At 67.8% G+C, this 57,671-nt stretch carries 47 protein-coding genes (1 of these 47 only partly in view); 23 read left to right on the top strand and 24 right to left on the bottom strand.

The genetic code is table 11. From position 1 onward, the window contains the following. Positions 1 to 577 carry the 5' portion of a helix-turn-helix domain-containing protein gene (locus tag OG474_RS28715; protein WP_405056704.1) on the bottom strand. The gene continues 248 nt to the left of window position 1, outside the view, so only the first 577 of its 825 coding nucleotides appear in the window; the start codon lies at positions 575 to 577; its stop codon lies beyond the left edge, outside the window. A 128-nt stretch (positions 578 to 705) separates the two neighbouring features. Between OG474_RS28715 and OG474_RS28710 the strand changes: the two genes are divergently transcribed. Further along, complete coding sequence (locus OG474_RS28710; protein ID WP_405056703.1) at positions 706 to 1,599, top strand: alpha/beta hydrolase; 894 nt, start codon at positions 706 to 708, stop codon at positions 1,597 to 1,599. 707 nt (positions 1,600 to 2,306) lie between these two features. Then, entirely contained in the window at positions 2,307 to 2,642 is a 336-nt protein-coding gene (locus tag OG474_RS28705) for a hypothetical protein (protein ID WP_405056702.1), read from the top strand. Between the two features lie 777 nt (positions 2,643 to 3,419). Here the strand turns inward: OG474_RS28705 and OG474_RS28700 are convergent. Beyond that, positions 3,420 to 4,172 (bottom strand): SDR family NAD(P)-dependent oxidoreductase, encoded by a 753-nt coding sequence (locus OG474_RS28700; RefSeq protein ID WP_405056701.1) that lies wholly within the window; start codon positions 4,170 to 4,172, stop codon positions 3,420 to 3,422. Between the two features lie 96 nt (positions 4,173 to 4,268). Here OG474_RS28700 and OG474_RS28695 point away from each other — a divergent pair, with 96 nt between their 5' ends. Further along, entirely contained in the window at positions 4,269 to 4,703 is a 435-nt protein-coding gene (locus OG474_RS28695) for an Rrf2 family transcriptional regulator (RefSeq protein ID WP_405056700.1), read from the top strand. Positions 4,704 to 4,761: 58 nt separating this feature from the next. Next, positions 4,762 to 5,481: a DUF998 domain-containing protein gene (locus OG474_RS28690; protein ID WP_405056699.1), complete on the top strand. Its 720-nt coding sequence runs from the start codon at positions 4,762 to 4,764 to the stop codon at positions 5,479 to 5,481. On the opposite strand, the gene OG474_RS28685 is transcribed toward OG474_RS28690, so the two are convergent. The 8 genes from OG474_RS28685 to OG474_RS28650 form a co-directional block, all read right to left on the bottom strand. Further along, positions 5,366 to 8,041 (bottom strand): YfhO family protein, encoded by a 2,676-nt coding sequence (locus OG474_RS28685; protein WP_405056698.1) that lies wholly within the window; start codon positions 8,039 to 8,041, stop codon positions 5,366 to 5,368. The two genes, OG474_RS28690 and OG474_RS28685, sit on opposite strands and share 116 nt — an antisense overlap. A gap of 90 nt (positions 8,042 to 8,131) precedes the next feature. Beyond that, positions 8,132 to 9,304 (bottom strand): type III PLP-dependent enzyme, encoded by a 1,173-nt coding sequence (locus OG474_RS28680; protein ID WP_405056697.1) that lies wholly within the window; start codon positions 9,302 to 9,304, stop codon positions 8,132 to 8,134. Then, positions 9,301 to 12,222: an MFS transporter gene (locus OG474_RS28675; protein ID WP_405056696.1), complete on the bottom strand. Its 2,922-nt coding sequence runs from the start codon at positions 12,220 to 12,222 to the stop codon at positions 9,301 to 9,303. The genes OG474_RS28680 and OG474_RS28675 overlap by 4 nt, the downstream gene beginning before the upstream one ends. Continuing rightward, complete coding sequence (locus OG474_RS28670) at positions 12,219 to 13,850, bottom strand: IucA/IucC family protein (RefSeq protein ID WP_405056695.1); 1,632 nt, start codon at positions 13,848 to 13,850, stop codon at positions 12,219 to 12,221. The genes OG474_RS28675 and OG474_RS28670 overlap by 4 nt, the downstream gene beginning before the upstream one ends. Beyond that, positions 13,847 to 15,043 (bottom strand): acetyl-CoA carboxylase biotin carboxylase subunit family protein, encoded by a 1,197-nt coding sequence (locus OG474_RS28665; protein WP_405056694.1) that lies wholly within the window; start codon positions 15,041 to 15,043, stop codon positions 13,847 to 13,849. Before OG474_RS28665 ends, OG474_RS28670 begins: the two co-directional genes overlap by 4 nt. 130 nt (positions 15,044 to 15,173) lie before the next feature. Further along, positions 15,174 to 15,929, bottom strand: coding sequence for an acyltransferase domain-containing protein (locus OG474_RS28660; protein WP_405056693.1), 756 nt, complete (start codon positions 15,927 to 15,929; stop codon positions 15,174 to 15,176). After that, complete coding sequence (locus OG474_RS28655; protein ID WP_405056692.1) at positions 15,922 to 20,211, bottom strand: heparinase II/III family protein; 4,290 nt, start codon at positions 20,209 to 20,211, stop codon at positions 15,922 to 15,924. Before OG474_RS28655 ends, OG474_RS28660 begins: the two co-directional genes overlap by 8 nt. After that, positions 20,208 to 21,332 carry a LacI family DNA-binding transcriptional regulator gene (locus OG474_RS28650; protein WP_405056691.1) on the bottom strand — a complete coding sequence of 375 codons (1,125 nt, stop codon included), beginning with the start codon at positions 21,330 to 21,332 and terminating at the stop codon, positions 20,208 to 20,210. Before OG474_RS28650 ends, OG474_RS28655 begins: the two co-directional genes overlap by 4 nt. A 144-nt stretch (positions 21,333 to 21,476) precedes the next feature. Here OG474_RS28650 and OG474_RS28645 point away from each other — a divergent pair, with 144 nt between their 5' ends. Next, the gene (locus OG474_RS28645) at positions 21,477 to 22,361 is read left to right on the top strand and encodes a polysaccharide lyase (protein WP_405056690.1); all 885 of its coding nucleotides are present in this window, start codon (positions 21,477 to 21,479) and stop codon (positions 22,359 to 22,361) included. Here OG474_RS28645 and OG474_RS28640 read toward each other — a convergent pair. Further along, entirely contained in the window at positions 22,348 to 22,533 is a 186-nt protein-coding gene (locus OG474_RS28640) for a hypothetical protein (protein WP_405056689.1), read from the bottom strand. The two genes, OG474_RS28645 and OG474_RS28640, sit on opposite strands and share 14 nt — an antisense overlap. 68 nt (positions 22,534 to 22,601) lie before the next feature. Here OG474_RS28640 and OG474_RS28635 point away from each other — a divergent pair, with 68 nt between their 5' ends. The 3 genes from OG474_RS28635 (at position 22,602) to OG474_RS28625 (ending at position 25,114) form a co-directional block, all read left to right on the top strand. Beyond that, on the top strand, positions 22,602 to 23,246 hold the full coding sequence (locus OG474_RS28635; RefSeq protein WP_405056688.1) for an HAD family hydrolase: 645 nt from the start codon (positions 22,602 to 22,604) through the stop codon (positions 23,244 to 23,246). Between the two features lie 729 nt (positions 23,247 to 23,975). Further along, on the top strand, positions 23,976 to 24,941 hold the full coding sequence (locus OG474_RS28630) for a TIGR03557 family F420-dependent LLM class oxidoreductase (RefSeq protein ID WP_405056687.1): 966 nt from the start codon (positions 23,976 to 23,978) through the stop codon (positions 24,939 to 24,941). A gap of 8 nt (positions 24,942 to 24,949) precedes the next feature. Then, positions 24,950 to 25,114 carry a hypothetical protein gene (locus OG474_RS28625; protein WP_405056686.1) on the top strand — a complete coding sequence of 55 codons (165 nt, stop codon included), beginning with the start codon at positions 24,950 to 24,952 and terminating at the stop codon, positions 25,112 to 25,114. 145 nt (positions 25,115 to 25,259) lie between these two features. Here OG474_RS28625 and OG474_RS28620 read toward each other — a convergent pair whose 3' ends face one another. Next, positions 25,260 to 26,162, bottom strand: coding sequence for a ketopantoate reductase family protein (locus OG474_RS28620; protein WP_405064624.1), 903 nt, complete (start codon positions 26,160 to 26,162; stop codon positions 25,260 to 25,262). A 169-nt stretch (positions 26,163 to 26,331) separates the two neighbouring features. Between OG474_RS28620 and OG474_RS28615 the strand changes: the two genes are divergently transcribed. Next, complete coding sequence (locus OG474_RS28615) at positions 26,332 to 27,528, top strand: MFS transporter (protein WP_405056685.1); 1,197 nt, start codon at positions 26,332 to 26,334, stop codon at positions 27,526 to 27,528. 46 nt (positions 27,529 to 27,574) lie between these two features. Here the strand turns inward: OG474_RS28615 and OG474_RS28610 are convergent, their stop codons facing one another. Continuing rightward, on the bottom strand, positions 27,575 to 27,970 hold the full coding sequence (locus tag OG474_RS28610; RefSeq protein WP_405056684.1) for a rhodanese-like domain-containing protein: 396 nt from the start codon (positions 27,968 to 27,970) through the stop codon (positions 27,575 to 27,577). A 139-nt stretch (positions 27,971 to 28,109) separates the two neighbouring features. Here OG474_RS28610 and OG474_RS28605 point away from each other — a divergent pair, with 139 nt between their 5' ends. Continuing rightward, positions 28,110 to 30,206 (top strand): ATP-binding protein, encoded by a 2,097-nt coding sequence (locus tag OG474_RS28605; RefSeq protein ID WP_405056683.1) that lies wholly within the window; start codon positions 28,110 to 28,112, stop codon positions 30,204 to 30,206. Here the strand turns inward: OG474_RS28605 and OG474_RS28600 are convergent. Further along, complete coding sequence (locus OG474_RS28600) at positions 30,194 to 30,934, bottom strand: biotin/lipoate A/B protein ligase family protein (RefSeq protein ID WP_405056682.1); 741 nt, start codon at positions 30,932 to 30,934, stop codon at positions 30,194 to 30,196. The two genes, OG474_RS28605 and OG474_RS28600, sit on opposite strands and share 13 nt — an antisense overlap. Positions 30,935 to 30,969: 35 nt before the next feature. Here OG474_RS28600 and OG474_RS28595 point away from each other — a divergent pair, with 35 nt between their 5' ends. From OG474_RS28595 to OG474_RS28550, 10 genes are all read left to right on the top strand, one after another. Continuing rightward, positions 30,970 to 31,425 (top strand): PaaI family thioesterase, encoded by a 456-nt coding sequence (locus OG474_RS28595; protein WP_405056681.1) that lies wholly within the window; start codon positions 30,970 to 30,972, stop codon positions 31,423 to 31,425. 378 nt (positions 31,426 to 31,803) lie between these two features. Then, positions 31,804 to 33,213, top strand: a complete 1,410-nt coding sequence (locus OG474_RS28590) for a family 2B encapsulin nanocompartment shell protein (protein WP_405056680.1) — start codon at positions 31,804 to 31,806, stop codon at positions 33,211 to 33,213. A 3-nt stretch (positions 33,214 to 33,216) separates the two neighbouring features. Continuing rightward, complete coding sequence (locus OG474_RS28585; protein WP_405056679.1) at positions 33,217 to 35,421, top strand: germacradienol/geosmin synthase; 2,205 nt, start codon at positions 33,217 to 33,219, stop codon at positions 35,419 to 35,421. Continuing rightward, positions 35,418 to 36,803, top strand: coding sequence for a family 2B encapsulin nanocompartment shell protein (locus tag OG474_RS28580; protein WP_405056678.1), 1,386 nt, complete (start codon positions 35,418 to 35,420; stop codon positions 36,801 to 36,803). Before OG474_RS28585 ends, OG474_RS28580 begins: the two co-directional genes overlap by 4 nt. A 10-nt stretch (positions 36,804 to 36,813) precedes the next feature. Beyond that, on the top strand, positions 36,814 to 37,860 hold the full coding sequence (locus tag OG474_RS28575; RefSeq protein ID WP_405056677.1) for a family 2 encapsulin nanocompartment cargo protein polyprenyl transferase: 1,047 nt from the start codon (positions 36,814 to 36,816) through the stop codon (positions 37,858 to 37,860). Positions 37,861 to 37,872: 12 nt separating this feature from the next. After that, on the top strand, positions 37,873 to 38,811 hold the full coding sequence (ispH, locus tag OG474_RS28570; RefSeq protein ID WP_405056676.1) for a 4-hydroxy-3-methylbut-2-enyl diphosphate reductase: 939 nt from the start codon (positions 37,873 to 37,875) through the stop codon (positions 38,809 to 38,811). Next, positions 38,808 to 39,575 carry a hypothetical protein gene (locus OG474_RS28565; RefSeq protein WP_405056675.1) on the top strand — a complete coding sequence of 256 codons (768 nt, stop codon included), beginning with the start codon at positions 38,808 to 38,810 and terminating at the stop codon, positions 39,573 to 39,575. The genes ispH and OG474_RS28565 overlap by 4 nt, the downstream gene beginning before the upstream one ends. Further along, positions 39,568 to 40,815 (top strand): DUF6923 family protein, encoded by a 1,248-nt coding sequence (locus OG474_RS28560; protein ID WP_405056674.1) that lies wholly within the window; start codon positions 39,568 to 39,570, stop codon positions 40,813 to 40,815. Before OG474_RS28565 ends, OG474_RS28560 begins: the two co-directional genes overlap by 8 nt. Continuing rightward, positions 40,812 to 43,331, top strand: a complete 2,520-nt coding sequence (locus OG474_RS28555) for a LuxR C-terminal-related transcriptional regulator (protein ID WP_405056673.1) — start codon at positions 40,812 to 40,814, stop codon at positions 43,329 to 43,331. Before OG474_RS28560 ends, OG474_RS28555 begins: the two co-directional genes overlap by 4 nt. 105 nt (positions 43,332 to 43,436) lie before the next feature. Next, entirely contained in the window at positions 43,437 to 43,625 is a 189-nt protein-coding gene (locus OG474_RS28550) for an antitoxin (RefSeq protein ID WP_405056672.1), read from the top strand. A 13-nt stretch (positions 43,626 to 43,638) separates the two neighbouring features. Here OG474_RS28550 and OG474_RS28545 read toward each other — a convergent pair whose 3' ends face one another. Next, positions 43,639 to 44,436, bottom strand: coding sequence for a class I SAM-dependent methyltransferase (locus OG474_RS28545; protein ID WP_405056671.1), 798 nt, complete (start codon positions 44,434 to 44,436; stop codon positions 43,639 to 43,641). 118 nt (positions 44,437 to 44,554) lie between these two features. Here OG474_RS28545 and OG474_RS28540 point away from each other — a divergent pair, with 118 nt between their 5' ends. Next, positions 44,555 to 45,319 carry an SDR family oxidoreductase gene (locus OG474_RS28540; RefSeq protein ID WP_405056670.1) on the top strand — a complete coding sequence of 255 codons (765 nt, stop codon included), beginning with the start codon at positions 44,555 to 44,557 and terminating at the stop codon, positions 45,317 to 45,319. On the opposite strand, the gene OG474_RS28535 is transcribed toward OG474_RS28540, so the two are convergent. The 6 genes from OG474_RS28535 to OG474_RS28510 form a co-directional block, all read right to left on the bottom strand. Beyond that, positions 45,312 to 45,704, bottom strand: coding sequence for a hypothetical protein (locus OG474_RS28535; RefSeq protein ID WP_405056669.1), 393 nt, complete (start codon positions 45,702 to 45,704; stop codon positions 45,312 to 45,314). The genes OG474_RS28540 and OG474_RS28535 overlap by 8 nt on opposite strands. A gap of 185 nt (positions 45,705 to 45,889) precedes the next feature. After that, positions 45,890 to 47,386 (bottom strand): FGGY-family carbohydrate kinase, encoded by a 1,497-nt coding sequence (locus tag OG474_RS28530; protein ID WP_405056668.1) that lies wholly within the window; start codon positions 47,384 to 47,386, stop codon positions 45,890 to 45,892. Then, on the bottom strand, positions 47,383 to 48,378 hold the full coding sequence (locus OG474_RS28525; protein WP_405056667.1) for an ABC transporter permease: 996 nt from the start codon (positions 48,376 to 48,378) through the stop codon (positions 47,383 to 47,385). The genes OG474_RS28530 and OG474_RS28525 overlap by 4 nt, the downstream gene beginning before the upstream one ends. Next, on the bottom strand, positions 48,371 to 49,390 hold the full coding sequence (locus OG474_RS28520; protein WP_405056666.1) for an ABC transporter permease: 1,020 nt from the start codon (positions 49,388 to 49,390) through the stop codon (positions 48,371 to 48,373). The genes OG474_RS28525 and OG474_RS28520 overlap by 8 nt, the downstream gene beginning before the upstream one ends. Beyond that, on the bottom strand, positions 49,387 to 50,871 hold the full coding sequence (locus OG474_RS28515; protein ID WP_405056665.1) for a sugar ABC transporter ATP-binding protein: 1,485 nt from the start codon (positions 50,869 to 50,871) through the stop codon (positions 49,387 to 49,389). Before OG474_RS28515 ends, OG474_RS28520 begins: the two co-directional genes overlap by 4 nt. 10 nt (positions 50,872 to 50,881) lie before the next feature. Further along, positions 50,882 to 51,919 carry an autoinducer 2 ABC transporter substrate-binding protein gene (locus tag OG474_RS28510; RefSeq protein ID WP_405056664.1) on the bottom strand — a complete coding sequence of 346 codons (1,038 nt, stop codon included), beginning with the start codon at positions 51,917 to 51,919 and terminating at the stop codon, positions 50,882 to 50,884. A gap of 380 nt (positions 51,920 to 52,299) precedes the next feature. Here OG474_RS28510 and OG474_RS28505 point away from each other — a divergent pair, with 380 nt between their 5' ends. After that, positions 52,300 to 53,121: a DeoR/GlpR family DNA-binding transcription regulator gene (locus OG474_RS28505; protein ID WP_405056663.1), complete on the top strand. Its 822-nt coding sequence runs from the start codon at positions 52,300 to 52,302 to the stop codon at positions 53,119 to 53,121. Positions 53,122 to 53,784: 663 nt separating this feature from the next. Here the strand turns inward: OG474_RS28505 and OG474_RS28500 are convergent. The 3 genes from OG474_RS28500 to OG474_RS28490 are packed head-to-tail and all read right to left on the bottom strand — an operon-like array spanning position 53,785 to position 57,125. Next, complete coding sequence (locus OG474_RS28500) at positions 53,785 to 54,603, bottom strand: M55 family metallopeptidase (protein WP_405056662.1); 819 nt, start codon at positions 54,601 to 54,603, stop codon at positions 53,785 to 53,787. Further along, positions 54,603 to 55,196: a gamma subclass chorismate mutase AroQ gene (gene aroQ / locus OG474_RS28495; RefSeq protein ID WP_405056661.1), complete on the bottom strand. Its 594-nt coding sequence runs from the start codon at positions 55,194 to 55,196 to the stop codon at positions 54,603 to 54,605. The genes OG474_RS28500 and aroQ overlap by 1 nt, the downstream gene beginning before the upstream one ends. A gap of 39 nt (positions 55,197 to 55,235) precedes the next feature. After that, on the bottom strand, positions 55,236 to 57,125 hold the full coding sequence (locus tag OG474_RS28490; RefSeq protein WP_405056660.1) for an ABC transporter ATP-binding protein: 1,890 nt from the start codon (positions 57,123 to 57,125) through the stop codon (positions 55,236 to 55,238). Between the two features lie 96 nt (positions 57,126 to 57,221). Between OG474_RS28490 and OG474_RS28485 the strand changes: the two genes are divergently transcribed. Further along, a complete protein-coding gene (locus tag OG474_RS28485) occupies positions 57,222 to 57,644 on the top strand; it encodes a MarR family winged helix-turn-helix transcriptional regulator (RefSeq protein WP_405056659.1) in 423 nt (140 codons plus the stop codon). Positions 57,645 to 57,671: the final 27 nt, after the last annotated feature.

The following is a 57,671-nucleotide window of genomic DNA, read 5'->3' as shown; positions in this document are numbered from 1 at the left end:
GCTCGGGGTCGCCCGGGTCGGCGACAGCCTCCATCCGCAGTGCGGCGACAGCCTCGCGCGCATCGTGTTGCCACTCCGCATGCAGTCCACGGATCGCGGGATGGTCGAACAGCAGCCGGATGTAGTTGCGTCGAGCAACTGGCAGTCGGCCGAAGTCGGCGTACAGGGCAACGGCCGCGGAGTTCCAGGCCAGGATGTCGAGACGCTTGCCCAGAACAACAGCCGGCGTCTCGGTGAGCTGGCTGAGCAGCCGCATCATCGCGGGGCGGACCTTCTGCACCGGACGGCGGCGCCGCGGGCGGGCGTCGTTCTTCCCGGCGACGGCGTACAGGTAGGTCTGCTGATCCTCGTCGAGCCGCAGCGCACGGGCCAGCGTGGCGAGGACCGCGGCGGAGGCCTGGACGCGGCCCTGCTCCAGGCGGGTGTAGTAGTCGACGCTGATCGCGGCCAGCTGCGCGACCTCCTCGCGGCGCAGGCCGTCGACCTTGCGATGCGGAGTCGGCGGCAGGCCGACGTCCTGCGGGCGGAGGGCAGCCCGCCGCGCGGTCAGGAAGGTGCCGAGGTCGTCGGTGCTCATGGCCCCATTCTGTTCCCCGGACCAGGGTGTGTGGGAGGGAAGGATCCTTCCCAGGAACGAACCTGCGGCTTTTGACCAAGGTGGCCCCGAGCGAGCGTAGGGATATCACCTCAGAACGGAGACGCTCGATGAGCAAGCTCGATGTGAGCTTCGACAGCAACGGCATCACCCTCGCAGGCCATCTGTACCGGCCGAACGCCGAGGGACCGCACCCGGCGATCGTCGTCGGGCACCCAGGAAGCGGCGTCAAGGAACAGGCCGCCGGACTCTATGCCCGGCTGCTGTCCGAGGCCGGGTACGTGACCTTGGCCTTCGACGCGGCCTACCAAGGCGAGAGCGGCGGCAAGCCGCGTGGTCTCGAGGATCCGGCCCAGCGGACCGAGGACCTCAAAGCCGCAGTCTCGTACCTGACCACCCAGGACTTCGTGGACACCGGCCAGATCAATGCCCTGGGCATCTGTGCATCCGGCGGCTACGCCTTGGCCGCTACCGCGACGGATCACCGCATTCAGCGGCTCGCCACTGTCAGCGGCACCGACATCACCCGCGTGTTCCGGTACGGCGCCGACGGGACCCAGGACCCGGCCGCCTTCCAGGGCCTTCTCGACCAAGCCGCGGCAGCCCGCGGCGGCGGCTCGGAGGACCTCGTCCTCTTCCCGGACACCATCGAACAGGCTCGTGCGCTCGGTGGCGAGCACGGCGCCGAAGGCTTCGACTACTACCGAACCCCACGGGCCGAACACCCGCGATCCGCGCAGACGTTCCCCTGGATCAGCATCGACCGGATGGCCACCTTCGACGCGTTGGCCGCCGTACCGCTGATCGGTTCCCGACCGGTGCTGATGGTCGCCGGCACCCGCGCGGTGACGGCGTGGATGAGCGTCGAGGCGTTCCAGCGGGTGGTCGGCCCGAAGGAGTTCCACTGGGTCGAGGGCGCGAGCCACGTCGATCTCTACGACAAGCTCCAGTACGTCGAACCCACCGTGGCCAAGCTGTCCACCTTCTTCCGCACCACGGTCTGAGTACCGACGAACGGGTAGTACTCCCCGTCCTGCAGCACCCGCAGGCTCAGGCCCGCTCTCGCAACGCGGTCAAACCGCACCACTACCCGTCCGTCCGTACCCTCCTCCCGCGACCCCGTCGGCCGCCCCCAATCCCGCCCTCCCCTGTCCCGAGGCACCCCCCACTTCAAGGGATATCCACCGATCCGAGGGGTTGCCCACTGGAATTCCCGATGGGCAACCCCCCATGCGAAGGGCGAACCACCGCGACAGGGGGTTGCCCCAGCCAGACGGGAGGTTGCCCCAAGTCGGACGGGAGGTTGCCCCAGCCAGACGGGGGGCTGCCCAGTCGGACGGGAGGTTGCCCCAGCCGGACGGGAGGTTGCCCCAGCCAGACGGGGGGCTGCCCAGTCGGACGGGAGGTTGCCCCAGCCGGACGGGAGGTTGCCCCAGCCAGACGGGGGGCTGCCCAGTCGGACGGGAGGTTGCCCCAGTCAGACGGGGGGCTGCCCCAGTCGGGCGGGAGGTTGCCCCAGTCGGGCGGGGGGTTGCCCACTGGGATAGGGGGTTGCCCACTGGGAGGTTCGATGGGCAACCCCTCGGACGAGGGGATATCCAGGGAGTTGGGGGCGCCGAAGGGGCAGGGTGGGTGGGCCTAATGGACCTGGTGGGGTGGGTGGACGAATCGTAGATTGAGGGGCCGAGGCGAGGGGGTTGCCGTGTTGGGGTTGGCGATTGCGGTGGCGTGGTTGGGGTTCGTGCTGCACAACGTGGCGGACCTTCCCGGGCAGACCTTGCTCAGCCCGGAGACCCTCTACCCCTCACTCGTGTACGTCGCCCTGATCGGCGTACTGCGCTGGTCCGCCTGGCCGCTGTTCGGCTGGGCAGTCCTGAACGCCATCGGCGGCGGCATCCTAAGCGTCCTCCCCCTACCCTTCCTCCCCTTCGACCCCGACCAGACCTTCAACCACTACTCGTTCCACCTCATCTACGCAGCCACCCAACTCCCCCTAGCCCTACTCGCCTACCGAACCGCCCGCCCCACCCAACCTCACCAACCTTGAGCCCCCACCAACCATCCGCGAGCCCCGGAAACAACTGGCCGGTGCACAAAGCCGAGCCACACGCCCAAAGAGCAGCCCACCCACCCCTAAGCAGCCGGGCCACCCTTGGGCACGAACGGCGACTTTGAGAACCCACCAACCATCCGCGAGCCCCAGAAACGACTGGCCGGTGCACAAAGTCGAGCCACGCACCCAAAGAACAGCCCACCCACCCCTAAGCAGCCGACCCACCCTTGGACAGTCGGCCCACCTTTGGGCAGCCGGCCCACCTTTGGGCACGAACGGCGACTTTGGGAACCCACCAACCATCCGCGAGCCCCGGAAACGACTGGCCGGTGCACAAAGCCGAGCCACGCACCCAAAGAGCAGCCCACCCACCCCAAAGCAGCCGACCCACCCTTGAGCAGCCAGCCCACCCTTGGGCACGAACGGCGACTTTGGGAACCCACCAACCATCCGCGAGCCCCAGAAACGACTGGCCGGTGCACAAAGTCGAGCCACGCGCCCAAAGAGCAGCCCACCCACCCCTAAGCAGCCGACCCACCCTTGGACAGTCGGGCCACCTTTGGGCACGAACGGCGACTTTGGGAACCCACCAACCATCCGCGGGCCTCGGAAACGACTGGTGGGTGCACAAAGTTGAGGCATGCGCCCAAAGAGCAGCCGGCGCACCTTTGGGCGCGCGGGACGACTTTGGGCGGGAGGGGCGACTTTGGGTGCGGGGGAGGCGATTGGGGGTGAGGGAGGCGATTGGGGGTGAGGGAGGCGGTGGTGGGGTCAGGCGTTGTAGCCGCCGTGGGCGTCCAGGACGGCGCCGGTGACGTAGCTGGCGGTGGGGCCGGCCAGGAAGGCGATCGCGGCGGCGATCTCGTCGGGGTGGCCGACGCGTTGGATGGAGAGGCCGGAGAGCAGGATCTTGAGGACCTCGGGGTCGGGGGCCATACCGCTCTCCATCAGGCCGGCTTCGACGACGTTGGCGGTGATGCCGCGGGGGCCTAGGTCGCGGGCGACGCCGAGCGTGTAGCGCTCGATTCCGGACTTGGTCGCGGAGTAGTCGGCCAGGCCGGGAACGCCGACGCGGGTGCCGAGGCCGGAGCTGATGGTGATGATCCGGCCGTTGTCGCGGAGCACCTTGGCCGCGGCGCGGATGACGGCGATCACGCCGAGGTAGTTGATCGCGTGCATCCGGTCGAGGGCCGCGGTGTCCACGTCCGGGTCGTCGACCGTGCGACCTTGCTCGACGGAGATCGCCGCGTTGTTGACCAGGATGTCGAGCCCGCCGTACGCCGCGACCACCTGGTCGATGAGGACCGGCGCCTGACTGGTGTCGGCGTGGTCGACCTGGAACGCGACCGCCTTCGCCCCGAGCGCCTGCACCTCGTCGACCACGGCTCCTGCCTGGTCCGCGGAACTCACATAGGTGAACGCGACATCCGCGCCCTGCCCGGCCAGCAACCGGACCGTCGAGGCACCCAGCCCGCGGGATCCTCCGGTGACCAGTGCGACCTTGCCCGCCAACGCCTTACTCATAGCCAGCTCCTCTGTCGTAAGCAAAATTCTGTCGTAACAATCATGGTTACTTCAAACCCAAGGTAACATACTTAGTTACGACGACAAGGAGCAGTGATGAGCGCCAACAGCAGACTGACCATCGCGGCCCACACGCTGGCCTGGATCGGTCTCTACCAGCGCCAGGGCCACGAAGTCGCGACCTCTGAGCAGATCGCCAGCAGCGCGAACACGAACCCGGTCGTGATCCGCCGCCTGCTCGGTGAGCTCCGCGAAGCCGGCCTCGTCGAGGCCCGCCGCGGCGTCGGCGCCGGCTGGTCACTCACCCGCGACCTCACCAAGATGACCTTGCTCGACGTGTACGACGCGATCGAGCCTGGCCCGCTGTTCGCCCTGCACCGCGCCACCCCCGACGAGGGATGCGTGATCGGCCACGGCATCCAGCCCGCCCTGCAGGACGTCTACGCCGGCATCGAGTGCACTGTCCGCACCGAGCTGAGCAAGACGACGCTCGAGGACGTCCTCACAGCGGTCTTGGCAGTCCCCCGCTAGCCGACGCCCCGGGATCGATCAGCCGGGCGCCGGCTCTCGCATGTGCGACTCTTTTGTCATGGTGGACGAGTCGGCCCAGATCCGATACCGGTTGGTCCAGGGCCTGATGATCGCGGCGGGCGTGCTCTACTGCAGTCTGCTGCTGGAACTGGCGGCGGGTTTCCCGATCAGTCTGCGCAACTCGATGCTCAGTGACCTCGGGGCGCTGGACCAACCCACCAGTCTGTACGCGCGGGGGATGGATCTGACCTCCGGGATCCTGCTGGTTGTGGCGGCCGTGCTCGCACGCTCGGCCGCTCGGATCCACCGCCAGGTCGCGGCACTTCTGATCAGCGCCGCGCTCCTGGGTATCGGGACGATGTTCACCGTCTTCCTGCCACTGGACTGCGCGCCTTCGTTGAGCCGGGCCTGCCTGGAGTCGGAGAACGGTGGCCGGGCCGGCTTCGCGTTACTCCTCCATGCCACGTTCTCGACCGTCGCCGGAGTCGGATGCGTCTCGATGGCGGTCTGCGTGCTCCTCATTCTTCGACGCACAGGCCTGGGCGGACGGCGGAGCCTGATCGCCGCCGCCATGGCCGGTGCGACCCTGGTCACTCAGATCTGGCTGGTCATCGCGATCGGCCTCCAGGACCTGAAGGGCGATGACGCCCATCAGCCCGGGATCATCCAGCGGGTGTCGGTGGTGCTGGTTTGTCTGATGATGGCGACGGTGGCGCCTGGTCTGAAGCAGGCCCTGACGCGATCGGAGTCTCTTCAGCCGGTGGGTCGATCCCGCTGACGAGGATCGGCCGAGCCTCGAGTCGAAGCCGACGACGTCGAAGAAACTCCAGTACGCCGACCACGACCAGCAGCAGGCCGAGTCCACCAGCCCCGACCAGCAGCCCGAGGCGCAGCCCGGCCGGGTGGTAGACGCACGACACCGAACTGGCAGTCCGGCCCACCGGCATCGCCATCAGGCCGGCCATCTGGGTGGGCTTGCGGAAGGCTCCGTTGTCGACCTGGCAGCGCCAGCCCGGCGACCGGACAGTGCTCATCACGACCAGTCCGCGAGTCTGCGGCTTGAGCTTGACGTCGATGCTGTGACCGCCGACATGGGTCTCGGTCGGCTGGCTCTGCCGAAGCGTGGCGACCGCAGCGTCGAGCTTGCCTCGGTCCAGGCATCCGATCGCACGGTCCGGCAGCACGGTCGTCTCACGCACCCGCAGCGTCACATCGACCACGCCACTGGGCCCTGCTGTGCTGACCCGGCGTACCGGTGCACCGCGGAAGATCCCCGGCACCTTCGGCCCCTGGGTGAGGCTGATCGTCCAGGTCCGTCCATCGACGAGCACATCACCGACGAACTCGGGCCCGTCCAGATAGACCTCGGAGCCAGGCTGGCACCGGGCAGTCAATCGGAACTCGCCCGCCCGCTTCAGATCCGGCGGCTCGGCGATCACCAGCGCACCCGGTCGCCTGTCGCTGACCGTCACGGCGGAGCCCTTGGCGACGTACGCGCGCAGCTTCGGCGTCTCGTAGACCGACGCTCCGAGCGCGGTCTCCTGCAGACCGAACGCCCCACTCAGCCCCGAGACCCACGGGTGTAACGGGCGGACCGAGACGAACGGTCCGACCTGGCTGCGCGTCAGCTGCAGCTTGCCCTTGGAGTCGAGCGTCACCCGCCCGCCCATCGCGAAGACGGAGTCGACCACCGGGTTCACCGGGTCGACGAAGGACCGGCCGAACGCCGAGTACCCGAAACCGAGGTTGATCAGCTCCTGGGAGAGCTCGTCCGGAATCGTCGAGCTGTAGTACTCCGACCCCTCACCGCCGATCAGCATCGGATCGTTGATGGTCGTGAACGCCCCCGGCGACACCCGCTGCCGCGGCCAGTCGTTGGCCCCCAGCACCAGCGTCCGGGCGGTCTCCTGCTGAGTGGACCAGGAATGTCCGATGTAGAACTTCTTGCCCCGCTGCGCCTCGATCGCGTACGCCGACGCGCCCGACTCGACGAGCACCGCGGCGATGATCACGCCGGCGGCGATCCGCAGTACCGTCTTCGTCGGCTTCCGCCGGGTGAAGAACCACGCGAGAATCACCACCAACGCCACCACCGGTACGGCGACCACCGTGACCGCGGTCGAGGTCCAGTTGTTCCACGCGAGGGCATACAACGCCGCGAGGAAAACCGCCGGTACGGCGACGGTCGACACCCGCTGGATCCCCGCGGACACCGACATCCAGCCGGCGATCACCATCAGCCCGGCGATCACGAAGGCCTGCCGGAACGGGTTGCCGTTCGGCGAGTCGAAGCCGTGCCAGATCTCGTGGGTGATCCTGATCTGCATGCTGACGAGCGCCAGCAGCAGGGCGACCGACCAGACGATCCGCTCCCGCAGTGCGATCTTCCAGTTGAAGGGGAAGCTCAGCGCGAGCAGCAGCATCAGGGTGCCGATGGCCAGGCCGGGCGTCTTCCCGACGCCCTCACTGCCCGGCAGCAGGCGGCCGAAGAAGTACAGCCAGCCGATCGGATGGAAGATCTCGTCCGGGCTCGGCCGCGCGTAGCCGACCGCTCTGAAGGTCGGCACCAGCAGCGGCGCGGCGAGCGCGATCCCGATCACGACCGCGAGCAACGAGCGCACCGCGCCGCCCATCCGGCGCCGCCAGTCGCCACCGTCGGGATCGCTCAGGACCCGCGCGATCACGACGATCGCCGCGCCGAGGCTGGCCATGTAGACGGTGTAGAAGTGCGAGTACCAGAAGAGGGCGATCACGAACGGCGAGACGATCATCGACGGCAGCGAGCGCGATCGCCAGATCCACTCACAGAGCAGGCAGATCACCGGGAACGCGATCAGGCCGTAGAGCCAGCCGGTCATGTAGCCGCCGTCGTCGAGCGCCCACCCGCAGGTGGCGTACGAGACCCCGGCGAGCCCGGCCATCCAGACCGGGCCACTCGGACGAAGCTTCCGCAGGTACGCCGTCATCGCGGCCGCGGCCGCCGCGATCGCGATCACCGCGATCACGTACAGCGCGAGGTCGATCTTGTCCCGCGGGAACAGCAGCACGATCCACGACAGCCCGGCCCCGTTGTAGGCCATGAAGTCGCCCAGGTAGGGAACGCCGTACCCGCTGGACCAGTTGAAGAAGAAGTCGCCCGGCGCGGCCCCGGTCATCAGGTCGCGCAGATGGGCGTGCATCGGGATGAACTGCTGGCCGAGATCGAGGATGTTGCGCGGTTTCGGTCCGTACGGATAGCTGCCGCGGATGATCCCGCCGGCGATGTAAGCGAGCGCGGCGGCGAGCGCCGCCGCCGGTACTGCCAACCACTCGCGCCCTCGGCCCTGGGCTGCCGCCATCAGTCTTCGTCCCTCGCTCGTGACCCCGCTGCGCCGACCTGGTCCGAGCGGCTGCGCGAGCGAGGAAAGTTGCCCTACACAAGCACGTGGTCAGACGAAGTAGAACCGCGGGTGTGGATGCATCAGGAAAGCATGGTGCGAGATGTTCCACGCATACGCCCCCGCCATCGCGAAGATCACCCGGTCCCCGGCCCGCACCTCGGCGACCGGAATTCCCTGTGCCAGCAGGTCTTTCGGCGTACACAGCTGACCCGTCAACGAGATGGATCCGGTCGCCGAAGGTCGCGGCCAAGAATACGGCCACTCCGCCACCGGTACGACGACGAACGGCTGGTCATGCCCCTTCGTCGCAGGTGTCCGCAGGTGATGCGTACCGCCCCGGACCACGGCGAATGCCTCGCCCTGGCTGGTCTTCACGTCCAGCACCTCAGTCGCATAGAACCCGCAGTACGCCGTCATCGCGCGTCCCGGCTCGATCCGAAGCCGCAGCTCCGGTCGGCGATCGAGCAGCTTGCCCAAACCGTCGCCGAACTCTGCCCAATCGAACCGTGCCGTCGGGTCGGCGTAGTCGACCGCCATCCCGCCACCGACGTTCACCTCGTCGAACCGCAGCCCGTGCCGCGCAGCCAACGCGGCCGACCAGTTCACGATCTGCTCGGCCACCGCGAGGTGCTCGGCCGCACTCAGTCCGCTGCCGAGGTGCGCGTGGATCCCGCGCAGCCGGAGCTGCCGGCCGATCGGGCCGGCCAGCAACACCAACGCACTCGGCACCGCCGACGGATCCAGCCCGAACGGGCTCGGCCGCCCACCCATCGCCAGCGCGACCGACTGCAATGAGCCCTCGACCACCGGCACGTTGACCCGCAGCAGCACGTCGACATGCTGCTCAGGACCTAGTGCGGCCGCCAGTTGATAGAGCTCCTGCACGCTCTCCACGTGCCAGCGGTGCACCCCGGCCTCGACCGCCGCAGCGATCTCGGCCGGGGTCTTGCCCGGTCCTCCGAAGGCGAGCGGCGCACCGGGCGCCACCTGACGCACGTGTGCCAACTCGCCCGCACTGGACACCTCATAGCCGTCGACAGCGTCCCGCAGCGCCTCCAGTACGGCGGCCTCCGGATTCGCCTTGGCCGCGTAGTACAGCTCGACCGCCTCGGGCAGTGCAGCCCGGACCGCCGCAGCGTGGGCACGCAGCGCGCCCAGGTCGTACACGTAGGCAGGCAGTGCGTCAGCCGGCAGACCGGCAGCGAACTCGCGAACAGTCACCGCTCTGCCGCTGCCGCGAGCACCGACTCCGCAAGCGGCGACGGCAGCCGCACGTAACCGGCACTCCGGTCCGGCAGCCGGCCCCAACGCGTCAGCATGTTGGTCTTGGCAGGCAGCGGTACGCCGGCCAGCAGAGCGGCGAGCAGCGGCGGGCAGCCATTCGCCTCGGCGTGCTCCTCGATCACAGTCCGCACCTCGCCCCACAGGCGCCCCTCAAGCTCCGGGCTCAGGTCAGCGACCGCACCGAGCAGGTCAGAGACGTGATTGACGAGCAGGCAGTACACAACTCGGTCCCAGCCGCGCTGCGCGTCGTACGTCATCGGACCGGCGACATCCGCGGGCAGGCCCGCCAGGGTCTCGGTGTGCAGCTCGTCGACGAGCTTGGTGCCTTCCAGGTCGCGGAACAGCACCTGCACCGGCTGGTTGTTCGCGTCGACACCGATCAGCACGTTCTGCAGATGCGGCTCCAGCACGACGCCATGGTCGAGGTAGGCCGCCAGCACCGGCGGAACGAGCAGTCGCAGGTACGCCGCCCACCAGGACATGATCTCTGCGTCGTCAGCGCCCTCCAGCAGCAGCGAGATGTGCGCCGAGCTGGTCGCGTACTCATCAGCAACCGCAGCCGCCATCAACGGCGTCACCCCAGAACGCAGTACGTCGTTCAGCCCGGTCCGCACGATCAGCCCGAAGCCCTCGTACACCGACAGATCCGGAGTCCCGTCCGCACCCGGCAGAGCAAGCGTCCGGAACGCGGGCTCCCGCAGTACGGCGGCGTCGGGGAAGCGCGTCGCCAGGTCGGACAGGATCGGCGCGAGCAAACGGGTGAGCGCCACCGCACCGGTCATCTCGTACGCCGCGTTCTTGCGCAGGCAGTTGGTGATCCGGATGTTCAGGCTGAACTTGAGGAACGCATCCGGACCGGCCAGCGTGCGCACCGAGGACGTCGGCGTGAACGGCACCCCGCTGACACCGAGGTCGATCACGTCGCCACGCTCGACCGCCGCCTGGTACACCGGGTTGACCCGCAGCATCGAGAACTGCCACGGGTGTGCGGGCAGCAGCCGATAGCCCTCAGGAACCGCACCGAGGCCGTCGAGCAGCGCAGTGATCTCCGGGTCGAGGCTCTCCTCGGCGAGCAGCTCCGCACGCACGGCGAGGTGGCGCAGCTGGAACGCTGCTCGCGACTCCGGCCCGTACGCCGCCCAGTCGTCACGGTTCTCGGTCCGGGCCTTCGGTGCGGGGTGGAAGCGGTGCCCGAACAGCATCGCCTGCTCGGACTCGAGGAAACGGTCCGGACCGGCAGGCCGGGTCCGGTTCAGTCCACGGGTGACACCCTCGTGGCTCGACTCGATCTGCGGCAGGAACTCCTCGTTCTCGAAGCCGCTGCGCAGCGCGAGCTCACGCCGTACCAGGTCGGCCAGCTCACGCCAGGTCAGCTCGGACCAGAACGCGCCATGCTCCGCGAACACCGGGCCGCGGAACCGGTGTGCTCCGATCAACGCCGTACGGCGGAGCTCGACGCGCAGGAGCACGCCCGCGCGCGGCAATCGGAGCAGCAGCCAGCCGTCGTCGACAGCGCTCTGGTGCTCCGGAGCGGAGAGCTCGCGCAGCAGGCAGTTGAGCAGGGTGTGCGCGACCACATGGTCGGCACGCGGTACAGCGGTCGCAGCCGGGGGAAGGGACTGCATGACAGACATATGTGACTCCGAAGTCGTACGGGGACGAATGAGCAACGTGGCGGAAACGGCTGTGACCAAGGCGGCGGCGGTGCCGATCAGCACCGGTGCGGCTGCGCCGAACACACTGTTCGAGACAGCGGCGACGGCGCCGGCGGCGACCGCTCCGCCCTTGGAGAAGAATTCGACGGTACCGAACATCCGGCCGGGTGCGCGCCCTCTCGCCGCGTCCGCGGCCAGAATCGACAGACACACCAGACCGAGCGTCAACCCGATACCGAGCAGTACTCGCGCGACGACGAAACCAGGCAGGGTCCGGACCACTGCGTGCGCCGCCAGACCGAGGGCGACGAAGCCGAACCCGGCGGCGAGCCCACCGCGCGAGTGCTGAAGGAAACGTTTGTGACAGAGCCCTTTATGGGTGGCGCTGGCCAACACGAGATAACACAAGTGTGGCAACGCGAACAGGACCCCGGCAACTGCGCCTGAGGTATCAGGCATGCGCTTCTCGATCAGCGCGATCAGGTACGGGAACGAGATGATCGTGGCGAACACGAAACTGAACTCGAAGAAGTACAGCAGTCGCAATGTCCGTACCGGCGGCGGTGGTTGGGCCGGTTGTACCTCGTGCACCTCGACGATCGAGTGATCGGGTTCGGGCAGCAGCACCAGCAGTACGGCGGCCGCCAGCGGCAGCACGGCCATGATCAGGTACTGCCGATGCGGCGAGACCCACGGACTGAGTGAGCCGACCAGGATCGGTGCGACCACCAGCGCGGCGCGGGCACTGCCCTGCATCAGCGTGAGCGCCTTGGACAGCCGGTCGCCGGTCAGCGCCGCGGCGAGATAACCGTTGCTCGCGGCAAACGTTCCACCGAGGAAGCCCTGCAGGACGAGTGCGAGCGTGAAAGCCGGCAGGCTGTTCGCGAGGCCGGCCGCCAGGAACGCGATCGACAGGCCGAGCTGCGCCCGAAGGAGCAGCCGCTTCCGGCCGTAGCGATCGGCGAGCCGCCCCCAGAACGGTGCCCCGATCGCGCTGAAGACGGTCGGAACGACGTACAGGAGGCCGGCCAGGCGGCCGGTCGGATCGCCGAGGGACGGCAGGATCTCGGTCAGGTACGGCGGGAGTCCGAGGGCCGCGAATGAGGCGACGAAGTAGCAGCCCGCGATGGCGGGAACGTGCGCCCGGCTGAGACGCGGTCGTTGCTGGGTGACCGGGGGTGCTGTGGCGAGGACGGTCACCGCGCGAGCCGCAGATAGTTCGGGCCGGTTGTGTAGTGCTTGTTGATGTCGGCCGCGCCGGAGCGCTGTTTGCTCAGCAGGGTCCCCGCGGTGACCATCGCCTTGACCGGCAGCCGGTCCGCGTCCAGCAGGTCGGCTCGCAGCGCGGCGCCGACCGGGCCGAGCTGGTCAATGGCCTCGGTCAAGCGGGTGCGCAGAATGCCTAGCGAGTCGGCCAGCGGGATGGTGTCGGCGAGCGCGAAGGCCAGCGACGCCGTACAGAGGTGGCCGGTGATGGTGGTGAAGAGGTCGGTGAGGGCGCGATCGTCGTCGCTGAACATTCGCGGGTCGGTGAACTCCCCGCTGTCCGCACACCGCTGACGGTTGATGCGGAGACCGTCGTTGTCCTTGTAGAGCAGCCGGATCCGGGTCCGCCCGTCCACGCGGTCGAAGAGCACCGAGGTGTTCTGCTGATGGGATTCGAGCGCGATCCCGTAGCCGAACAAGGTGGTCTGCCAGTCCAGCAGCAGCGTGACGAACTCGTCGTACAGGTCGAGGATCTTGCCGTTGTAGAAGCGGTCGGCGAGGTGCTCGACGACCCGCCGGCCACTCGGAGCCTTTGCAGCGAAGGCGGCCAGCGGAACGGTCAGTACGTTGTCGAGACCGTCCGGGTAGCGGCGCAGCAGGACTGCGAACAGTTCGTGGCCGCTCTCGTAGTAGGTCTGCTCGTCCGCGTTCAGGATCGTTGTTGCGTAACGCGGTTCCTGCGCGATCACCTCGTGCATCAGCCGCTCCCCCGCCGCGCCGTCGACGAGCACCCCGGCCTTGATCGTCCGCCGGTTGCGGGCGCCCAGAGTTGCTGTTGCTATCGGCAACTTCAGGTGGAAGCGCGGGTCCTGGACGACGGCGACGGTCCGGGTCGACAGCGTCGGTACGACGTCGAGGTACGGGATCGGGCCGAGGACACCCTCGGTCACCTCCGTCAGCGGATGCACCGGCAGGACCGTGTGATCGGTGAGCTCGGGCAGGCCGATATCGGCGGTCGTCGGCCACCACTCCGGCCAGTCGGCCTTGGCCGGCCCCGGTACGGCGACCCAGCGGAGCTGGAAGGTCGGGTGGAACTCAGGGGTATAAGCGCGCACCTGGTCGGACGTGAACCCGATCCGCCCCCGCGCGGTCGGATAGACGGGATGATCCAGAAAGGCCGCCAGCGTGTCGAACGCGAGCGAGCTGCTGAGGCCCGTCCAGCCGGTCGGATCCGCGCCGTACCGCTGGGCGAGTCCGGCCAGCACCTCGGCCTGGACCTCGTCGTGCAGCTCCATCGTGACCAGCGTCTGCCGGCACTCATCCGCGAACGTGTCGTAGCCCCCGCGATCCTCGGCATCAGCGAGATCCCGCAGTACGGCGAGGATGTCGTCGAGGGCGGTCAGCTCCGTCCCGTCGACCGCGAGCAGCGGCCGGCGCGCGCCGTACTCAGCCTGGAAGCCGTCCACACCGACCGGCAGCGCGAGCACGCGGCCGCCGAGCGCCAGCTCGAGCCACGGCCCGTCGGCCCGCTCGACGAGCGTGCTGCGGGTGCGCAGTCCGAGCACATCCTCACGGATCAGAGTGGAGAGAACACGCAAGGTCAACGTTGTAGCTGCGCTCACGGCTCGATCGTCCAGACGCTCTCCGCGACGAACTCCACCGCGATCCGCTGCAGCGCCGCCTGGTCCGGGCCGATGCCCTGGATCACGCCGAGGTAGTCGCGGTTCGTCCGGTGGTACTCATGCGTGTCGCCGACCTCGCGGAAGGTCCGGTAGGACAGCGCGATGCCGTCAACCGTCCGGTCGAACGGCTCCGGCGCCGCGGTCAGCGTCCCGGCCCGGTCGGCACAGATGTAGAAGCTGTACGACGTCAGGTCGGTCCGCGCGCCGAGATCAGTCGGAAGCGGCTCCCCGAGGTACACCCGCAGCACGTGCTCGAAGTACGGAATCCCGAGGATCTCCACCAGCGCGAGGTCCAGCCGATCACCGATCGAGCGGTAGTTGACTTCGATCAGCCGAGCCCGGCCGTCCGCCTGTACGACGAACTCGGTGTGGCAGGCGCCGAACCCGATCCCGAGGGCCTCGATCTGGGCCAGCACCTGATCAGTGATTGACTGCGGATGCTTGACGAACTCCAGCGACAGCTCGATGAAGGCCGGCGGCTCGGAGATCGCCGTACGGAAGCCGCCGATCACCTGCCGGGTCGTGCCGTCGCCAAGCGTCTCGAGCGTGCGCAGGTCACCGGCCAGGAACTCCTCGACCAGCAGCACCGCACCGGACCGGCGCTCCTGCACCTCGGCGGCGAACTGAGTCAGACCGGCCAGATCCTCGACCAGCGCGACATCCTCACTCGCCACCCCCTCACGCGGCTTGACCACGCACGGGAACGGAATGTCGATCAGCGTCGCCGGATCCTGCCCCGGAGCCAGCTCAGCCGCCCAGACCCTGTCGAGCCCGGCCGCACTCAACCAGCGCCGAGCCTCCGCCTTGTTCTTGGCCCGGTACGTCGTCTGCCAGTCCTTGCCCGGAAGCCCCAAGTACTGGGCCGCGAGCGCGGTCTGCGTCTGCAGGTGATCGCTGTTGCTGAAGATCCCATCGGGCGTGTGGTGCCGGGAGATTTCGCCGATCACCTCACGGAAGTCCCGGACCGCGCACTCACGGATCTCCGGTGGCTGCGGAAAGTCCTTGTACGCCTGGCGATGCGCGTCGACCGAGTCGGTCAGCACGGTCACGTCGAGCCCGAGCCGCGCGGCCGCCGGCAGAAAACCTTCGGTGACGGAATCGGTCGGATTGAGAGCGAGCAGATACAGCCGCATACCGAACGAGTCCTCCTGAACTGGGCGAGTGACTCGATCTTCTTCGGTAAGCCTACCCTTAGTCAATCCAGAGCTGGCCGGAACAGAGAGAGGTCCGTCACGCCGTGCGCAAAGGCCGGGCCGAAACGGGTCACAGGGTCAGCCAGCCGCTGACGTTGTGCCAATGGTTGCCTTCAGCAAGATGCTCGGCGATGGCGCGTTCGAGGCGGGTACGGCGAGGTAGCTCCGCACCCGGCGGGAGGTCGAACACGAAGGTGACGACCTCCTCGTCGGCCTGGGAGACGACTGTCTCCGGGGTGAAGCGGCGCTGGAAGCGGAGGATGTTGGAGTCGTCGGGCAGGTAGTCGGCCAACTGCGGGTCGAGCAGCCAGGAGGTACAGATCGCGCGCTTGTACTCCTCGGCCGGGAAGTGCTGGGCGAAGAAGGGCCGGGCCGCGGCGAGCGACGCATCACAGGCGTCGGGAGTGAGCGGCCCGTCGCCAGGGATGTGGATGTCGAGCCCGGGCTCGCCGTGCCGGGCGATCCGGTCGAACTGGAGTCGGCCGAGGCGGTAGAGACTGCCTCGGAAATGTCGACTGAACCAGTACGGCCGGACAAGCTGCCCATCGCGGACCCGGGCTCCGAGCTGGCGCATCGTCGCCTGGGAGACCTCCGGCGGGACTCCACGGGCGGCGTGCCAGGCGAGGATGTCCGGCAGGATCGTCAGGTAGGCGTACAGCGGAAGCGAGCCGCTGTCCGGACGCCACGAGACGCTGCTGTCCAGCGTCCCGAGGTCGCGCCGCAGCCCGGCGACCGCCGCACCGAGTTCTTCCGCGTCCGGCGGCGACGCGAGAACCACCGCCTGTTCCGTCTCCGGAATACCGACCCAGCTCATCCGCTCAAGCATCAACCACGACCTTCAGATAGCCACCGCCCGCAGACACTGCCTTGACCGGCTGGTTGTTCAGCGTCACCTTCTGCACGCCGGGTGCGTAGATCCGCAGGGTAACCGGGGCCGGCGTCGCGACCGACCGGCGGATGTCGATCCGCACGGTGTCCCCGGCGTACTGGATCGCAGCGTTGTCCACCTTCCTGGATGCCTCGACGTACGTGCGGCCGTCGACGGCGACCGTTGTCCGCTGCAACAGGTCGACGCTCTGCACCGAGCTGGTCCGCTTGATCAACGCGAACCCCTCGTCGTACAGGAGGTCGTCCCGTCCCCCGGCGGCCAGGTCGACGCGCACGTGCCCATCGGTGATCCGCTTGACCGAGGCAACAGTCGGTGCGGTCTCCAGCAGGGTCGTGTACCGCGTCGCCGTCACCCCATCACGCCGAGCCAGGACGAACGGGATCGCCGTACCGGTGGATGCCGTCCCCGGCCCTGTCTCGTGCAGAACGGTCGTTGCCTCGGGCTCCAAAGCGGTCAGCTTCAGACCACTCGACCAGCTGCCGGTCCATCGACCATCGCCGGCATTGCCGACGGCAACGTTCTTGAGCAGGTGATAGCCGAAGTTCGTGTTCGCCGGATCAAGCACACAACACGGCGCGGGAGCCATCGGCACCGTCCCGATCGTCAGCGCGCCGGCACCATGCCAGGACTGGTCGAAGCGATGCGGTTTGGTGCCCTTGGCATCGAAGACGTCGAGCGTGTAGTCATCGGTCATCAGCACCGCGCGCTCCAGCTCGACATCACTCGACGCGGGCACACTGGCATACGCACCCTTGACCTCCGCGTCCGCGACCTGCAGCCGCGGCGTCGTACCGAAGTACTTCAACGTGCCGCGCAGGTTCCGGTCCTGGCTCGTGCCGTCCACCACGACGGTGTTGTGCGAGACCGTCTCCCGGTACCAGTTCTCGGTCAGGTCCGCGTTCGAGGCGCCGTACACCTGACCGAGGTCGGTCGACTGCAACCCACTCGCACCGACCACGTCCAGATGCAGCTTGTCGGCATGCCCGTGCGTCCCACCCGCGATGCCGTAGTCAAGCCGCAGGTAGTTCGCCTGGAACGCGTCGATCGCATGCTCGAAGCTCAGCACAGCCTGGAAGGCCGCTGAGGTTCGCACCTTGACCGTCTGGGTCGGCACCTCGGCCTGCACCCGGTGCTTTCCCGCCTTCGTCCCCAGTACGGCGCCGTCCTTGTCCAGGAATGTCAGCTCCACTATGCCGGCCCCACTCAGCGTCAGCGAGCCCACGTTGCCGCCTTGTACCGGGACCTCTCGCGTGCCGTGGACCAGCAACTGGTTCGACCACAGGTCGACCTGGTCGAACCACAGCATGCCGGTCCCCCGGTCACTTCCCAGACTCAACCGGACCGATCGGGTCGACGACGGCACGTCCGCGTCGACGTCGTACGCCGTCCAATCCGGGTCCCGCCGCACTGCCACACTCTTCGCCGACAACACCTTGCCGCGCCCATCGAGGAAGCTCATCGTCAAGCGCCCAGCCGTGGCCGCCGAGGTCTTTGCCATCGCCGACAACCGGATGGTCGGGGTCCGCCGACCGTCGAGCGGCACGTCCTGCCGCAACCCACGCGGGCCGGACAGGTCGGCAGCCACGCGAGCCGCGCGCTTCCCGTCCATCACCACATCGGTCACCCAGGAGGCCCCGTCCAGCTTCCAGTACGCCGGTACGCCGTTCGCTGTGGCCTCGTCCTCCAGCCCGGGATTCGGGGCCAGGTTGCGTCCGTTGTGCGACTGCAGCACGGCCTCGCCGAGACTGGCGAAGTTCGTGCTCCCGACCCGCAATCCGGAGCTCGGCGGGATGGTGTCGGCGCCGTACCGCAACGCCCATCGGTCCGTCCGCGGCACCTTCGCGTTCGTGTACGCGTAGTCGAGCGCGGCCGCGAACCGCGGATCGCCGTACTGGCCATAAGCGAACTCGGCGAACTGCGTGAAGCTGACCCCGAACCGCCGACCCCAGTTGCCGCCGTCACCGGCCGCCGGAACGGTCAGATCCGGATACAGATAAGGCAGCAGCACGGAGTACATCTGCTTGAAGCGCGGATCGCTGACGTAGTCGTGCTCACCGCGAGCTGCGATCGCCAAGCTGGTCAGCGCCTGCAACGCGTAGACGTGATAGCTGGCCGAGCCCTCCCACCACCAGCCGTCGTCCATCCGGGCCTTGCTCAGCAGGAACTCCAGCCCGTCCTCGGAGTCGTGCAGCGCATACTCCTTGTACGCCGCATCGTTGAGCGCGGCACCGATCCCGTAGATCCCGGCGTCGTTCCAGGCTTGGAAGTTCGAGGTGGACGTCGGCCACGAGATCATCAGGTCAGCGAGTGGGCGAAGCAGGTTCTGCTCGATGTCGACCCGCTCGGCCGGCGTCAACGCCTCATGGATCAGGTCGTACGCATCGATCAGCGCGATCGACGAGACGGCCTCGTCCAGCACCTGGTAATGCACCCGGCCGTAGAGCCCGTTCAACGGCACCGAGACGAACTGGTCGGCGTAGTACTGCAGGATGTCCCGCGCCTTCGCCGCGTACTGCGGACCGCCCGTCAGCTGATACGCGAGTCCCAGATCCGCCGCGCCCTGAGCCGCGTTGTTGTGCCAGGTCTCGATCCACGCGCTGTCATAGGGCTCGCCGGTGTAGACCTTCCCGTCGATCGGGCAGGTGTGTTCGGTCGGCTTGTCGTAGTCGAACCGCAGGCTGGTATTCGTGCCGGGACACTTGTAGTTGCCGGTCCACGCATTGTGGAACATCGTCTTGTCGAGGGGACGCGGCAACCAATTGTCCGCCTCGGTCTTCACCACCCTGGTGTAAGCGTCCTTCGCCCAGCCCTGGTGCGCGATCTTCTGCCGGAGCGCGTCGATTTCGCTTGCTGTGTTGAAGACCTGCGGCCGTTCACCACGGACTGCCGCCGTCGCCACGGTCATCTCGAGCCAGGCCGTCTGGGTCAGGTCCGGCGCGCCGGCTGGGCTCGCGAGCAGCTTGACCTCACGCGTCGTACCGGCCGCTTGTCCGTTGGGTACGGCAACAAACACCTGCACCTGAGCTGATTGACCAGGAGCCAGGGCGATCGTGTCGGTCTCGAGCCGGGCCGAGTACGGCGCCAACGCCGACTGATCGAGGCTGAGCCGGAAGGTGTCGGCAACCTCGCGCCGATTGGTGATCGTCGCGTAGTGCACGACTTCGGAGCCGGCGGCAACCGACTTGGCGACCGTGTCCGGCGACACCCACCCCGATTCGGTGCTCACACTCACGTTGTCGATCCACGCCGTACCGGTCGCGTTCGTGACCGCGGGAATCACCTGGATCCGCTGGGTCTTCGCGGGCAACCGCATTGTCCCGGAGATCCGCGACCAGCCACGAGTCCCGGTGATCACCCCGGCCACGATCGACGAACCTGTGTAGACGGTCTGCCCGTTCTCGACGTACGAGAAGCTGAGGCTGACGCGCAACCCACCCGGCACGTCGGTGAAGTCCGACGACAGCAGTTGATCCGTCTTCACGTCCGCTGCCACGGTGACCACCGGCCAGACGGCCTGGTCGACCTGTGTCGTGACGAACCCGCCGACCTTCTTCCCCGGCACGCCCTTCAGCCGCATCGCGCCCGCCTCAAGGTCATAGACCTGACTCAGGTACGGCGTACACCAGCCGGCGGCCGGGCAGTTCGGATCGCTCGTCGTGGTCTCGAAGCCCGGGTTCGCGGCTAGGTTGACCGGTGCACTCGCCGCGACCCGCAGGTCGTCGAACCGGACCGTGCCCACCGCGCGATCGAGCGCCACACTGACGAACGCCGAAACCGTCCCGGCCGGCACCGCGTACGTGGCGCTTTGCACAGTCCAGTCCTGGGTGCCCTGCAGCCGCACGCCCTGCCAGTTCTTCACGCCTGCCGCGTTCACGAACGCGATGTAGAGCTTGGCCGCATTGTCGGCCGACGGACCTTGAACGACACCGTCGAGCTTGACCCGGCCGGACACCGTCACCTTCGCAGTACGCCGAGCGTCGAGCCCGAAGGAGGCCGAGTTCGCACCCTCCCAGGCGGTACCGGTCGACGAGGTGACTTTCAGAGCACCGGAGTCCACCGTCGCGCGGCTCGATGCGGTCCAGCTGGAGATCCCACCCTCGAAGGAGGGATTCACCACCAGATTGCCGGGTCGCGTCGGTACGTCGTCCGGCGCGGCCTGCGCGGCGACCGGTTGGAGCACAGCCGCGATCAGAGCAACAGCCAACAGATAGGGCTTCATTGCTGAACCAGCTCTCGGGTCGCCGCACCGCAAGAGGCACGGATGACCAGCCGCGGACGCAGCTGGACCTGATGAATGGGGGCCGTCTCACCCTGGGTGAGGCGACGCAGCAACAGTTCGGCGGCGAGCGCTCCGACCTCGGCCTTCGGTGGTGACACCGCAGTGAGCGGCACCTCCCCCAGGTCGGCCACTTCGTCGTCATAGGCAACAATCGCCAGGTCGCCGGGGACCTCCAGTCCGAGCCGGCGGGCGTGCAGCACCAAGGCCGAAGCGTCCCGATCGCCCAGGCAGAACACCGCGCTGACCTCATTGGCCGCGCAGGTCCGGACGTACTCGGCGAGCTCCTCGGTGCTCCAGACCTCGCGACGCTGGTTGACCTCGGGGACCACCGGCAGACCGAACTCCGTGATCGCCGCGTCGAAGCCCGCCTGCACGGCATCCGCCGTACCGGTTCGAAGGCGTCCGAGGTGGCCGATCCGGCGATGGCCGAGCTCGGTCAGGTGCCGGACAGCGGCGTACGCACCGCCTTGATGGTTGGTGCAGACGTACGGCGTCGCGTCGTCCAAGGTGGGGTTCGGCGGCCGGCGCTCGATCAGCACGTACGGGACCGGGAGCTCCGGCAGGTCCTGGAAGAACAGGTCGGGGTCGTCCATCAGATGCAGGTTCGGGACCAGCAGCAGGCCGTCGACACCGGCTTGGAGCAACTGCCGGGTCTGCTCGGCCTCGACGTCGAGGTTGTATTCCGAGCTCGACAGGATCACCCGAACGCCGGCCGCACTGAGCACGCGCTCGATGCCCTCGATCACCTTCGGGTAGAAGTACGACGTCGACGGCACCAGCACGCCAACGAACCGGCGCTGCAGCCGGATGCCGGACGGCTGGGCGAGCACGTAGGTCCCGGACCCTTGCCGCCGCTGGACGATGTCGTCCTCGATCAGCAGGTCGACCGCCCGCCGGACGGTGTTGATCCCGACCCCCGCCGACCGGGCCAGCTCCGGCTCGGTCGGCAACCGGCCGCCGACCGTCCAGACCCCGGTCGAGATCTGCTCGCGCAACTGCTCGGCCAAGGCCCGGAACTTCATCCCGCGCGGGACATCGGCCAACCCCTGCTCGCTCGTCATACCGGACATCGTGAAAGCGAATTCAATCCTCGTCAAGGCGTGTATTAGGAATGAATCTTGAGCTATTGCGTGCAAATGTTGCAGCAAGCACGCTGAGCGGCACAGCAACGCTGGTTATTCATTCTCCCAACGGAAGGTATTTCCATGAGGCGAGGAATCCGCTCACTGGCCCTGCTCACCGCCCTCACCCTGCTGACCGCAGGACTCGTCCAGGCCCCGGCCTCGGGCCGCACCACCGCCCTGATGATCAACACCTTCGAGCGCCCGGCGTCGCAATCGGCGTACCCGCGGGCCGCCTGGGCGACCGACGGCTGGAATGCCGACTGGGACGAAGGGATGAGCACCCGGACCTGGATCGACGGCGTCAATTTCCACCACAACGGCAGCAAATCACTGCGCGTCTTCTACCCGAAAGGCAAGATCGGCCCGGCCGATTCCGGCGCCCAGGCACCCTTCAAGCTGACCAAAGCCCGTGAGTACTACGTGTCCCAATGGGTCAGATTCAGCAGCGACTTCAGCTGGGGCACCACCGAGTACGCCGGCAAGGTCGGTGTCGGTCTGGCCGGCGGCGCCGCGTGCTCCGGCGGCCAGGCCTGCGACGGCTACAACGGCTTCTCGTCGCGGCTGATCTGGCGCAGCGGCGGCAAGGCCGCGATCTACTACTACTCGATGGGCCATGACGGCGTGTACGGCGACTACGTCGAACTGAAGAACAGCGCCGGCACCGTCTTCACCTGGCAGCGCGGCTCCTGGGTGAACGTCGTCCAGCGCTTCCGGGTGAACACCGTGACGGACGGACAGGCCAACCCCGACGGCCAGATCCAGGTCTGGTTCAACGGCGTCTCGGCCGCGAACATCTCCGGCCTGCGCTTCGTCCGCAACGCCGACCAGGTCGATCGCGCCTACTTCTCGTCCTTCGCCAGCGGCGCGACCGCCTCCTTCGCCCCCGCCAACGACTCCTGGATCTGGTACGACGACCTCAAGGTCTCCACCCAGGCCTCGGACATCTGCGAGCTCAGCTCTTGCTGAGACTGCTCAGAACGCTGCCCACGGCAACCACCAGGACCAGCGCGCACAACCGCAGCCCGAGCGCGTAGCCGCTGGTCAGCGCCTCGGGACTGCTGCTCACACCGGAGTGGTGATGCGCGGCCGTCCCGAGGGAGGCGCCGATCTGCCGCGTGCTGTTCAGCAGGCCCGACACCTACCCCATCGGTCTCACCGCTCTGGTCGACGGACTGATGGCTGCCGCGACAACTTAGACTGCTGCCGATGAAGATTTCGCATGTGGTGTGGGACTGGAACGGCACTCTGCTGCACGACAACGAGATCGTGCTGGCCGCGGTGAACGAGGTGTTCGTCGAGTTGGGCGGTACGGCGATCACCTGGCCGGACTGGCAAGCGGCGTACACGCGACCGATGCGGGTCTCGTACGAGGCAGTCCTGAAGCGGCAGCTCAACGAGGACGAGTGGGCCCAGGTCGACAAGCTCTACCACGACCGGTACGACGCGCTGCTCGCCGAAGCCCTACTCGCCGACGGCACCCTGGACGTACTGAAGCAGCTGGCCGAGTCCGGCCGGACGCAGTCGCTGCTCTCCATGTGGTTCCACGACCGGCTGACGCCGACGGTCGACGAGTTCGGCCTGACCTCCTACTTCACCCGCATCGACGGCCTGGTCGCCGAGGTAGGTGGCGGCTCCAAAGCGGACAGCCTCACCCGCCACCTCGAGGCGCAGAACCTCGACCCGGCAACCGTCGTACTGATCGGTGACGTGGTCGACGACGCCAACGCAGCCCGAGCCGCCGGCGCCGGCGCCATCCTCGTCAGCACCGGCGCCATGAACCGAGACGCACTGGAAGCCACCGGCTGCCTCGTCACCAACTCCATCCAGGACGCAGTCGCCCTCCTGCGGTAGCCCTGCTTCAAAAACGTCAACGTCCGAAGGTTCAGTGGCCGCCGGCGGCGGGCGAATCGCGCCTTTGTGGAACCAAATGTCCGCCCAGCGGCAGCGAGGTTCCACAAAGCGAGCGGATCCGAACTTCCACCGCCGCCCCGCGAGACCGCCCGCCCGGTTCGCTGGCCGGTACTTTTCCTGGGGATAGAGACCAGAACTTACCGCCTACCGTCACCCCGCCCACCTCAGCCGTAGCCCGGAAGCTCAAACAACCGCAACCTCGGTCACCGGGCTCGCCATCCCCGTGAGCCATAGAACCGCTCAGCCACCCGCCTCAGTAACACCGGCCGCAGCGGCGACCAGCCACCGCGTACGCCGCCGGCCGGATCCAATCGGCCGGACAGGACGAGCACCTTCGGGACGGAGAGGCTCCTGGCCAGCCGAAGTCCTCGGCCACCGCGACCGATCACCCGTCGCGATCCCGCTCCCCAAACCGGTTCGGGGAGCGTCTCGCCCTCCCGGAGGGCGAACCGGGGAGCGTTCACCCCCCAAATCGGTCTCAAATCCTCCCCAAACCAGTTTGGGGAGGATCCCGCCCGCCAGTTCGCGACAGGCTCCCAGCGGCAGTGGATCCCCGCGAAGCCGAGCTTCCGCTCGCTGGGCTGTGCCCCGGCGATCGTCACCCTGACTCGCGCATGGAACCCCACTTCGCGGGCACCGGGCGCAGTGAGTCGGCGAACGGAGGAGACTGTGAAGATCGGGTACTTCCTGTCGAGCGAGGAGTACACACCCGCCCAGCTGATCGAGCAGGCGCGGATGGCGGAGGATGCCGGCTTCGACGGGTTGTGGATCAGTGACCACTTCCACCCCTGGAACGACGAGCAGGGCCAGAGCGCGTTCGTCTGGTCGACGATCGGCGCGATCTCGCAGGTGTGCGAACTGCCGGTGACTACCGCGGTGACCTGCCCGACCGTGCGGATCCATCCGGCCGTGATCGCGCAGGCCGCGGCGACCAGCGCCGTACTGCTGAACGGCCGGTTCCGGCTCGGGATCGGGACCGGTGAAGCGCTGAACGAACACGTCCTCGGGACAGTCTGGCCGACAGTAGATGTCCGGCTGGAGATGCTCGAGGAAGCGGTTGAGGTGATGCGGCGGCTGTGGACGGAGGAGGGGTTCGTCTCCCATCACGGTAAGCACTACACCGTGGACACCGCCCGGATCTACACCCGCCCGGAGGAGCCGTTGCCGGTCTACATGTCCGGCTTCGGCCCCGAGGCCACCGATGTCGCGGCACGGATCGCCGACGGCTACATCACGACGGCGCCCGACGCTGAGCTGGTCGATCGCTTCCGCACCAACGGCGGCGGCAGCAAGCCCGCGCAGGCCGGGTTCAAGGTCAGCTACGCGCCGACCGAGGCCGAGGGGATCGAGCAGGCACACCGGATCTGGGGCAACTCGGGCCTCCCTGGTGAGCTTGCCCAGGTCCTGCCCTCACCCCGTCATTTCGAGCAGGCGAGCCAACTCGTCACGAAGGAATCGACCGCCGAATCGGTGACCTGCGGTCCGAAGGCCGACGACCACGTCGACGCCTTCACGCCGTACGCCGAGGCCGGCTTCGACGAGGTCTACGTGGCGAACATCGGCCCGCACGCCGTCGACCTGATGAACCTCTACCGAACCGAAGTACTCCCCGAACTCCGCCGCCGTCACCCTTAGGAGGAACCATGAGTACCAATCCCATCCCGGTCCCGCCCGTCGAACCGCTGCCCGACCTGACCGATCCCGTGCCGGACAGCGGCCGGCCGGACCCGGACCTCGATCCCACCCCCGCCCCGGCTCCCAACCCCGACGAGGACCCGAACGAGCAGCTCCCGCATCTCCCTGACTAACGCAGTCCGGACGACTCACCAGCCTGACCCCCAGTCCCGGTCGCTGCGGTCCCGGATCTGCCGGGTTTGCGTGGCACTACTGCCGCTATATGGCAGTAGCGCCACGCAAAGGCGGGATTCGGGGGCCTCAGCCGCACGAGCTGGATCAGGTTGCTGGGTGGCCTTCGGCGTGCACAGCCAAGAGGTCAGCGATCGCACGATTGCACGGGGTCGGTACGCCGAGCGCCCGGCCGCGGTCGACGACGTCGCCACTGAGCCATGGGACCTCGAGCCGGCTTCCGCGGTTCAGGTCGTGGTGCATCGACGAGGTCATCTCGGCCGCGGCCTGATCGACGAAGGCGAGCCGGTCGTCGGCGAAATCGGCCGGGATCGGCACGCCCTGGGCGCGCGCGACCTGGACGACCTCGTCCATCACGTCCCACAAGAACGCGCGCGAGCGCGGGTTGTCGCGGATCGGGCCGATCGGGGTCCGGGTGCTCGTCGTCATCCCGGACAGGCCGACCAGGAAGACGAACTTCTCCCAGACCGCCCGCTCGATCTCGTTGCTGACAGCAACATCAATGCCACCCTCGGCACACGCGGCCCGGAATGCCTCGACGCGCGCCGACGAGCTCCCGTCGTACTCACCGAAGACCAGCCGCTGCAGCTTGCCGGTGTGCTTGATGACACCAGGCTCGGCGATCGTCGCCGCGATGTAGGCGACCCCACCAACGACATGCTCGGGCCCGAGAATCCGACGCAGCACATCATCCTTGACCACGCCGTTCTGGAACGACACCACGGCGGTCTCCGCAGCCAGCAACGGCTTGATCAACGCGGCCGATTCCTCGGTGTCCCACAGCTTCACGCCGAACAGCACGACGTCCGCCGGCGCGAGCTCGGACGGATCATCCGTCACCTCGACCGTCGGCAGGTGCAGGTCACCCAACTCACTCTCGACCCGCAACCCCTTCGCCCGCAAAGCCTCCAACTGCCGCCCGCGAGCCACGAAGGCAACCTCATGCCCCCCCCCCCCCCCGAAATACCCGCCGATCCCACCCGTCCCCATCACCGCGATACGCATGCGACCAGCCTCGCACAGCCGGTGGGAGCGACCTTCGGCCGACGGATTGCGGGACGCTTACCGTCGAGACCTTTGCGTAAAGATGTGCTTACTGGGCGAGAATGCGCGGGTTCGCGCTTGCCCGACCGGCCTTCCCAAGGGTTCGATAGCGGGTGTGGAGCAGACTGAGCAGGACGGCGGGGTCTCGTACCGGACGTTGATCTGGTTGGCGGTGGCTGCGTTCTCGACCGGGATCGACGGGTATGTGCTGGCGGGACTGCTGCCGGCTATTGCTGACGACCTGCGGGTCAGCGAGGCTGCGGCTGGTCAGTTGATGACCGTCTTCGCGTTGACCTCGGCGATCGCCGCGCCGATCCTCGGTACGGCGACCAGTCGGTGGGAGCGGCGCCGGACCATCGCGTGGTCACTCGCGGTATTCGTCGTCGGGAACCTGATCGTCGCGCTCGCACCGAACTACGGGGCCGCGATCGGCGGCCGTGTGGTCGCCGCGCTCGGTGGGTGCCTGCTGAACGCCGCGATCCTGGCCTACGTGATCGCGCAGACGCCGATCCGGCATCGCGGCAAAGCGCTGTCGTTCGTCCTTGGCGGTTGGATGACCGCGACCGCCCTCGGTGTACCGGTCGGCCTGGTGATCGGTCAGTCCAACTGGCGCTTCCCGATGGTCCTGGTGGCGGTCGTCGGCACGATCGCCCTGATCGGCATCCTGCTCAAGCTGCCGCACTTGCACCTGCCCGCCGGCTCCCTGGCCGACCGGCTCCGGCCGCTCGGTCAGCCGCGGCTGCTGGCCGGGCTCCTGGTCACGGTCGGCATCCTCTGCGCGAGCTACACCTGCTTCACCTACGCGACCCTGATCTTCGCGCCGACCTTCAAGGCCGACTGGGTGATCATCCTGATCATGTTCGGCTACGGCCTGAGCAGCATGCTCGGGAACGCCGTGACCGGCCGGCTCACCGACCGCTTCACCCCGCTCCGGGTGCTGACCGTCGTCCTGGCCGGACTACTGCTGAACTCGATCATCGGCGGTGTCGCGCTCAGCGTCGCGCCGTTCACGCTGGCCGCCGTGATGGGGCTGCTCTGGTTCTTCCTGGCCGGTGTCGGCAACGGCGGCGCCGCCGTCCCCCAGCAGGCGCGGCTCGGTTCGCTCGCCCCGGACTCCGCCGCGATCGTGATGGCCCTGAACGGCAGTGCCATCTCGCTCGGTGCGGCGCTCGGCGGCGGCCTCGGCGGAATCACCTTGGCCACCGGCGCGGCACCGCACACCCTGCTCGGCGTCGCCGCCGTCATCCTCACCATCACCCTCGGGCTCCACCTGATCGTCGCCCGAGAACCGCACCGCACAGCAGCGCAGTGAGGTGAGGCCCCCCGATCGCACCCCCACGGCGATCGGGGGGCCGCGATCACTCAGGCGGGGCGACCACCTCTCGCCCCGCCGCCCGCCAGGCCTTGAGCCCCCCGTCCAGGTGCGCCACATCGGCGTACCCCAACGTCTGCAAGGCCTGTACGGCGAGGGCCGAGCGACCGCCGGACGCGCAGTACAGAATCGTCGCGCCGGCCGGATCGAACTCCTCGCGGTGGTACGGGCTCGCCGGGTCGGCGTAGAACTCCAGCATCCCCCGCGGCGCCGGAACCGCGCCCGGAATGACGCCGTCCCGACTCACCTCGTCCGGTTCCCGGATGTCGATCAGAACGACCGCACCGGAGTCGAGACCCGCCGCGACGTCATCGACGGTGAGGTTGCGAATCTCGCTCCTGGCCGCAGCGACCAGATCCTGGACCGACTTGGTTGTACCCATGCTGGCCATCTTTCTACTAACACTGGTCCCCCGTTGATCAGTGATCCCGGCTATTCAACGGCCCTGACCGTAAGTCCCACATCCGTGCTTTGTACGGAAGTTTCCCCAAATCCGGCGAACATGTAGGTAAGCTCCCTCCATGGAGCCGGGGGGCGTTCCCGAGGTCTTGCGCGCGGCAGGGGTGACGCGACGCGAGGCGGAGACGTTCCGTCTTGTCGCGGAACGACTGGACAACCAGGAGATTGCCGAGCGGCTGCACGTCTCGAAACGCACGGTCGAGAGCCACGTCTCGTCACTGCTCCGCAAGCTCGGCGGGACCACTCGCCGCTCACTGGTCGAGCTGGGCGCGCAACAGCGGGACACCGGATTTTCGCCGTTACCCCGGCCACTTTCGACCTTCATCGGGCGCGAGCAACAGCTCGCCGAGCTCACCGAGTTAACGAGCACCCAGCGACTCGTGACGCTGACCGGCCCACCCGGCGCCGGCAAGACCCGACTCGCGCTCCAACTGGCCGCGAGCCGAATGCCGACCGCCGTACTGATCGATCTGGCGGCCAGTTCTCCAGCCACGGTCGAGCGCGCTTTCGCTGACGCACTCGGCGTCGAGAGTGCCGGCCGCGCCGCCTTACGCGGAGCCGTAGCGGACACTCCGCTCTGGCTGCTGGTCGACAACTGCGAGCACGTGACCTCCGAGGCCGCCGACCTCGTGGCCGATCTACTGACCACCACAAGCACCGTCTCCGTGCTCGCGACCAGCCAGGGTCCGCTGCACGTCACCGGCGAGGTCGTGTACGCCGTACCGACGCTGGAGCTCGCGAGAGCCGCGCAGCTGTTCCTTGATCGGGCTGGTAGCGCGTTACCCGACTTCGAGATCTCACCGGCCACCCTGCGCGACATCACCACGATCTGCGAACGCCTGGACGGGTTGCCGTTGGCAATCGAGCTGGCGGCCGCCCGGATCCGCTCCTTCTCCCCCGCCGAACTGCTCGCCCACCTCGACGACCGGTTCGCCGTACTGACCGACGGTCCGCGCGGGCCGACCACCCGGCATCGCGCCCTCGAACACGCGGTGCGCTGGAGCTACGACCTGCTCGATCGCGATCAGCAGCTCCTGCTCGAACGCTGCTCGGTCTTCCCGGCCGGCTTCGACTACGACACCGCGGTCGCCGTCCTGGCCTATCCACCACTGGCCGCCGACGACATCGCACGACACTTCCCGTACCTCGTCGATCGCTCCCTGATCGCGGCTCGGCGCCGTGGGCGGGCGACGGAGTACCGGCTGCTCGACAGCATCCGCTTGTTCGCGCATCGGCAGCTCGCACAGCCGTATCGCGCCCGCTCCGAACACGCGCGCCACCATCTGACCCGCGCGGTCGAGCTCGTTCCCGACCTTCAAGGCCGGGATCAGGACGCCGCCTTGTCGTGGCTGGTCAGCCGCCGGACCGACCTCGACGCCGCCATGTACTGGACTCTTGAGAACGGCGACAGCCACGCAGCCTGGGAGTTCTTCGCCGGCATCGGTCTGGCCTGGGAGATCCTCGGCCACCCCGGCTGGCTGTTCGCATGGCTGGACGACCTGCTCGGCAAACCGCTGCCGAGCGGACCACTCGGTACCCATGCCGCAGCCACTCTCGCCTTGCAGATGTGGCATCGCGATCCGGCACGCGCCGCCGCCTTCGCCGCTCAGGCCGCGGAGTCCGCCGACGACGACACCCGCCCGGTCGCCGATCTCGCACTCGGCTGGACCCGGCAGGACGACAACCCGGACGAAGCGATTCAGCTGCTCGAGCGAGCCGCATCCGGCGTCGACCCAACCAGTTGGACGCATGCGCTCGCGCTCGTCTGCCTGGGCGCCGTCGTACCGGATGCGGAGCGTGCCCTTGAACTGCTGACCCAAGCCGCCACCGACTACGAACGGCTGGGCGACCAGATCGGCCGCGCGAGCTCGCTCTACCGGATGGCCGAGCTGGCGGTCCGGGTCGAGAAACATCTGGAAGCAGCGGTCGGCTGGATCGACGACGCGCAACAGATTGCCGCGCGCAACGGTCATCAGCTGCACTGGCCGCGGGCCGAACTCGTCGAAGCCGAGCTAGCTCTCCGCCTCAATCAAGACGCTGACCACGCCGACCGATTCGTTGCCCTGCGCGCCGAATTCCGCCGGCTCCTCGACTGGCCGAGTGCCGAACGCTGTGATGCGGCGCTGGCCCGGATCGCCCAAGCAGATCAGGCGCGGTGATCCGCGGCCAGCTCACGAGCCACCGCGAGCGTGGCCTCGTCCAGCACCGCCGGCTCCAGTACGGCGCTCTGCGCGTACGCCGCGCGTAGTCGCAGCTCGACGGACTCCGCGCGACCGGGAGCCTCCGTGGCAATGGACCCAACCGAGGCCGGGTCGAACGGCAGATCCAGCTGCCGGTAGATCTCCGTGAGTAGCGGCCGCAGCAGGTCGTCATCACCAAGCACCACGAGCGCACTGAACAGCCAGCCGTTGCGCACAACGCGTTGCCCGGTCCCGATCAGCTTCACCACTCCACGCGCGTTGACGCTGTGCGCACCCGGGCAATACTCCCCCGGTACGGCGCCCACTCGCGCGTCGATCCCGAGATCGCGGAGCACACCGGCGTACACGTCGCCGTAGTGCGCGAACCGCGACTCCATGCCATCCGGAGCGAGCCGCTCATGTCTCACGTGGTCAACCACCAGCGCCTCGGTCGTATACGCGACCGGCCGCCCGCCAACCGCCCGGACCAGCGGCTCGAACCCAGCGTCCCGAGCAGTCTGTACGGCGGCCGCGAAGCCCGGCAGCCGCGTATCCCGGCGGCCGAAGACCACGACCGGATCCGCCGGCCGGTAGATCCGAAGCGCCTCGTCGATCGCGCCATCCGAGGCGCGCCGTACCAGCGCGTGGGCTACCGCAAGCTCGAGAGCTTGTTCGCCTGGTTGCAGAGGACCCGCGTACACGTGCACGTCGGAATGGTGCCACGGGGCACTAGGGTGCCCGTATGGAGGACGCCAGCCCAGAGGTCCAGGAGCGGGTCCGCGCGAGCTTCGCACGCCAGGGCCTCATGGAGCACCTGGGTGCGCGACTGACGCGCATTCAGCCGGGGTGTGTGCACATCGAGTTGCCACGACGGCCCGAGGTCACCCAGCAGCACGGCTACTTCCATGCCGGTGCGACCAGTGCGATCGCTGACAGCGCAGGTGGTTATGCAGCCTTCACTCTCTTTGCTCCGGACAGCTCCGTGCTGACCGTCGAGTACAAGATCAACCTGCTGGCGCCGGCCGAAGGCGACCACCTCGAAGCGGTCGGCAAAGTGCTTCCTGCGCAATCCCCGTCGGCTGGTCGTACGTTGACTGTCTGTCAGCTCGAGGTCTTCGCGGTGGAAGGTGATCGTCGCACGTCCGTGGCGGCTGGGCAACAGACCCTGATCCAGATCGCGGCGCGGCCGGAGCGCTGAAACGTTAGGCGTCACAGTTAACAGCTGAGGCCATTTCGTCGGGGTCGGGACCCCATTGTCTCGGGGTTCCGAAAGGTCTGAAAGAAGTTGACCGTGAGTACATCTTGACGGGGCCGGTCAGCACCTGATTACTGTTAGTGAGTAAGCCGACGGGGTCGGACTGCAGGCGATCTGGGGCCGCCGAAGTCCGTATGCCACCCGTTCTTGTTGCTCCGACGTCCAGGTGATCCGCCCGTCCCCCTCCGACAGCCGAACCACGCTGTGCCAAGGCTTTGTCATGCCTTGATCCCCGCAGCGTGGCGTCCCTACCTGTGCAGACCACGCCACGCGTGGTGCTGACGCATGCCCGCAGTCGATTCGAACGGTGGTGTGTTTGTCATGACCCTGACCGAACCTGATGTGAACGCAGGAGGACAGCCGCAGCTGAGCCTTGGTACGGCGGCCGCCCGCAACCTGGCCACGACCACGAAGTCCGAGCCGCAGATGCAGGGCATCACCTCCCGGTGGCTGCTCAAACTGCTGCCCTGGGTGGAGGCCAAGGGTGGCGCCTACCGGGTGAACCGCCGCCTGAGTTACGCAGTCGGCGACGGCCGGGTCACCTTCACCACCTCCGGTGCGGAGGTCCGGGTGATCCCGCAGGAGCTCTGCGAGCTGGGCATGTTGCGCAGCTTCGACGACGTCGAGGTGCTGACCGCACTCGCGGACCGCTTCGTGCAGCGCGAGTTCCAGCCCGGCGACGTGATCGTCGAGCGCGGCCACCCGGCCGACCAGATCTGTCTGATCGCCCACGGCAAGGTGAACAAGATCGGCGTCGGCAAGTACGGCGACGAGTCCGTGCTGGAGACGCTGGTCGACGGCGACCACTTCACCTACCGGGCGATCCTGGAATCCGACGACCTGTGGGAGTACACGGTCAAGGCGCTCACCCCGGGCACGCTGCTCTCGTTGTCACAGCAGTCGTTCGAGGAGCTGATCTCCCAGTCCGAGAGCCTGCGCAACCACATCCAGCACTTCCGGGACAGCCCGGAGGCGGCCCAGGACGAGTTCGGCGAGGCCGAGATCGAGCTGGCCGCCGGCCACGCAGGTGAGTCCGAGCTGCCCGGCACCTACGTCGACTACGAGACCACCCCGCGTGAGTACGAACTGAGCGTCGCGCAGACCGTCCTGCGGGTGCACACCCGGGTCGCGGATCTCTACAACCACCCGATGGACCAGACCGAGCAGCAGTTGCGGCTCACCATCCAGGCCCTGCGCGAGCGGCAGGAACACGAGATGGTCAACAACCGCGACTTCGGCCTGCTGCACAACGCGGATCTGAGCATGCGGATCCCGACCCGTAGCGGTCCCCCGACCCCAGGCGACATGGACGAGCTGCTCAGCCTGGTCTGGAAGGAGCCGGCCTTCTTCCTCGCGCACCCGCGCTCGATCGCCGCCTTCGGTCGCGAATGCACCAAGGCCGGCATCTACCCGGACTCCATCGACGTCGGCGGACACCGGCTGCCCGCGTGGCGCGGCGTACCGATCTTCCCGTGCAACAAGCTCGGGATCAGCGACACCCGGACCAGCTCGATCATGCTGATGCGGACCGGTGAGGACAGCCAGGGTGTCGTCGGTCTGCACCAGACCGGACTGCCGGACGAGTACGAGCCCGGCCTGTCGGTGCGGTTCATGAACATCAGCGAGAAGGCGATCATCAACTACCTGGTCAGCGCCTACTACTCGGCCGCCGTCCTGGTCCCGGATGCCCTAGGTGTCCTCGAGAACGTGGAGATCGGCCGCGAGGGCTGATCCATGTCAACAACGCAGCCCTACGAGCTGCCCGACTTCTATGTGCCTTACCCGGCCAGGATCAGTCCGCACCTGGAGGGAGCCCGGGTGCACAGCAAGTCCTGGGCCTACGAGTTCGACATGATCGACGTACCGCAGGAAGGGCATCACGTCTGGGACGAGCACGACTTCGACTCCCACGACTATGCGCTGCTGTGTGCGTACACGCATCCCGATGCGACCGGTCCGCAGCTGGATCTGGTCACCGACTGGTACGTGTGGGTCTTCTACTTCGACGACCACTTTCTCGAGCTGTACAAGAAGACCCGGGACATCCCGGCCGCGAAGGCGTACCTCGACCGGCTCCTGTTGTTCATGCCGGCCGAGGGTGAGATCAGTGAGATACCGGAGAATCCGGTGGAGCGCGGTCTCGTCGACCTGTGGAACCGCACCATCCCGTCGATGTCGGCGGACTGGCGGCGGCGGTTCCGGCTGACCACAGAGGCTCTACTCGCCGAGTCCCTGTGGGAGCTGTCGAACATCAGCGCCGGCCGGATCGCCAACCCGATCGAGTACGTCGAGATGCGGCGCAAGGTCGGTGGCGCCCCCTGGTCGGCGAACCTGGTCGAGTACGTGACCGCCGAGGTGCCGGAGGCGATCGCCGAGACCCGGCCGATGCACGTGCTGAGCGACACGTTCTCGGACGCCATCCACATGCGCAACGACCTCTTCTCGTACCAGCGTGAGGTCGAGGTGGAGGGTGAGGTCAACAACGCGGTGCTGGTGATGGAGACCTTCTTCGGTTGCCCGACGCAACGGGCGGCGAACCTGGTCAACGACATCCTCACCTCGCGGTTGCACCAGTTCGAGAACACGGCCGTGGTCGAGGTCCCGCAACTCCTCGCCGAGAACGGCATCGATCCGCAGGGGCACCTCGACGTACTGAACTATGTGAAGGGCTTGCAGGACTGGCAGTCCGGTGGGCACGAGTGGCATCTGCGGTCCAGCCGCTACATGAACAAGGGCGGAAAGGCTGCCCTGAGCAACGGGTTGGGCAGCAACTTCGGTACGTCGGCGATGCGGATCGCCTCGTCGTTGGTATCGACGGCTCCCTACCGGATCCGCAGTCACAGCTTCACGCCGTACCAGCCGGTCGGTCCGACCACCCTGCCCGAGATCTACATGCCCTTCCAGGCGAAGAGCAGTCCGCACCTGGACAGCGCACGGTTCGCGGTACTGGAGTGGGGTGCGCAGACCGGCATCACCGACGGAACGGTCTGGGACGCCCGGATGCTCGAGGCCTTCGACCTGCCGCTCTGTGCGTCCGGCATCTTCCCGGACGCTTCGGCCGAGCAGCTCGCTCTGGCGAGCGAGTGGCTGGCCTGGGGCACGTACGCCGACGACTACTACCCGCAGGTCTTCGGCCTGCGGCGTGATCTGACGACTGCCAAGGCGACCACCGCGCGGCTGTCGGCCCTGATGCCACTCGACATGGTGAGCCCACCCCCGGTGGGTCCGTTGGAGGTGTCGCTGGCCGACCTGTGGCAGCGCACGGCCGGCCCGATGTCCGCGGAGAATCGGCAGTCCTTCCGGCAGGCCGTCGACACGATGACCGAAAGCTGGCTGTGGGAGCTCGCCAACCAGGCGCAGAACCGCATCCCCGATCCGGTCGACTACGTCGAGATGCGGCGCCGCACGTTCGGCTCGGACCTCACGATGAGTCTGTGCCGGATCGGCCACGGTCGCGATGTCCCGGCCGAGGTCTACCGGTCACGGCCGGTGCAAGCGATGGAGAACGCGGCCGCCGACTACGCCTGCCTGCTGAACGATCTCTTCTCGTACCACAAGGAGATCCAGTACGACGGCGACTTCCACAACGGAGTGGCGGTCGTCCAGAACTTCCTGGCCTGCAGCAAGGACGAGTCTGTTGCCGTCGTCAACGACCTGATGACGGCCCGGATGCAGCAGTTCGAACGCGTCACCGAGAACGACCTGCCGATCATGATCAATGATTTCGGCCTCGACGACGAGGTCGGCAAGGCAGTGCTCGGGTACGCCGAGGAACTCCGCAACTGGATGTCCGGAATCCTCGTCTGGCACGAAGGCTGTCATCGCTACAAAGAATCCGACCTGCCACACCGGAAGGCCCAACCCGTCCAGCGACTGGGCGTTCCCAGTGGCCTGGGCACCTCCGCCTTCCGAATCCACAGAAAGGCCGGTGCAGCATGACGGTCGACCAGGAACACCCGCAGCTCTCCCTCGGTACGGCGGCCGCTCGGCAGCTGTCGACGACCACCAAATCCGTCCCGCAGATGCAGGGCATCAGCCCACGGTGGCTGCTCCAGCAACTGCCCTGGGTGGAGACCAAGGGCGCGACCTTCCGGGTCAACCGGCGCACCACCTTCGCGATCGGTGACGGTCGGCTCAGCTTCTCCGTGACCGGTTCGGACGTCCGGGTGATCCCGGTCGAGCTCACCGAACTGCCTCCGCTCCGCGGCTTCGCCGATGAGGAAGTGCTCAACGCGCTGGCCGACCGGTTCCATCGCGAAGACGTGGAGCCGGGCGAGGTGATCGTCGAATTCGGCAGCCGGGTGGACGACGTCGTACTGATTGCCCACGGCAAGGTCGCCAAGACCGGCGTCGGTGAGTACGGCGCCGGGACCGACCTCGGCACGGTTGCCGACGGCGACCATCTCGGTGCGCAGCTCCTGACCGAACCGCCGGAACACCTGTGGGAATACACAGCCAAGGCTCTGACCAGCTGTGTGATCCTGCGACTCAGCCGCCAGGACTTCACCGAGCTGATCGATCGGTCCGACTCGTTGCGGACTCAGCTCGACGACTATCGGCAGCGGCCGAAGCAGGCGCAGAACAAGTCCGGTGAGGCGGAGATCGATGTCGCCTCCGGTCACGCCGGCGAAGACGCGCTGCCCGGCACGTATGTCGACTACGACCCGGCACCGCGCGAGTACGAGCTCAGCGTCGCGCAGACGATCCTGCGGGTGCAGACCCGCGTGGCCGACCTCTACAACGACCCGATGGACCAGACCGAGCAACAGCTCCGGCTGACGATCGAGGCGCTCCGCGAGCGGCAAGAGTGGGAGATGCTCAACAACCGCGAGTTCGGGCTCCTGCACAACGCCGACTACAACCAGCGCATCTATACCCGCACTGGTCCCCCGACCCCGGACGACTTCGACGAGCTGCTCACCCGGCGGCGCAAACCCCGGCTGCTGCTCGCCCATCCGAAGGCGATCGCCGCGTTCGGCCGGGAGTGCACCAAGCGGCGCATCTACCCCGAGACCACGATCGTGAACGGCAAGACCGTGCACGCGTGGCGCGGCGTACCGCTGCTGCCGTCCAACAAGATCCCCATCTCCGACACCAACACCACCTCGGTGCTGATCCTGCGAACCGGTGCCGACGACGAAGGTGTCATCGGGTTGCACCAGACCGGTCTGCCGGACGAGTACGAACCCGGCCTGAACGTCCGGTTCCTCGGCATCAGCGACAAGGCCGTCATCTCGTATCTGGTCAGCACCTATTACTCGGTGGCTGTTCTCGTCCCGGACGCGCTGGGCGTTCTGGAAAACGTCGAGCTCGGTGGATGAGGAGCATGAGATGTCAACACTCCAAGAGACGACCAGTCAGGGTGATCGTTCGGCAGCCGAGGTCCTCGCATGGAGCCGGGGAGTCGTCGACCCGGCGCTCCGGGCCGCGGTAGCCACACTGCCCCCGGCGACCCGGCGGATCGCGGACTACCACTTCGGCTGGGCCGACGAGGAGGGCCGGCCCGCCCGCGCCGACAGCGGCAAGGCGATCCGGCCGGCGCTCGTGCTGCTGACCGCTCAAGCGGTCGGCGGTACGACGGAATCCGCAGTGCCGGCCGCGGTCGCGGTCGAGCTGGTGCACAACTTCTCCTTGCTGCACGACGATGTGATGGACTGCGACACCTCTCGACGGCACCGCGCGACCGCGTGGACCGTGTTCGGTCTCGGGCCGGCCATCCTGGCCGGTGATGCGCTGCTCGGCCTGGCCTTCGACGTACTGGTGGGCAGCGGCCATCCAGCTCGAGGCGAGGCCGCGCAGATGCTCGGTGCGGCTGTCCAGGAGTTGGTGGACGGCCAGTTGGCCGACGCCGACTTCGAGACCCGGAGCGACGTCGTACCGGCGGAGTGTGTCCGGATGGCACAGCTCAAGACCGGCGCGCTACTCGGGTGCAGCACGGCGCTCGGAGCACTGCTCGGCGGCGGCCGAACCGATCAGGTCGACCATCTCCGCCTGTACGGCGAGGATCTCGGGCTCGCGTATCAGTACATCGACGACCTGCTCGGCATCTGGGGGACGCCGTCGGTCACCGGCAAGCCCGTGTACTCCGACCTGACCCGGCGGAAGAAGTCGTTGCCGGTGGTCACCGCACTCGCCTCCGGTACGCCGGCTGCCCGCGAGCTGGCCGCTTTGTATGCGCGAACCGACGAGTTGTCGCCGGACGAGCTGACCACAGCGGCCGCGTTGGTCGAGACCGCGGGTGGCCGCACGACCAGTCAGGACCAGGCCGATGCCCTGCTGGCCGCCGCTCTGGGCTCGTTGATCACCGCTGGTGCAGTCGCGCCCGCGTCGATCGAGCTGGAGAGGCTGGCTCGGCTCGCCACCCATCGCGATCACTGAAGGGGGGATCCGATGACGACACGAAGAACCATCCTGCTCGCCTCACCCCGGTCGTTCTGCGCCGGGGTGGAGCGGGCGGTCGACATCGTCGAACGACTATTGGTGGCCCGCTCCGGGCCGATCTATGTCCGCAAACAGATCGTCCACAACACCCGGGTCGTCGACGACCTTCGGACGAGGGGCGCGATCTTCGTCGACGAGCTCGACGAGGTGCCGGAGGGCGCCACCGTCGTCTTCTCCGCACACGGGGTTGCGCCGGTGGTCCACAAGGACGCCGCGCAGCGCGGACTCGACGTGGTCGACGCAACCTGTCCGCTCGTCACCAAAGTGCACCTCGAAGCCCGCCGGTACGCCGCGCGCGGGGACACCGTCGTCCTGATCGGGCACGCCGGTCACGAGGAGGTGGAGGGCACGCTCGGCGAAGCACCGCAGCAGACCGTGCTCGTCGAAACCCTTGCGGATGTCGAGGCCCTGCAGGTCGAGGATCCCGATCGGGTCTCCTACCTGACCCAGACCACCCTGGCCGTGGACGAGACCACGGCCCTGATCGATGCCCTCCGCAACAAGTTCCCCGGTGCCCGGGGACCGGACACGGCGGACATCTGCTACGCGACCACCAACCGGCAGTCCGCGTTGTCGGTGATCGCGGAGGAGGCCGATCTGGTCCTCGTGGTCGGCTCGGCCAACTCGTCGAACTCGGTCCGGCTGGTCGAGCTCGCCGAGCGGAACGGCACGACGGCGTACCTGGTCGACAGCGCGGACGACGTACCGGACTCGTGGTTCGACGGCGTCCGGGTCGTCGGGGTGACGGCGGGTGCGTCGGCGCCGCCCGAGCTGGTCAACGAGGTGATCGAGCGGATCGCGTCCTTGGGTCCGGTCGAGGTGATCGAGCACGAAGTGACCCGGGAGACCGTCCGGTTCACGCTACCCCCGGCGGTGAGGCAAGCATGAGTCTGTTCGTGAGCGGTGTGCTGTGGGTCGGCGGCATCATGATCGTCACCGGAGCGCTGGCCGTCATCCTGCGCAAGCTCCGGCAGCGCGAGGGACGCGAGGCCAACAACGAGGTCGCCGGCCAGGTCTTCACGATCGTCGGCGGCGTCAACGTGGTGATCGCGGCGTTCGTGCTGATCTCGTTGTTCGACGGAATGGATTCCGCCGAGAAGACGACGTACACGGAGGCGAACGCACTGGTCGCGGTGCGCTGGTCCGGGAACGCGCTGGCCGAGCCGGCCAAGTCCCAGGTCGACAAGCTGACGAAGGCGTACGCGACCGAGGTCGCCGAGCGCGAGTGGCCGGCGATGCAGGACGGGCGCGACGTCGGTGCGCAGGGCTGGACGCTGCTGTCCCAGCTGCAACGCACGGTGGAGGAGGCGAAGACAACCACGCAGCGGCAGGAGGACAGCCGGGCCGAGGCGTCGACCCAGATCTGGGCCGTCTACGAGGCTCGGCAGGACCGGCTGAACTCCAGTGGCAGCGGAGTCAGTGCCGTGGTCTGGTTCGCGATCATGATCGGCAGCGTGATGTCGGTCGCGCTGATGTTCATGTTCGGCGGGCCGGGGCTGCACTCGTACGCGTTCATCGTCTCCATGCTGGCCGGCGCCATCGGGTTGCTGCTGTTCGCGATCTACCAGCTGCAGAACCCGTTCAGCGGTGGTGCCGATGTCGGCCCGGAGGCGTTCCTGTCCGCCCTCGCTCGCTTGGGCGACAGTGGGTGAGGTCCGGCGAGCGCTCGCCTGTGCCGCGGTGGTTGCCGCTACCGCGGCCGGTGTCGTCCTGTGGGCCGCGCCCTCCGAGGCGGCGACGGAGTGCTCGATCTTCGACTTCCAGTCCACCGGGCTCAGCTCGCTGTCCCGGCTGGTCCGGGTCGACCTGCCGGCCGGTACGTCGACCGACCTCGGCCGGCTCGACTACCAGGTGCAGGCGGCGGGCTACTCGGCCGGCCAAGGACTCGTGTACGCGGTCGCGACTCGCGACCGGAAGGGATGGTTGCTACGTCGGCCGCATCTGCTGAAGGTCGACAGCCGGGGCCGGGTCACCGATCTGGGAGAGGTACGTCGTGGGGTCGGTGGCCTCGCGGATCCGGTCGGTGGCGCGGTCCGGGGGACCAAGTTCTACGTGCGGGATGTACATCGGCTCTTCACGATCGACATCGATCCGGGGAGTCCGACGTACCGGAAGGTGGTGGGTGACGTGCGGCTGAAACCTGTGACATTGGGCCTGTCCGTGGACGACTTCGGGGCTTCACCGGTGAGCGGGACGCTGTACGGCGTCTCGACCACCGGGCTGACCGCGAAGCTGGTGAGTCTCGATCCGGTGAGCGGCGCGGTGCGGGTGGTCGCGTCCGTACCGGGAATTCCTTGGCAGGACTCGTACAGCTCGGTGGTGGTCGGGGCGTCGGGGGTGTACGCCATCCACACCGGGTACGGGCAGCCGAGCAAGGTGTACCGGATCGGCTTCGACGGAAGCTCGCAGCAGCTCGCGTCGTGGCGACCGTTGGCGTTCAGCGAGGCGGCCGGCTGTCTGCCGCGCGTCGCGCCGCCACCGCCGACCCCGACCCCGACCCCAACTCCGCGGCCTCCGACACCGACTCCGCGGCCCACCTTGACACCAAGGCCGCCCGCACCGCGACCGACTCCGACGCCCACTGTCCCGGCACCGCCGCGACCGACCCCGACCCCAACTCCCACTCCGACCCCAACGCCTACTCCCACGCCGATTGAGCCGCAGGTGGTCGCGCCGGCACCGCCAACCCCGACGCCGACCCCAACTCCCACCCCGGCACCGCAGCCACCTGAACCGACGAAGGAGTTCATCGCGGCCCAGCAGGCGGCGGCCGAACCACAACCACCCGACCACACTGTGCAGGTCCTGCGGCGCTGGTCGCTGGCCACGGTGATTCTGATCATGTCCGGCGGTGCGGCCATGGCGGCGCAGCGCAGAATGCGGCGCTCATGAGCGCGGCCTGCGTCGAAGCCCGACGCGATCACGAACTGGGCATCCTCCACGATGCTCTGAGCAAGGACTCCGGGCTGATCCTGCTGGTCGGCGAGTCCGGAGTAGGCAAGACCCACCTGTTGCGGCAGGTGGCCTCACGTCAATCTGTGCCGTGGTTCATCACTCAATGCCTCGCCGGTACGTCGTCCCTCGACGCTCTGCTCGAGGTGCTCGGCGTCGACGCGGCCGACGCGGATCGGCGTGGCGCGGTCCTGCGCGGGCTGGCCCAGTTGGGCCCGATCGTGCTGGCCGTTGAGGACTTGCAGTGGGCGGATCCGGAGACCTTGCGGCTGGTCCGCTTCATCGCCGCCCGGATCCCGCGCGGCGTCCACCTCGTCATCACGTGTCGGCCGGAGGCGACCGAGTCGGGCTTCCTCGCGGAACGCATCACCGAGGTCCGGCTGGGTCCGCTCGACGCGAGTGAGGTCCAGGCGGTGGCTGCTCATCAGCTCGGTGGGCATCAGTTGTCGCTGACGCTGGCCGAGGAGCTGACTCGGCACAGTGGTGGATTGCCCTTTGCAGTGCTGGAGTTTCTGCGCACGATCAAGCCGGGTACGTCGGTCGAGCACGAGGTCCGCCGGGCCCTGGTCGAGACACCGCCACCGGTCGCGCTCCGGGCATCCTTGGGGATCCGGATGCGCGAAGTACCGGAGTCATGTCGACATGTCGTTCGGGCTGCCGCGGTTCTGACGACGGCAGCACCGGAGTACTTGCTGGGCACGGTCGCCGGGTTGACCGGACCGACCTTGACGGCCGCGATCGATCACGCGTTGACGACCGGTCTGCTGCATGAGCAGCGGCCCGGACTCTACGATCACCGGCACACGCTGGCTCGGCGTGCGGTCCTGTCGATGTTGCCTCCGGACGAGTTGCGGCGGCTGCATCGGCAGGCGGCCCGGGCCTTGATGGCGATCACGCCGCAGCCGCACGCACGGATCGCCGAGCATGCCCGGAGGGGTGGCCTGCTCGGTACCTGGCTGACACATGCCGAGCTGGCCGCGGACCATTTGGTTGCTGGCAGCAATCATGCGGCCGCGGCCGACCAGCTCACCGCGATGCTGCAGGTGACGGCATTGCCGTGGACGGATCGGGCCCGGCTCGCGACCAAACTCGGCCGGACGGCGTTGACCGACAGCACCCGATGGAGCAACACGATCGCCGTGCTCGGCGGGGTGCTGGCCGAGTCGGACATCGCCGGCGTGACCCGAGGACGACTGCGGATGGTCCTCGGGTTGCTGTTGCACGATCGGGCCGGTGACATCCGGTCTGGACGGCGGGAGCTGTTCGCGGCGGTGCAGGAGCTGGACGGTGATCCCGGAGCGGCCGCGTGGGCCCTGTCGGCCTTGGCCGTGCCGACGCACGGCGGTGAGCCGCTCGCCCAGCAGCGGGTTTGGCTGCGGCAAGCCCGCTCACTCGTGCAGGAGACAGTCGACGGTACGACGCGATGCGCCGTACGACTGAATGAGGCGCGCTTCCGGCTGGCCACCGGCGAGCTGGACCCAGCGCCTGGTGCGGAGGCTGCAGGAGCGCGGGCCTGGCTCGGGCAGCGGCAGGCGTTTGCCGATCTGGGGACGGATCGCTACTCGCGTGCGGTGGTGGCTGCCGCGCAGGTGCGGGTTGCCTTTGTCTCAGCGGATTGGGCGACGCTCGAGGAACGGTTGCTTCGAGCCCGGGCCGCAGCCGCGGGTCTGCCGCTGGTGACGGCAGAGCTCGACCTCATCGACGGCCGGCATCGGTTGGCCCGCGGTGACATTGCCGCGGGCAAGGAACTGCTCGAGGCCGTGATCGCGCGGACCGGCCTCGGACCGTTGCCACTCCACGCTGCCGCCGTTGCCGCATGCCCCGATTCCGCCTTCGAGCAGTGCCTGGACGTCGTACGGCGTAAGGGGTTGTGGGCGGTCTCCGGCGATCTGGTCGTCCGAGTCTGTACGGCGTTGGTGCGGGCCGGGCGCGTTGACGAGGCCACGCAGTTGGCCGATGAGTTCGCCGAGGCTGTCGGAGACGTGAACGCTCCGGCAGCTGCTGCAGCGGCGGCTCTGGTTGATGCCGTGGTCCGGCCCTCGGTGGCTGCGTTCGGACAGGCGGCCGCGCAGTATGCGGCTCTCGGTTGGCGGTACTACGAGTGCCTGGCGCGGGAGCAGCTTGGTCATTACCTACTGGCTCAAGGGGACGCCGAGCACCTGACCACCACTGCGCGTGCGTTTGATGCGCTTGGGGCGCGTGGGGACGGTGAGCGCTGCCGGGATGCGCTGCGGGCAGCCGGGTTCGCGGCGCCGCGTAAGCGTGGTCGGCGTGGCTACAACAACAAGCTGTCCCCACGGGAGCTCGAGGTGGCCCAGCTGGCCGCCCAGGGCCTCACCAACCGCGAGATAGCCGGCCGGTTGCAACTGTCCGTCAGCACGATCGAGGACCACATCACGAGCACTTTCCGCAAGCTCGGCGTCGCTCGGCGCGGCAGTCTCGGACCGTTGCTGTGAGCCACATGTCCGGACATTCCAGGCGGGGAGGGTGTTAGATCCGCGGAAACGGGTAATGGCGGGGGCGCAGTATCCGACGAACCATCGAGAGAACGGGGAAAGACGATGGGTATTTTCGACAAGGCCAAGGACGCCCTCGGCGAGCACAGCGACAAGGTCGACGAAGGCATCGACAAGGCCGGTGACTTCGCCGACGAGAAGACCGGCGGCGAGCACGCGGACAAGATCGACAAGGGTCAGGAATTCGCCAAGGACCGCCTGAGCGGCCTCGGCGGCGACGACCAGAACAGCTGAGCCGTACGCCCGGTCACCGCCAGATCTTGACGGTGACCGGGCGGCGAGGTTCGCCGAAGCGACCGTCCGAGGCGGCCGCTTCGAGTAATGCCCGCAGGTCGCGCTCGAAGTCGGGCAGGCGCGCACCGAACAGGTGCGGCGTCGAGCTGGAGAGCGACAGGACCGCCGACATCACCTCGTCGACCGTGCGGATGTCGACGACTCCGCCGCCGGTGACGATCTCCGTGGGCCCGGTGTAGCCGGCCGCCCGCATGACGTCGTCCTCACCACCCTTGGTGCCCCGCGGCAGGTCCCGCTCCTCCGAGCCGAGGTAGCGCGCCACGAGCTCGTCGATCGCGTCCCAGGGCGGGTTGTTCTCCCCCAGCTCACCGCGATGCGTCGACGTCCCGAGGTGCACCCAGGCACCGCCGGGCTCCAGCAGCTTGCGCATCAACTCGGCCACCAGAGGCTGATTCATCCAGTGGAAAGACTGGGCGAACGTGACCACTCGGAAGCGGCCGAGCTCCTCGGAGAGTTCCTCGGCCCGCCGCGTCAGCCAGGTGATCTTGCTGTCGGTCGCTTGTGCGGACGCTACAGCGATCATGTCGGCATCGGCGTCCACACCGACCGCCTCGGCGAACAGCGGTGCGAGGAGCCGCGTCACCGGCCCCGGACCACAGCCGACATCCAGCAACCTGCCAGTCCCGTCCAGGCCCAGCTCGGCCTTCAGAACCGCACCGATCGACGGCGGGTACGCCATCCGGCCGATGGCGTAGTGATTCGCGCTCCCGGCGTACAAGTTCGGGTCCCATTGCCAGTTCCACTCGGTCACCGCCAGAGGCTATCCGGGCCTCCGGACACGGCGCCATCGCGTTTCGATCGTTTGTCCCACCCGGAACTAACACCGTGAGGGTTCGTTGGATCGATTTTGCGACGTACGCTGGCGGGCAGTGTCTGATGCAGGGGGGAACTTGCTGATGAGTCGGCTGCGCCGTGCGCTGGTGTGGATTTCGGGGGCTTCGGCCGGGTTGGGTGCCGCGTTGGCGGCGACGATTCCGTTCGAGGATGTGGAACTGATCGACATCTCCCGAAGGGGAGGTACGCCGGGAGCCGTGCATGTCGCGGTGGATCTGGCTGATCCGGCATCGTGGCCGGTGGTCGCCACCGACTTCGGGCGGCGGATCAGCGACTTCAGTGGTGACGCGGTGGTGTTCATCCACAGTGCTGCGACGCTGACGCCGCTGGGTTCCGCGGATCGGGTGGACACCTCGCAGTACGCCCGGAACATCCTGCTCAACGCGGCCGCGCCTCAGGTGTTGGGGCAGGCGTTTCTGGCTGCGCTCGCGCGCGCGTCGTGTGAGCAGCACCTGATCATGGTGTCGTCCGGCGCCGCGAGCCGGCCGCACGAGGGTGAATCGAGTTACGGCGCTGGAAAGGCGGCTATCGACCAGTGGGTGCGGACAGTCGGCCTGGAGCAGGTACGTCGCGACCCCGGCTGCCGAGTGATCTCGGTGTCACCGGGTGCGGTCGATACCGAGATGCAGGCCGTGCTGCGCGCCAGCTCGGACGAGCAGGTGCCGGAGTCGCACCGGTTCCGACAACTCGAGGCGGACGGTCAGCTGGCCAAGCCGGAGGATGTCGCGCGGACGATCTGGTCGCTCCTGGATCGCGACCTGGCGAACGGCACCGTCCTGCACGTCCGCGACATCACTTGACGCGGCTGCGGCGGCGCTTGGGATTGCAGCCCTGGATCACTGGTATGCCGGGGACCGACTGCGGCTCCGGCGGGACGACAGGGCGGTCCGCGGACAGCGCCAGGATGCCGCGGTGCAGGAGCTGGTTGAACTTCGAGAGTGGATCCTCCGGGTCGCCGAGGATGTCCAGCGTCGGCACGATCACCGCCGAGACGTGCTGTTCGGTACTCGCGGCCTGCAGCAGCACGGCGAACCCGTCCGGATCGGTCAGCGCGTCATCGACGTGCACGGTCCCGAGGGTATGACCCTGGGCGCGCGCAGCCTCCGCGAGCATCTGTTGTTCAGTACCGATCTCGAGGTGGCGCAGTGAGCATCGCCTGTGCACGTAGCCCAGAGCGAGTGGCATCGGCCGAGTGATCATCATGGTCTAGTGGTCCGTGTTCGGAGTTGCTTGACAGTAGGCGGTGTTCAGGTGCGTGCATCGCGGTGGCGGAGAAGCCGCCTCGATGCTCTTTATCGTGGCGGTTTCTCCGGTGCCGCGAGGCGCGTGCCTGGGCGCCGCATACGTCAAGGAACTTCGGACACGGACCACTATTCACCCCCGTCAGGTGATTGCACCGACCGGGCCAGCCGGTGCACTTGCCGTCGCGTCGCCGGATACAGCTCGGCGTAGGTGCGGAACAACGTTTCGTAGGCGGCCGCGGTCGACGGGTCCGGGTGGACCACGTGGTCCAGCTCCGCCCAGTCGGTGTCCGGTGCGACCAGTCCGATCCCGATCGCGGCCAGCAGCGCATCGCCGTACGCGGCGCCGATCGCTTGCTTTGGTACTTGCTGTTCGAGGCCGCTCACATTGCTGACGATCTGCGTCCACAGTCCGCCCTGCGTGCCGCCTCCGACCGCTACTACTCGCGCAGGCTGGCCGGCGGCGGCTTCGAACTCCGCCACGATCTGCCGGACGCCACAGGCGATGCCTTCGTACGTCGCTCGGAGCAGGTGACCGCGGCCGTGTCGCAGTGTCAGTCCAGCGATCACACCGCGCGCCAGTGGGTCGTAGATCGGGGTGCGCTCGCCACTGAAGTACGGCAGCATCACCAACCCCTCACTGCCGGCTGGAACCGCCGCAGCCTCGCTGACCAGCGTCTCGAACGGCACTCCCCCGGTCAGGTCCTGCAACCAGGTGGTGATGATGCCCGAGGTCGCCATGCCTGCTGCCAGGGTGTGTGAGGCCTGCTCGACACCGGAGGTGGTCCACAGACCGCGCACACTCGTCGGTGCGGTCAGCACCTGCACGAAGAACATCGTCGAGCCGTACATGAGCATCAGATCGCCAGGCTTCCGGACACCGACACTGAAGGCCTCTGCCCACGCGTCGACCGTGCCTGCGACGACCGGTGTGCCCTCGGCCAGCCCAGTCGCGGTGGCGGCGGCCTGATGCACGATGCCGACCTGCTCAGCCGGCCACACCAGCCGCGGCAACGCCAGACCGGGCAGCACAGCCTCTACCCAGTCGGTTGCCCACGTCTGCTGGGTGATGTCGTAGAAGGGGTCGCACTGGCTGGCGGTGTGGTGATCCAGAACCCACTCACCGGTCAGCTGCGCGACGACGTACGTGTGGGCGCTGAACCACTGGTCCTGCGGTCGCCAGTCCGGACCCTCCGTACGACGCAACCACGCCAGCTTCGGACCGATCGCCTGACTGGACAGGTCCTTGCCGCAGCGGACCAGGATCGCATCCGCGCCGAGCTGGTTGGTGATCTCGTCGATCTCGACGGTCGCACGGGTGTCGACGCCGTACAGGATGGCTTCGCGGCGTGGCTTCAGGTTGTCGTCGGTCTGGACCACGCAGGGACCGAGTCCGGAGACGCAGACCGCGGCGATCCGCTTGTCCGGGTGTGCGCTGGTGAGCTCACGCAGCACCTCGACCACGTCGCCCCACCAGTCCCGCTCCGCGTCCATCTCGGCCCAGCCCGGCTGCGGGAACGTCGGTGCATGATCGCGCCGCGCCATCGCCACCACGACGCCGTCGGGGGTGGTCAGCACAGCTTTGGTGCTCCCCGTCCCGATGTCGACGCCGATGAGGTGACTCATGCGGTCACTCTCCGGCGCGGGAGCAGGCCGGACAAGGCAGTTCCCCAGGTGTTCAGCAACACCATGGTTACCAGCAACAAGCCTTGGCAGATGTTCACCACATGCGAACTGACGCTCAAGGACAGCAGTCCGGCGCCGAGCAACTGCATCGCGATTGCTGCGATCACTACACCGGCGACAGTCAGGTAACCGCCTTCCGGATCCACTCCGGCCAGTACGGCGATCACGACGGCCAGGAGCACGTAGGACGAGCCATAGTCCGAGTTCGCGCCGCCAGCTCGGGCGGAGATGATCAGACCGGCCACACCGCCGAGCGCACCGCTCATCACGTACGTCGCGAGCAGCACTCGGGCCCTACGGATGCCACTGAAGTCAGCAGCCGTCGGATTGGCGCCGACCAGACGCATCCGGAAGCCCAGTGGGGTCTTGGCGACCACAACGCCGATGATGACGGCAACGATCAGCATGACCCAGAAGATCAGCGGTACGCCGGCCACTGTGAGCAAGGCGATCCGGGTGAACGACTCCGGCAGTCCCTTGACCACTGTCCCACTGGACGCGACCAGTGCGAGTCCAGAGAACAGCTGTCCGGTCGCAAGCGTGGCGAGGATCGGCGGCACGTGCTTGTAGCCGACCAGTAGTCCGTTGACCGCACCACAGGCCAGTGCGACACCGATACCCGCCAGCATCGCCAGTCCGGGCGACTGGTGACCGTTGGTCATGATCAGTGCGGCCACTACGCCAGACAGGTTCGCGATCGACACCACGGACAGGTCGATTCCGGCGGTCAGCATCGTCAGAGCCATTGCCAGGCTGAGGATTGCCACCTCGGGTGACGCCAATTCGACGTACTGGAGATTCTGGCCGCTCAGGAAGACGGTCGGGTTCAGGATGCCGAACACGACGACGATCCCGACCGCGACGACCAGGAGGCGGATGAAGCTGGCACGGCCGCCCATGGTGAGCAGCAGCTTGCGGAAGCGTTCAGGCATTGGTCACCTCCGGCGCCGGTGCGTCCAGGATCGGCCGGATCCGTTGCCTGCGGCTGATCGCGGTCTGCAGCAGGATGCCGCCGATCAGCAGCGCGCCGACCGCCGCGCGCTGCCAGATGGTCGGGATGCCGAGCGGTACCAGCGAGGCGGTCACCAGGGAGATCAGCAGTACGCCGAGCACCGCACCGCGGACCGTGCCTTTGCCACCGGCGATCGCGACGCCGCCGAGGACCACCGCGGCGAGCGTGTCCAGCTCGCGGCCCATGAAGGTGGTCGGATCGGCGCGACCGCTCAACGTGACCGAGATGATCCCGGCCAGCCCGGCGACCGCACCGGCGATCGCGAACACCAGCACCCGCGTCCGCGGTACCGAGATCGCTGCCCTCGAGGCCGCCTCCGCGTCACCGCCGACCGCGAACACACTGCGGCCCGCGATCGTGAAGCGCAGGAACGCCCACACCAGCACGCACACCACGAGCACGACCAGGATCAGCACGTTGAGGCTGGTGGTCCCTCGAACCTCGCCTTTCACAGTGATCAGGTGCGTGCTGCCGAGCGTCTGCAGCGGCTGCGGCAGGGTCGAGATCACCTCACCGCCGACGAGCGCGAACATCGCCCCGAGGTAGATCGAGCTGGTCGCCAGGGTCGCGATCAGGACCGACGTCCGGGCCACGATCACCACGGCCGCGTTGATCAGACCGAGGCCGAGGCCGATCGCCGTACTGATCGCGAAGACCAGGATCGCGCCGAGCGCGCCACCACCTTGCGGACCCCACTTGACCGTCGCGTAGGCGGAAAGGATGCCGACGGCAAGGAATGAGACATCGATCCCGCCGGAGACCACAACCAGCATCACGCCGACCGCGAACAGCATCCCGACCATCGACGCGGTGAGCACGTTGAACAGCGTCTGCAGGCCGAAGAAGTCCGGGAACTTCAGACTCACCGCGAGCACCAGCAGCGCCATCAGGCCGACCAGCAACAGCTCCTGGTTCGCGATCACTCGCCTCATGACGCCGTCACCGCCGCGACCACCGTGTCTTCGCGCAGCTCGTCGCCGCTGAGTTCGTGCACGATCCGGCCGCTGCGGACGACCAGCACGCGGTGACACATCGAGATCAGTTCGGGTACGTCGTCGCTGATGATCAGCACGCCGAGGCCTTGCAGGGACTGGGCGTTGAGCACGCCGAGGATGTCGAACTTGCTGCCGACGTCGACACCGACGGTCGGTCCGTTCAGGATCAGCACCTTCGGCTCGCCGACCAGCCACTTGCCGAGCAGCACGCGCTGCGCGTTACCGCCGGAGAGCGAGCGGACCGGATCGGTCAGCTTGCCGAGCTTGATCCGCAGGTCGCGGACGACGCGGGTCTTCCGTCGTTCGATCGCTTCGGACCGGAGGAAGCCGCGTCGGGCCGGGAGGTGGGTCGCGACGATGTTGTCGCCGATCGGCTGGTCGAGAAAGAGGCCCTGGGTCAACCGGTCCTCGGGCACGTATCCGATGCCGGCCTTGACCGCATCGGCGAGTGCGTCGATCTGCACCGGCTTGCCGAGCACCTCGATCGTGCCGGTCTGCGCGGGCCGGACGCCACAGATCGCCTCGGCGATCTCAGTCCGCCCGGAACCCAACAGGCCGGCCAGGCCGACGATCTCGCCTTGGCCGATCTCCAGATCCACATCCGCGAACAAGGGGTCGCGGCCGAGGCCGCTCACCTTGAGAGCAGGCGCGCGGCCCTTGTTCCTGGGTGCGACCCGGTCGAAGCTCTGGCTGCCACGGCCGGTCATCGTCTCGGCCAACGACGCGTGGGTGAACTCGTCCGGCCGACCACTCGTCACAACCGCGCCATTACGCAGTACCGTGACGCGCTCGGCGATCGAGAAGATCTCCTGCATCTTGTGTGAGATGAACGCGAGCGCGACCCCGGCCTCCTTCAGCCGGCCGACCGCCGCGAACAGCGCGTCCACCTCTTTCCACGTGAGCGCGGTCGTCGGCTCGTCCATCGCGATGAACGAGGCCTCGTGCGCGAGCGCCCGCGCGATCGCGGTCAGCTGCCGCTCCGCGACGGTCAGCTCGCCGACCGGGATGTCCAGCTCGATCTCCACCCCGAGCCGTACGACGGCCCGCTCCGCCAGAATGCGGGCCGCCGTACGGGAATAGAGGCGCCGGCCACCGGCCACCGACCCGGGCAGGGCGATGTTCTCGGCGGCGGTGAGATTCGGCATCAGGCTGAAGTCCTGGTAGATGACCTCGATCCCGGCCGAGAGGGCTTGCCGCGGCGTGAGGTGGTCGTACGTCGTACCGGCCACGACCACCTGACCGGACGTCGGGCGGTAGGCGCCGCTGATCACCTTCAGCAGCGTGGACTTGCCGCAGCCGTTCTCCCCCACGATGCAGTGCACCTCGCCGGGCCGGAACGCGACGCTGACGTCTGTCAGGGCCTGCACGCCTCCGAAGCGCTTGGAGACGCCGACCGCTTCGACGATGGGTGCTGGCATCTGTGCCCGTTCAGAAGTCGTAGTTGCCGACGTCGGCCTTGGTGAGCTTGAGCTGGGCGTTCCCGAGGAACACCTTGGGGTTCTGGGGTGAGACCGCGAGCTTCTCGTAGCCCTTCACGCCCAGGTCGGTGCCCGCGGCGAGTTGCTTGCCTTCAACAATTAACTTGGCGGCGCTCAGCATCGCCTCGCCGGCCAGCTGCGGATCCCACAGGTAGATCGCGTCGATCGATCCGTCGGCGACGAACGCCTTGGTCTGCGACGGTACGCCGGTGCCGAACACGCAGGTGTCGTTCTGCAGTCCGGCCTCCTTGATCGCGCGAGCGATGCCCGGGACGTCCTCGGACGATCCGCCCTGGAACCCGGCGAGCTTCGGATGGGCCTGGAGCAGTTCCTTGGCCTTGCGGTACGCCTGGTCGCCGTTGTTGTTCGACTCGACCGGTGCGCTCACCCGCTTCATCCCGGGGAACTTCTGCTGCTGCAGCTCGTACCCGGCGGTCGCCCAGGCCATGTGCGTCGCGGCGGTCAGCGTGCCGACGAACTGGACGTACTCGCCGCTGCCCTTCATGCAGGCGGCCAGGTCGCCCATGATCGTCTGGCCGTACGTCGTGTTGTCGAACGCCTCGATGTCCGCGTCGACGTCGGTGAGCGCGGGCGCCTCGTGGGTGACGACCTTGATGCCGGCCGCGCGGGCCTGCTTGATCACCGGGATCACCGAGCTCGGGTCCGACGGCACGATCGCCAGCGCCGCGGGCTTCTGCGCGATCAGGCCCTGGATCAGGCTGACCTGCTGCTCGGGGCTGTTCGTCGAGGGGCCGGTCTGGGTCGCGGTCACCTTGGCGGTGCTCGCGAACTCCTTGACGCCCTGGTTCATCCGGTCGAACCAGGCGATACCGGTCAGCTTCACGACGTTGATGTAGGCGCCGCCCGCACTGGATGAGGAGGAGGGGTTTCCGGCGGGCGGCGCCGTCTTGCTCTGATCCACCGTGCCGCAGCCGGCGAGCATCGCGATCAGTACAACGGCGGGCACTACCCGTGACGGCCTCAACATGCGAAACTCCTCCTGACGCGGTGGTAAACCAGCGCTTGTTTGTCCGCACGTTTCCGCACGAACTTCTGCACGAATTCGTGCAGTGTGCCTCACTCTGGCGGCTGGTTCTGGTCTATGTCAATGGTTGAGTGACGACCCGATTCCGGGCAGTTGCGACCTTACGGCCTGGTGACCGATGGTTTACAGTCGTGCACCAAAGCGTGAGGGTGTTGTGGAGCTCCAGGCCGTAGCGAGGAGGTGCTCGGTGCGGTAGCTCGGTGCGCGGGAGTGATGGGTTAGATGCGGAGCATCTTGCCTATCGCGCCCGTGCGGCCAGGTGCCGTGCCGAGTGCCCCGCAGTAGGTCTGGAGCTCCACAACACCCTCTGAGGGAGGCGACGGATGCGGTTACGGCTGAACACGCGTCAGCGGGCGATCCTCCGTGAGGTCGAGGGCCGCGAGTACGTCGAGGTCAAGGATCTCGCGCACCGGCTCGACGTCGACGTCTCGACGATCCGCCGCGACCTGCAAGGCCTTGTCCGCGACGACCTGGTCGAGCGCCTGCACGGCGGCGTCCGGCGCCGGACCGTCGACAGCCCGCCGGTCGCCCTGAGCAGCGCCCCGGACGGCGGCGTCGACGCGATCGCGCACACCGCCCGCCGGATGGTCCGCAACGGCGACCGGATCGCCCTCGGCGCCGGCGTCTGCATCGACCGCCTGGTCGGCACCCTGTTCGACGTCGAGGACCTCACGGTCGTCACCACCGACCTTCAGTCCGCCGAACGCCTCAGCCGCCAGCCCAACATCCGCGTCGTCATCGCCGGCGGCGAGCTCCGCGACGCCCCCGGCTCCACCGTCGTCTCCGGCGCCGCCACCGCCGAGTTCCTCGCCGCCCAGCAAGCCGACTGGGTCTTCCTCGAGGTCGACGGCATCCACCCCTTCGCCGGCGTCACCACCTCCCACACCTGGCACGTCTCCACCGCCAGAGCCCTCCTGTCAGCCGGCGACCGCCGAGTAGGCCTCGCCCGCTCCCAAGCCTTCGGCGCCCGCTGCGTCGGCTTCATAGCCGAAGCCTCCGAGCTGGACCTGGTCATCACCGACGACCGCCTCACCGACGCCGAGCTCCCCGCCTTCGCCGGCCGCATAGTCCGCGCCTCCCTCGACCCCACCGACGACTGGCGCACCGAACACCCACCCACCTACCACACACCCCGCCGCCTCTAACCCGCCCGCCTCGAGGCCGGCCCCGCGCCACCACTGGCGGCCGGAGACAAGAAGTCGGGGCCGGAGACCTATGGCAACAGGTCCCCGGCAACCACAAGGTGTCTCACGCCACAACTGGTGGCGCGAGACCAAGGGTCGGTCCAACGGCCCTGCGCCGACCTCAACCGCAGGCCGTCAGCCCAGACGACGGGCTACAGCCGAGGCCGGTGCAGCGGTCGGCGGACACAACTCCGGGGTCGAGACACCCGGCAGGGGGCTTGCACAGGTCATACCTTGTTCACGGCCACCGGTTCTTGTTCACGCCCACGGGTTCTGCACCGGCATCGCAACCCGCGACACAACTCCGGGGTCAAGACACCCGGCAGGGGGCTTGCACAGGTCATGCCTTGTTCACGCCCACCGGTTCTTGTTCACGCCCACCGGTTCTGCACCGGCATCGCGACCCGCGACACAACTCCGGGGTTAAGACACCCGGCAGGGGGCTTGCACAGGTCATACCTTGTTCACGCCCACCGGTTCTGCACCGGCATCGCGACCCGCGACACAACTCCGGGGTCGAGACACCCGGCAGGGGGCTTGCACAGGTCATACCTTGTTCACGCCCACCGGTTCTTGTTCACGGCCACGGGTTGTGCACCGGGATGGCGACGGGGAGTGCGGGGGCTAGTCGGTGATGGCTCGGGATAGGTAGACGGCGGTGATGAAGGTGCGGAAGACGGTGAGGGGGTCTTCGTGGTGGATGGTTATGGAGGTTTCAGACTGGCGGGTTGTGTTGCGGAGGGCTTCGGCCAGGTCGGCGTGGGCTTGGGTGTGGAAGCGGACGGTTAGCTCGGCAGCGCCGGAGAGGGTTGTTGCGGTGGTGAGGTTTTCCAGGGCTCGTTGGGCGCCGTCTTGGATGAGGTCGCGGGCTCGGGCCGGGTGGATGGAGAGCGCCGCGTTGTGGGAGATGGATTGCTTGACGACCACTCCCTCGGCATCGGGGCAGAAGGGGCGGGCCTCGTCGATGGTGACCTGGTCGCCGGTGATCAGGACGATCGGTACGCCGTAGGCCTGCGCGACCAGCGCGTTGACCGCGGCTTCGCCGGCGATGGTGCCGTTCAGGCGGACCTCGGCGATCGCTCGTGGGTTGTAGGTGTGGTGGAGGACGGACGACGTCGCTCCGGCCGAGCCGTGGTACGAGATGAAGAAGATCGCGTCGAACGAGCTGTCGAGGCCCTGCATCATGTAGAGCGGCTTGTGCCGGCCGGACAGGTAGCTCGCTTGCCCGTGCAGTTCGTCCGGGCGGAGGTTCTGCATCGTGGAGTGCGAGTCGTTCACCAGGAACTCGGTCGGCCCGGCCTCCAGCGCGCCGTCGATCGCCGCGTTCACCTCAGCCTGCAACTGACCTCGGTAGTACTCGTACTCCGTGCTCGGCGCCCGGCACTGCGACCAGTCGACGACCCCGGCCGTACCCTCCATGTCCGTCGACAGGAACACCTTCATCAGCAGACCGTCGCGGTCGCGACCTCAAGCGCCTGGCGGTGCAGGCGGTCCAGGTGGATTCCGGCGGGGATTGTTGCGAGCAGCAACGAGATGTCGCAGCGAGGGCCGGAGCGGAGGTGGTCGACCGTGACGAGCTCGGCGAGCAGGTCGACCGTGAGCTGGTCGAGTTGCTTGCGGACCGCATCGAGATCCGGGCCGGTTGTCGGCGCCGACGCCGGGTGCGCGGCCCAGTGCGCGAGCAGACCGCGCTGCACGACCTTGCTGGCGTCGATCTGCGCCTGGAAGAACGCGGCGGTCTCGTCGGGGTCGATCCCCAGCCGTACGGCGGACGCGCGGACCGAGACCAGGATCTGCTGCTCACGGACCGGGTCGTCGACCGGCTTCCCACTGAAGAACTTCGACGCGGCAACGTCATCGCCGACGTTGATCCGCCGTACGACGAGGTCGGTCAGCTGCTCGAACCCGACCCGCGACGGCACGGTCGCGACAGAGGTCGAGGTCGAGGTCGAACTGGGCTCGGCGAACGCGGGTGTCACCATCTGCCCCCCGCCGATGATCGCCGCCACCAAAAGCACTCGCCCGACCAGTCGCATCCGTGCCTCCACCGTTGAGCCCAGCTGACCCCATCGACCCTACGCGGCCGCTGGGGTGGCGAATTGGGTGGCGTGCAGTTCGGAGTACAGACCACCGGCGGCAAGCAGTTCGTCATGCGTGCCGTGTTCACGGATCTGACCGTCGTCGAGGACGAGAATCTGGTCCGCATTACGGATCGTCGACAACCGGTGCGCGATGACGAGCGAGGTCCGCCCGGCGAGCGCGTTGGCCAGAGCAGCCTGTACGGCGGCCTCCGATTCCGAGTCGAGGTGAGCCGTGGCCTCGTCGAGGATGACGATCGACGGCGACTTCAGCAGCAGGCGGGCAATCGCCAGCCGCTGCCTTTCACCACCGGACAACCGGTACCCGCGATCACCGACCACCGTGTCGAGACCATCGGGCAGACTGTCGACCAGGTTGGCGATCTGGGCCGCTTCGAGCGCCTCGTGCAGTTCGGTCTCGGTCGCCTCGGGACGGGCCAGCAGCAGGTTCGACCGGATCGTGTCGTGGTACATGTGCGAGTCCTGCGTGACCACGCCGATCACGTCACGGAGCGAGCGCTGCGTGACCTCGCGGACGTCGTGCCCGCCGATCAGGATCGCGCCCCCGGTGACGTCGTACATGCGGGAGACCAGCGAGGCGAGCGTGGTCTTGCCGGCACCGGACGGGCCGACGACGGCGATCATCTCGCCGGGACGGACCGAGAAGCTGACGCCCTTGAGCACCTCTTCACCGGTCTCGGCGGACAGCGTCGCCACCGATTCGAGTGAGGCGAGTGAGACCTCGGCCGCGGACGGATAGTGGAACCGGACCTGCTCGAATTCGATCGACGGCTCGACCTCCGGCGGGAGCTCCTTCGCGTCCTTGCTGTCAGCAACCATCGGCGGCAGGTCGAGGACCTCGAGCACCCGCTCGAAGCTGACCAGCGTGGTCATCACGTCGACCTGGACATTCGAGAGTGCGGTCAGCGGACCGTAGAGCCGGGTCAGATAGGCGGTCAGGGCAACAACCGTGCCGATCCCGAGCGCGCCCTGGACCGAGAACACCCCGCCGACGCCATAGACGAGAGCGACCGCGAGCGCTGCGACCAGAGTGAGCGAGACCCGGAAGATTCCGGCGTACATGGAGGTGGTGACGCCGATGTCGCGGACCCGTGCGGCCCGGTCGGCGAACTCCTTCGAGGAGTCTTCCGTGCGGCCGAAGACCTTGGACAGTACGGCGCCGGCCACGTTGAACCGCTCGGTCATCGTCTGCGCCATGGTCGCGTTCAGCCGATATGTCTCGGCCGTTGCCTCGCGCAAGCGACCGGCCATCAGCCGGGCCGGGAGGATGAAGAGCGGCAGCAGCACCAGCGCGAGCAGAGTGATCTTCCACGACATCACGAACATCGCGGCCAGCACCAGCGTGACGCTGAGGACGTTGCTCACGACGTTCGACAAAGTTGAGGTGAACGCCTGCTGCGCCCCGAGGACGTCACCGTTCAGGCGTTGGATGAGCGCACCGGTCTGGGTGCGGCTGAAGAAGGCGACCGGCATCTGCTGCACGTGGTCGAAGACGGAGGTGCGCAGGTCGTAGACGAGTCCTTCGCCGATCCGCGCGGAGAACCAGCGCTGGGCCAGCGTGACCGCACTGCTGACGACGGCCAGCAACGCGACGACGAGCGCGAGCCAGATGACCAGCGCAGTGTTCTTGGGGACGATGCCGCGGTCGATGATCGCGCGATACAGCAACGGGGTCGCCGCACCCGTGCTCGCGTCGATCGCGACCAGGACCAGGAAGGCCGCCAGATAGCGGCGATAGGGAACAGCGAACCCGGCGATGCGGCGCAGGGTGCCCGCGGACAGTTTGTGGTGCCGGACGGAGGAGTCCTTCAGCAGCGAGCGCATCGCCCGCCCGCCACCGCCTCCCGCACCCGGGATTCCAGACATCTGTGACATTGAGGCCCTTCGGTTTCAGGATCAGATATGCTGAGGTTACCTCACTATGAGGCAACCTCACAAGCCCGCTGCCGATAGGCTCGCCCCGTGAACGCGTCCGACAACACCGCGGAACAGATCGCCGCCCGGATGGACGCCGTCATCCGCCGGCAGCGCCGCGCCGCCCGGGACGACGTCGAAGGCCTGACCCACGGCCGCTTCCGCGTCCTGCGCACCCTCGACCAGGCCGCCCGCCCGCTCCGCCTCAGCGAGCTCGCCACCCAGCTCGGCATCGTCCCCCGCTCCGCCACCTCGGTCGTCGACGACCTCGAAGCCGGCGGCCTCCTCGCCCGCCAGCCCGACCCCCACGACCGCCGGGCCACCCTGGTCGCCCTCACCCCCGCCGGCACCGACCTGCTCACCACCGTGCGCCACAAGCGCCGCGACGCGATGGTCACCCTCCTCGACCGCCTCACCCCCGCCGAGCAGACCACGCTGCTAGGCCTTCTGAACCGCCTCGCCGACGACTGACACCTCCCCGACGTCCGGTACGGCGAT

This window comes from Kribbella sp. NBC_01505 (genome assembly GCF_045040285.1).
Lineage (GTDB): Bacteria > Actinomycetota > Actinomycetes > Propionibacteriales > Kribbellaceae > Kribbella.
Note: the sequence above shows the minus strand (reverse complement) of the source record. Positions and strands in the feature narration are given on the sequence as shown.

Bases quoted from the DNA above. Each gene is read 5' to 3' on its own strand.
- OG474_RS28710 (WP_405056703.1), top strand. From the start codon at position 706: ATGAGCAAGCTCGATGTGAGCTTCGACAGCAACGGCATCACCCTCGCA.
- OG474_RS28700 (WP_405056701.1), bottom strand. From the start codon at position 4,172: ATGAGTAAGGCGTTGGCGGGCAAGGTCGCACTGGTCACCGGAGGATCC.
- OG474_RS28695 (WP_405056700.1), top strand. From the start codon at position 4,269: ATGAGCGCCAACAGCAGACTGACCATCGCGGCCCACACGCTGGCCTGG.
- OG474_RS28690 (WP_405056699.1), top strand. From the start codon at position 4,762: ATGGTGGACGAGTCGGCCCAGATCCGATACCGGTTGGTCCAGGGCCTG.
- OG474_RS28685 (WP_405056698.1), bottom strand. From the start codon at position 8,041: ATGGCGGCAGCCCAGGGCCGAGGGCGCGAGTGGTTGGCAGTACCGGCG.
- OG474_RS28665 (WP_405056694.1), bottom strand. From the start codon at position 15,043: ATGCGGCTGTATCTGCTCGCTCTCAATCCGACCGATTCCGTCACCGAA.
- OG474_RS28660 (WP_405056693.1), bottom strand. From the start codon at position 15,929: ATGCTTGAGCGGATGAGCTGGGTCGGTATTCCGGAGACGGAACAGGCG.
- OG474_RS28655 (WP_405056692.1), bottom strand. From the start codon at position 20,211: ATGAAGCCCTATCTGTTGGCTGTTGCTCTGATCGCGGCTGTGCTCCAA.
- OG474_RS28650 (WP_405056691.1), bottom strand. From the start codon at position 21,332: ATGACGAGCGAGCAGGGGTTGGCCGATGTCCCGCGCGGGATGAAGTTC.
- OG474_RS28645 (WP_405056690.1), top strand. From the start codon at position 21,477: ATGAGGCGAGGAATCCGCTCACTGGCCCTGCTCACCGCCCTCACCCTG.
- OG474_RS28635 (WP_405056688.1), top strand. From the start codon at position 22,602: ATGAAGATTTCGCATGTGGTGTGGGACTGGAACGGCACTCTGCTGCAC.
- OG474_RS28625 (WP_405056686.1), top strand. From the start codon at position 24,950: ATGAGTACCAATCCCATCCCGGTCCCGCCCGTCGAACCGCTGCCCGAC.
- OG474_RS28620 (WP_405064624.1), bottom strand. From the start codon at position 26,162: ATGGGGACGGGTGGGATCGGCGGGTATTTCGGGGGGGGGGGGGGGCAT.
- OG474_RS28610 (WP_405056684.1), bottom strand. From the start codon at position 27,970: ATGGGTACAACCAAGTCGGTCCAGGATCTGGTCGCTGCGGCCAGGAGC.
- OG474_RS28605 (WP_405056683.1), top strand. From the start codon at position 28,110: ATGGAGCCGGGGGGCGTTCCCGAGGTCTTGCGCGCGGCAGGGGTGACG.
- OG474_RS28595 (WP_405056681.1), top strand. From the start codon at position 30,970: ATGGAGGACGCCAGCCCAGAGGTCCAGGAGCGGGTCCGCGCGAGCTTC.
- OG474_RS28590 (WP_405056680.1), top strand. From the start codon at position 31,804: ATGACCCTGACCGAACCTGATGTGAACGCAGGAGGACAGCCGCAGCTG.
- OG474_RS28585 (WP_405056679.1), top strand. From the start codon at position 33,217: ATGTCAACAACGCAGCCCTACGAGCTGCCCGACTTCTATGTGCCTTAC.
- OG474_RS28580 (WP_405056678.1), top strand. From the start codon at position 35,418: ATGACGGTCGACCAGGAACACCCGCAGCTCTCCCTCGGTACGGCGGCC.
- OG474_RS28575 (WP_405056677.1), top strand. From the start codon at position 36,814: ATGTCAACACTCCAAGAGACGACCAGTCAGGGTGATCGTTCGGCAGCC.
- ispH (WP_405056676.1), top strand. From the start codon at position 37,873: ATGACGACACGAAGAACCATCCTGCTCGCCTCACCCCGGTCGTTCTGC.
- OG474_RS28565 (WP_405056675.1), top strand. From the start codon at position 38,808: ATGAGTCTGTTCGTGAGCGGTGTGCTGTGGGTCGGCGGCATCATGATC.
- OG474_RS28555 (WP_405056673.1), top strand. From the start codon at position 40,812: ATGAGCGCGGCCTGCGTCGAAGCCCGACGCGATCACGAACTGGGCATC.
- OG474_RS28550 (WP_405056672.1), top strand. From the start codon at position 43,437: ATGGGTATTTTCGACAAGGCCAAGGACGCCCTCGGCGAGCACAGCGAC.
- OG474_RS28535 (WP_405056669.1), bottom strand. From the start codon at position 45,704: ATGCCACTCGCTCTGGGCTACGTGCACAGGCGATGCTCACTGCGCCAC.
- OG474_RS28530 (WP_405056668.1), bottom strand. From the start codon at position 47,386: ATGAGTCACCTCATCGGCGTCGACATCGGGACGGGGAGCACCAAAGCT.
- OG474_RS28525 (WP_405056667.1), bottom strand. From the start codon at position 48,378: ATGCCTGAACGCTTCCGCAAGCTGCTGCTCACCATGGGCGGCCGTGCC.
- OG474_RS28520 (WP_405056666.1), bottom strand. From the start codon at position 49,390: ATGAGGCGAGTGATCGCGAACCAGGAGCTGTTGCTGGTCGGCCTGATG.
- OG474_RS28515 (WP_405056665.1), bottom strand. From the start codon at position 50,871: ATGCCAGCACCCATCGTCGAAGCGGTCGGCGTCTCCAAGCGCTTCGGA.
- OG474_RS28510 (WP_405056664.1), bottom strand. From the start codon at position 51,919: ATGTTGAGGCCGTCACGGGTAGTGCCCGCCGTTGTACTGATCGCGATG.
- OG474_RS28505 (WP_405056663.1), top strand. From the start codon at position 52,300: ATGCGGTTACGGCTGAACACGCGTCAGCGGGCGATCCTCCGTGAGGTC.
- OG474_RS28500 (WP_405056662.1), bottom strand. From the start codon at position 54,603: ATGAAGGTGTTCCTGTCGACGGACATGGAGGGTACGGCCGGGGTCGTC.
- aroQ (WP_405056661.1), bottom strand. From the start codon at position 55,196: ATGCGACTGGTCGGGCGAGTGCTTTTGGTGGCGGCGATCATCGGCGGG.
- OG474_RS28490 (WP_405056660.1), bottom strand. From the start codon at position 57,125: ATGTCTGGAATCCCGGGTGCGGGAGGCGGTGGCGGGCGGGCGATGCGC.